Genomic DNA, 57,548 nt, shown 5'->3' on the forward strand with positions numbered 1-57,548 from the left:
TATTATACTAATACGCTTGATAGAAATACGATTAATGCTGTTAATACTACCGCTCCACTTGCTGATCCTACGAAATCACCTTTTGTTACTTGTAATACTTGCTCTTTCATACCTTTCATTCTCCCTTCCTTTTCTTTTGTTACAAAGCTTCTATTATACTAATACGCTTGATAGAAATACGATTAATGCTGTTAATACTACCGCTCCACTTGCTGATCCTACGAAATCACCTTTTGTTACTTGTAATACTTGCTCTTTCATATCATTTATCCTCCCTTTTTATAAGTTATCTATATGTAATTTCTAAGAAATGTTTATTTCATAGTTTTTATGTTAACGTTACATTAAATTTGATAACGTAACGTTTGTAACATTAATGTAACATAACTATTATTACGTTGCAATATAATTACGTAAAATTTATTACACTTTTTTTACGTTTTTTTATAATAACCCTCAAAAACCTTTATTTAATGCGTTTTTCACTTAGTTCACGTTTGTAACATTCGTGTAACATTACAGTCATAAAGTGAAATGTCGTCATATTCCTCTCTATTTTTGTTACAAATCGTTTATTTAGTGACACTAAACCTATCTAATCTTTACTTACTTTTAATATGAGATAAAATACCGTCTTTCCAAGATAAGTTTATATGTTTCCTCTATATAACTATGTATAATAAAAACAAAGAGGTGGTCATTTTGAAATTAATCGCATTAGATATGGATGGTACACTACTATCATCTAATCTTGAAATCTCCAAAGAAAACCTACAAGCAATCCAAACTGCACAAGAAGCTGGTCATATTGTAATGATCTGTTCTGGTCGTGCGAAAGAGGATGCTTTAAAGCTATTGGAAGAATATAAATTATCTCTTCCAGTCGGAGCAAGCAATGGGGCTATTGTTTATGTGGATGGAAAAGTAATTAACTCGCGTTGTATACAAAACGACAAAGTTTACAAACTTGCAAAATTACTAGAATCTGAAGGTTTCCCATATAAGCTATATACGAATAAAGGAGTTTATTCTCCATATACATGGCAAGATCAAGTGATGCAAGCATTCGAAGAAAATAAGCATGCGCTTGATGTTACATTAGAGGAACTTGAACGAATTACAGAAAAGCAAAAGAAATCGAACCTAATTACTGATTTCAAAAAAATAGAAGATGTTGTAAATAACCAAGAACTAGAAATATCTAAATTCTTCATTTTAACGTTTAATGCAGCGCATCGCGCACAACTATTAAGTATATTACAAGAAGATGCTGATATTATGGTTACAGCATCGGCTCCTACTAACTTAGAAATTATGGATAAGAATGGACATAAAGGAAACGGGATACAGCAGATGGCAGCTCATTTTAATATCCCTATTGAAGATACAGTTGCTATTGGTGATAATTTTAATGATGTACCGATGTTAGAAGTAGCAGGCTTATCTGTTGCAATGGGCAACGCTGAAGAAGATGTAAAAAAGCTATGTGATGTTGTAACACTAACAAACAATGAACATGGTGTTGCTCACGCAATCGAGCAATTTGTATTGAAACAAACTTCATCTATTAAATAAAAAAAGGACTCTTTCAATTTGAAAGAGTCCTTTTTTATACGTGATGACAAGCAACAAAATGCTCTGCACCAACATTACGGAATTCTGGTACTATTTTTTTACAAACATCCGTTGCAAATGGGCAACGTGTATGAAAACGACAGCCCGAAGGTGGATTTGCTGGACTTGGAATATCCCCTTCTAGTATAATTCGCTCTCGCTTCACTGTTGGATCTGGTATTGGAACAGCTGATAACAATGCTTTCGTATAAGGATGTAGCGGATTGGTAAATAACTCATCACGCGGTGCTGTCTCCACAATCGTACCTAAATACATAATTCCGATTTTCGTACATAAATGTTCTACTACACTTAAATCATGCGAAATGAATAAATAAGATAATCCCTTTTTCTCTTGTAACTCACTAAATAAATTAATAATTTGTGCTTGGATAGATACATCTAGTGCCGCCACAGGTTCATCAGCTACAATAAATTCCGGATTTAATACCATAGCTCTTGCGATTACGATACGCTGACGTTGTCCACCAGAAAACTCATGGGGATACCGGTCAATATGATAAGGAGCTAATCCACATAACTCCAATACTTCAATTACCTTTTCACGAACATTTTCTTTCGTCGCTAATCCGTGGGCCAACATTGGCTCTCCAAGCGCTTCTCCAATTCTCATTCTCGGATTTAATGAGCTAAATGGATCTTGGAAAACGAGCTGCATATTAGGGCGATGTTTTCTTAATTCATCCTTGGATAAAGAATGAACATCTTTCCCTTTAAACTTCACTTCTCCCTCCGTTTTTTGAACGAGGCGTAAAATTGTTTTTCCTATTGTTGTTTTTCCGCTCCCTGATTCGCCAACGAGACCAAACACTTCACCTTTATTAATAGTAAAACTTACTCCATCAACCGCTTTTACATGCCCAATTGTTCTACTAAATACGCCACCCTTAATTGGAAAATATGTCTTTAGATTTTTCACCTCTAATAATGGTTCACTCATTGTTCCGCACGCTCCTCATATAACCAGCAAGCTACTTTATGATTTTCATCATTTACATTTAGATTTGGGGCTTCTTTTTCACATATTTCCATACAATGCTCACAACGCCCACTAAAGTAGCAAAACTCACCTAAACCAACTAAATTCGGAACTTGCCCTGGAATAGAATATAGTTTATCTATTCGTTTTCCCATTACTGGTTTTGATTTCAATAATCCTTTCGTATAAGGATGTTTTGGATTTTGGAATATCTCTAGTACTGGGGCTTCTTCGATAACTTTCCCGCCATACATAACGACAACATAATCAGCCATTTCCGCTACGACACCTAAGTCATGTGTAATTAATAAAATCGACGTTTTAAATTCTTCTTTCACTTGTCTTAGTAGATCCAATATTTGAGCCTGAATGGTAACATCAAGAGCTGTTGTTGGTTCATCCGCAATTAATAACTTAGGATTACAACTAAGTGCAACAGCAATCATAATACGTTGTAACATCCCGCCGCTCAGTTCATGCGGATAAGAATGGACGATTTCATCAGCGCGGGCTATGCCAACTTTACGAATTAACTCAATTGCCTTCTTATATGCTTCATTTTTACTAAGTAATTCATGCTCCCTTAACGTTTCTACAATTTGCTCTCCTACAGTGAAGACGGGGTTTAGCGATGTCATCGGTTCTTGGAAAATCATCGCAATATCATTCCCTCGTAAACTACGAAGCTCTTTCTCTTTCATTCCTAAAAGACTTTTTCCTTCATATAAAATATCTCCACCTACTACACTGCCTGATTCAGCAATAAGTCCCATAATAGATAACGCCGTTACACTTTTTCCGCAACCAGATTCACCTACAACACAAACAGTTTCACCTTCTCGAACAGAAAAACTAACATGATTCACAGCTTTTACTGTCCCTTCTTCTGTCTGAAAGTGTGTTTGTAAATCTTTCAGCTCTACTACCGCTTTACTCATATCTCCTCACCTACCGTCTCATCTTTGGATCTAATGCATCACGAAGTGCATCACCAAGTAAATTAATTGATACAACTGTTATAAAGATTGCAAAACCAGGCGGAATCCATAACCATGGACGCTTTTGGAAATCGATTAATGAGTTAGCTGCGCTAATCATGTTCCCCCATGATGGTGTAGGTGGAACGACTCCAAGACCTAAGTAACTTAGTGCGGATTCTCCCAAAATAGAACCTGCAACACCTAATGTAGATACGACAATTAAAATAGGTAAAACATTAGGTATTAAGTGATATATAATTTTCCGGTAATCTTTTATTCCTAACACATCCGCAGCTTGCATAAATGCTTGCTCCCTAAGTGATAAAATTTGCCCTCTTACAAGGCGTGCAAGCCCTGGCCAACCTACTAAACTTAAAATAATCATAATGACATACAAACGATAATCAGACGGTACTTTCCACTCTGATAAAATCGCACCCATTATAATAAGTAACGGTAATCCTGGCATCGACATTAAAATATCTGCAAGTCGCATAATAATATTGTCCACAATACCACGATAAAAACCTGCAATCGCTCCTAATAAAGCTCCAAGTATAACCGATAAAACCATTGAAGCTAAACCAATGGTTAATGAAATACGTCCCGCTTGCATAAGCCTTGTTAAAATATCTCTTCCTAATTGATCTGTACCAAGCCAATGAGAAAAACTAGGTGGTTTGTTAATGAGCGCAACTTGTATTTTTCCTGATGCATATGGAGAAAAGAACGGACCGATAAAACAAAATAAAAACATAAAAATTAATGCATAAAACCCTACAAGTGCCATCTTATTTTTCTTTATCTTTTTAAAAGCTTGTCGCCATGGTGATGATTCATTTCTTCTCTTTTTTTCTTTTTTTTCTGTAATTACTGTAACAGTCTCCATTTCTTTCCCCCCTTACTTCAACCGAATTCTTGGATCAACAACTGCATATACGATATCTGCTAAAAAGTTTGAAACGATTGTTAAACAAGAAAGAAACATCGTAAATGCCATCAATACTGTATAGTCACGGAAATTTAATGCTTCTAATTGAATATTACCAATCCCTGGCCAGTTAAAAATTTGTTCAATAATAATTGCCCCAGAAAACAATCCAGGTAATTCAAATGCTAATAACGTAATTGCCGGTAAAATTGCATTTTTTAATGCATGCTTATAAATAACCGTCTTCTCCTTCAAACCTTTCGCTCTTGCTGTTCGTATGTAATCTTGTCTTACAACCTCTAACATACTTGTTCTAAAATAACGAGTTAGCGAGCCGACCCCAAGAAGTGTCAAAATAAATACTGGTAAAATCATATGTTTTGCAACTTCTATCACGTAAGCAAATCCTGTTGAATTACTGCCAACATCAATCATTCCACCTATCGGTAATAACTTAAAGTCAACCGCAAACACCTTAATTAAAAACAAACCGATAAAGAATGAAGGGAATGACATTGCTGCAAAAACACCGATTGTTACAAGTTTATCGAATAAAGAATGTTGCTTCGTCGCCGAGAATACACCGATAATAAGTGCAATTAGCCAAATAAAAAACAATGCAATAATTGCTACACTAAAGGAATTCCAAATAAATTTATTTAATAATGACGTTACAGGCTCTTGATATTGAAGTGAGAAGCCAAAGTCCCCTTGCAATGCATTACCTAACCAATGAAAATAACGCTCAACAATTGGTTTGTTCAACCCATATAACTCCCTCAGTTCAGCTGCTCTTTCCGGTGTAATTTTCGGGTTTGAATCAATATAATCCCCAGGAAGAAGTGCGAACAGGACGAAGATAATAATTGATGTACCAAGCAGTGTAGGAATCATTTGTAACAACCTACGAACAATATATGTTTTCACCCTTTTTCTCTCCAATCTTATGCTTAAAATAGAAGAACATTTTTTCAAAGCGGCACATTACTAACCGAATGAAAAAATGTCTTCTACTTATACATTCTTATCGTTATTTTTCAAATGATAATACTGGTAAGTTTGCACTAATACTGTTGTACTTTTCAGGATCAATTCCTTTTATATTCCCGTTATAACCAGTAATTGTTCTACGGTAGTTTAATAGAATTACTGGTGGATCATCACTTAATTCTTTATACAATTCTTTATAAATAGGTTTACGCTTTTCGATATCTACAGTTTCAATACCTTTTTGAATTAGCTCATCTACTTTTGCATTCTTATAACCAAGACTAGTTTCATTTGCAGTAGACAAATATTCACCAGCTGTTTCACTCGGATCACTTGTAATCGGTGTCGAAACAGAAGCTAAATCATAATCCCCTTTGTTTACCTTAGAAAGCATCGTATTAAAGTCCATAAATTCAGGATTAAACTCTACACCTATTTCTTTATAATTCTCTTTCGCAATCGGAATTAATAAATCACTATCTTTAGCCGAACTTGGACCGAAATAAGAAAGTTTTAATTTTTGACCATCTTTTTCACGAATTCCATCCGAACCAACTTTCCACCCTGCTTCATCTAATAATTTTTTCGCTTTTTCTTTATCGTATTCGTATTTATTAACTCCTTCTTCCGTATAAGCCCAAGAAGTTGGATGAATTGGTACATTGGCTACTGTACCGTATCCTTTTAACGCTGTATCAACATATTTTTTGCGGTCTAATCCGTAAATAAGTGCTTGGCGAACCTTTTTATCCTTTAAGTAAGGCTTATTATTATTCATATAAATATAACTAAATGACGGTGCTGTTTCGATTTGGATATTGGCGAATTCTAAAGCCTTAGCCTGTTCAAGAACCTCATCACCAGTACCTAAGCCAGTATGGTCAACTTCTCCTGTTTGGAATAACTGAAGCTTCGTATCACCAGAAGTAATTTTATAAATGAAGTTTTGAATTTTTGGTTTACCCGCATAATAATTTTCGTTTGCTACAAAACGAACTTCTTGACCTGGAATATACTTTTCAAATTTATATGGACCCGCAGCTAATGGCTTTCCATATAAATCTTTTAAGTAATCTAAGCTTGTATTTTGCTTATAATCTTTTCCATAATAAGCTTTTGATAGTACTGTACCTCCTAAAACAAATATAGCTTGTGAATTCACTTTTTCAGTTGTAATTTTAATTGTTTGTGGATCAACAACTTGAATACCTTCAATTGAAGTTGCTTTTCCTTCCTTATATTCTTTACCACCTTTAACCACATATTGAGAGATATCTACTTCACCTTCATATGCTTTATCATGTAAAAGCGTCAATGTGAAAGCTACATCATCCGCCGTTAATGGCGATCCATCACTAAATTTCAAATCTTTACGTAAATGGAATGTATATGTTAACTGATCAGAAGAAACGTCCCACTTCTCAGCTAATTCTGGAATTGGTTTCCCTTGTTTATCGGTTGATACGAGAGATGCAAAAATAACTGAAGTTACGTTTCCATCCCAACCATTTTGTTGGAAGTATGGCAAAAATACGCCGCCTGGCTTACTAATACCAACTACTAACGTATCTTTTCTATTCTTCGCTTTGTCTGGCACTTTCGTTTTATCTGTCGCAGCGATCTTTTCAATTTTCACATTTTTTAAATCCTGCTGTTTAACCGGCTCTGTAGAAGCCGTATCCTCCTGTCCCCCACAAGCAGATAACACAAGCGAACTACTAAGTAATACTGAAAATACACCAGCCCATTTTTTTGTCTTTTTCTTCATTGTCCCCACCCTAACTGTTTAATAGTTATACCCTTTGAACTTATTAGCTTATGTATGCCTCCCACAGCATATTTATAGCCAATCGGAAAAGTCGGTTTTAATCGTAAAAAAATAGATGTTTTTGAGGGGTAACAATCTTATTCCGACCTTTCCGGTAGACTTTATGGTTATTAGCTTATATCGTTCATTATGTTTTGTCAATTCTTTCTAAATAAATATTTTTAGAATTTTTCCAAAATTATCACTCTACATTTATACTTTAAGAAAACTCAGCTATAATTCGTATTAAAAAACTTAAAAATCTACTTCTATTCCTTCAACATGAAACATAGAATACTAATAACCAATTACCAAAAAGGGGGCGAAAATATGGACAACCTATTCCAATACGTCCTGCACTACGTATTATTAACAATTATGATAGTCGGAGCGCTATTACTATTCCCGTTCTTCCCAAAGTTCGTCCTCTTTTTAGCTTTTTTTATCATGCTCGGGATCGCTATTATAATTTCAACGAGAGAAGATGCCACGCAAAAAGAGAGCAGGGTTCAGCGCGTAAAGCTGTAACTTTGCTCTCTTTTCGTTTTCATTCACTAGTCTCTTTTATACATATTTATCCCGCTATTTGCCGGGCAGTAAGAACCCCACCTCAAAATTCAGCGAAAGCAAAAGAAGTTAGGTCGGAGTCGGGCTGCCCGTAAAAGCCCTCACTTTATCTCTCGGGAAATAATTAGCCTTTGTTTTTGTAATTACTCCTATCGAAAAGCCACTAATGACATTTCTTTTTCACCTTATCATTTTCATATGTTTCACAAACTATGCAAATTGAGGAACACGGATTTATCTAAGTTACTGTTTCACGTGAAACACATCTCTTCATTTAATCTTTAAAGCAAAATATCATTATGAAAAAGCCACTTCCTCCAACAAAACTGAAAGGAAGTGGCTTTCTACTCTTTACTCCACAATATTCTCTAACTCACTATATAACTTCGCTCGTAACAACTCTTTCTTCGTTTTTTCCTCATATAATTTTTCAAGTCTTTCAACATCAGCTACATGTTCCATTTCACATTCTATTGCATATATATCTTCTTCTACATGCATTAACTCATTTTCAATCTCTTCAAGATTCCTAGCTTCTTTCTCTTTTACAGGAACCGTTTCAACACTTTTTCTCCCTTGGCGTTTCTGCTTTATTACTTGCTTCTCAAGCTTTTCCTCCCACTTTTGACGAGCCCATGCATAGTTTCCTGCAAACTCAAATAATTTACATTCATCAATCCAGTACGTCTTTTCAAATAACTTATTTAAAAAATAACGATCATGTGAAACAGCTAGGATTGTTCCATTATATTGCTCAAGGGCTTCCTCTAAAACTTCCCTTGATTCAATATCAAGATGGTTTGTCGGCTCATCTAGAATTAGAAAATTGATGTCTTGATACATAAGTTGCGCAAGTCTTAACCTCATTTTTTCTCCACCGCTCAGTTGCGTTACTTTCTTAAATACTGCTGGACCATAAAATAAAAACTTAGCCAATATATGTCTTGCTTCTCCTTCTGTTACAGCTACATACTCTCTAAACGCTTCCAATACATTACTCTTCACATTTCCATACGTATGCTGTGATAAATAACCAATTTTGACACTACTACCAATTCGAATTTCACCAACGTCTGGATTTATTTCTTCTAATAGTAGTTTTAATAATGTAGTCTTTCCTGTACCATTACGACCAACGATAGCCGCACGCTCTTGAAAACGAACATGTAAATTCGCTTGTTCAAATAAAGGTCGTCCAGCAAAACCTTTACTCACTTCTTTCATTACAACAACATCTTTCCCGCTTCTCTCTTGCCCTTCAAACTGAAGACCCATCTGTTTTCGTTCTAAAATTGGCCTCTTTAATTTCTCTATACGTTCTAACGCACGTTCCATATTTCTCGCTCTTTTATGCAATCCTTCATTCGGAGGGTTCGCTTGATTTGCCCATTCACGTAGACGCTTAATTGCTTCTTTCATTTTCTTTATTTTCTTTTGCTGCTCCTGATAAGCTTGAAACTCTTGAAGTAATCTTTCTTCCTTCTCCTCAACGAACTGAGAATAATTCGTATGGTACACGTGAATCTCTCCATCTTCCAAATCAAAAATTTTCGTTACAACTTCATCAAGGAAATAGCGATCATGTGAAATAACTATAACTGTTCCAGTGTATTCTTTTAAAAATTGCTCTAACCATTCAACTGCAAATAAATCTAAATGATTTGTTGGTTCATCTAATAGAAGTAAATCTGGTTTCTGCAATAGCATATATGCAAGGCTTACTTTCGTCTGTTCTCCTCCACTTAATTCCGTAAATACTCTTGGAAATAAGTCTGTTACTTGTAAGCCATTTGCTACCTTCATTATATTTGCCTCTATTTCATAACCACCGAGAAATGCAAATTTTTCTTGAATGACTCCGTACCTCTCCATTAGCTTTTGCAATGAAGATTGTTCCTGCTCCTCCGCCATATTTTTTTCTAGAGCATGCATTTCTTTTTCTAATTCCTTTTCTACTTTAAAAGCGGAACTCAATACATCATATACATTCATGACCTCATCAAACTTCGGAATTTGTGCGACATGACCAATACGTGTACCTTTCTTCATATGGATAGCTCCTGCATCCAAACTCTCCTTTCCCGTTAGAAGTCCAAAGATTGTTGTCTTCCCACTACCGTTACGACCAACTAACCCAACACGTTCACCATTCTTTATTTCAAGCGATATATTTTCAAATATGATGTTTCCACCAAAAGATTTCATTACATTATTTACACTACAAATAGTCATTTTCCGTACTCCTTTCAATATAAAAAACCATAAGAAAGAAACATTCCCCATGGTTTTCGGCATAGAAAAAGGAAGCCAAATAGCTCCCTTTTCACACGTTTATTAAAAATGGGTGAAGAGATTTCTATCGTTCAATAGTCACTATGCAATTGTTAAAAAAGGGCATACGTATCCCGTTAACAACTACATCATGAAAAATCGCACGACAAAAATAAATAAAATCTAAAAATTTGGCACGCGCAGCTAAAGAACGTTTCATCTCATTCACCCCTTTCGTACGGAATTTAATACTTACTTCTTTATTATACTTTCCAATTTCATGTTTGAATAGTCATTTTTCTGAAAATAATGAAGATAGACTAAACATTTCAATAAGTGACATCAAATCTTACAAAACTGTTATGTTCACGTAATGGAAAGCGATAGTACGAAAAGATGCCTCCCTATACAATAAAGATGTAAACAAGCGAGACAAACAAAAGGAGGAAACAAACATGATGAAAGAAATCGTAAAAGCAATCTTTGAGGTATTAGTGAACGGACAAGCAGTTGTAAAAGAACTAAATGAACTATAAAAAGGAGTGAAGAAATATGATGAACATGGTGAAAATGATTTTACACGCTTTAGTCGATGCAAAAGCAGTTAGCCAAGAATTAAACCAACAATAAAAAGGGGTATATGAATATGAAGAAAGCCATTATTATAATTGCAAGCACAGCAATTACCTTATACACAATAAAAAAGAGAAAAAAGAAAAATAATGAAAATGTTCTATATTATCCATACACACTATTAGAGAAAAAATAAAAGACAAGGTACCCTATCGTAATGAGGATATCTTGTCTTTTATTTTTCCCCTATTCCTTTAGAGGATTTCCTTCTCCTTTTCCCGAATGTATTAAGCGGGATTTTTACACATATTTTAAAGGGGCATATATACAAATGGATACACAACAACTATATTTTTTAAACGATATCGGTAAACAAAAACCAGAAAGTATTCGGAATAGAAGCGCTGCATGTCCATTTTGCGATAAAGAACAATTAACGGATATTTTAGCAACTGATGGTTCTATTATTTGGTTAAAAAATAAATTTCCTACATTACAAGATACATTTCAAACAGTGTTAATCGAAACCGATAATTGCGAAGATCATATCGCAACATATACAGAAGAACATATGAGCAAATTAATGCAATTTTCTATTCAACATTGGTTACACTTACAGAAGAACAAGAAGTTCGCATCTGTGATTTTATATAAAAATCACGGTCCATTTTCAGGTGGAAGTTTGCATCATGCACACATGCAAATTATCGGAATGAAATATGTAGATTATCTTGAAAATATTGAAGAAGAAAATTTCCAAGGGTTAATTGTTCAAAAAAATGAATGCATTGAGCTTAATATTTCAGAGCGTCCCATTATTGGCTTCACTGAATTCAATATAATCATTGATAACATTTCATATATAGATGAAATGGCAAATTACATTCAGCAAACTGTACGTTACATACTGACAGATTTCCATAAAGGATGCAGTAGTTATAACTTATTCTTCTATTACTTAAATGGAAAAATCATTTGTAAAGTTGTACCTAGATTTGTCGTTTCACCATTGTATGTAGGATATAAAATACCGCAAGTTTCTACAAAACTAGAAGAGGTGAAAATACAACTCACGCAGTATTTCACGAAAGAAAAGGATGAAATTATTCATAAAAAAACAGAGTAGGTATAGAAAACCTACTCTTTAATTACACCTTTATTTCGATAGTACACATCTTCTAATCCGATGTTATACTTCATGTTATTATCCGTCCACTCTGGCCCTAAATTCCCTGGCCATCCAGATGTATTCGCTATATACTTCAGTAATGCAAAATCAGTCAAACCTTTTTGCACCCCACGCTTATATCCTTTCATTAAATGCGGCATTGCAATTTGCGCATTTGTACGTGGATCTTTCAGCTCATCATCAGTTAAATGCTCTGGTGCAAGCCCGCCGCCGCGGTGTAGTTGAAACAATCCGAATGAAGTTCCATTATCTCCAACACTTCTTGGATTTAATCGACTTTCATGCTCGGCAATTGCAAGAGGTATCCATTCTGGAAGATTTACTTTCTTCGCTTCCTCTATAATGATTTGTTTCATCTGTTTTGCTTCTTCTGAATCAACATAGCTTGTTCCATTCACTAGCTTATCCATTCCTTCAGACTTTCCTTGGAAATATAAATATACTCCAAGAACAACTAAAAATCCTACAAAGAATTTCTTCACTACCTCTACCTCTTTCTCCGCTGAAATTTGTCCCCTTTCAGCCTTCCCTTTACAATTACCTACATTCTATTACTCTTTTATCATAGCAAATAACTATACATATTATCATCATGCTTTAGACCGATTTTGTGAAAAAACAGCTGGTAAATACGTACAAAAATGTAACTTTCATAGACTATAACGCATTTATTGTATATAATTGTAAACTGAACTCTATATATAGAATAGGAGCATACAAAATGAAAAAATGCCTAACACTCTTGTTCAGCATTTTACTACTCATCCCTACCTACACCTCTGCACAAACATCATCAAAACCAAAAGTACTTGTTTTGTATAGTACACAAGACGATAAATTTTCAAATAATGTCCAAATCCTTAATACTCAATTAGGACATTTTACAAATGATATAACCGTAAAAAACTTAAAAGAAGCAACTTCAATTAATAACGTATCCTCCTATACACATATTGTTTATATCGGTGAAACAAAAGAAGCGTTTTCTGATGAAACGAAACAATTTCTAGAAAACTTCTCCGGCCCTGTATTAGTATTAGGACAAAATGTTGAACAATTATCTAAGCGTTTTTCTTTCATTACTTTGAATAGTGATGATATACGAGTTAATAAAATTGAATATCCAGACAAGAAGCTAAAAAATACCTTAGAGGAGGAACGATTAATTCAATCATTTGATACGAATGGAACTGTGCTTGCTAACGCCTTAAGCTCAAATAACACTAACCCACTAATCGTTCAGCATGAAACATCTTATTATGTTGCAACACCTAACCTCTTTGACTGGATGTCTCATTACGTCGGTGAAATGTTATTTTCTTATTTCAGCCAAAAACCAACGAAAAATAAAGTTGAAGCTTATTTACGCCTTGAGGATGTTCACCCCGCAGCAGATATAAATCAATTGAAAGAAATTGCTGAATTACTAAAAGAGAAAAAGATGCCTTACATGATTACTGTTATTCCGGTATATAAAGATCCAGATACAGGAAAGATAATACATTTAAAAGATAAACCAGAACTAGTTGATCTTTTACGCTCTATGCAAGATGATGGTGCAGCAATTATTATGCATGGTTATACTCACCAATTTTATGACAGTGAAACAGGTGAAGGCTTTGAATTTTGGGATGTAAAAACAGATCAACCAATTCGCCAACCGAAGCATGAAAAACCGAAGACAAAAGATGACTTTCCAAATATAGAGGCATATAACCAATATGTAAAAAAAGGGGAAGAATTCGAGGAAAAATATACGAAAGATCATATCGAAAAAGGAATTCAAGAACTTGTAGATGCTAAACTATATCCTGTTGCCTTTGAAGCACCTCATTACACGATGTCTCAAAAAGGATATGAAATATTATCAAGGTACTTTTCAACTTATGTAGGACAGCTACAGTTAAATGATACAACTTGGAAATCCATGCACTCACCATATTATACAAGTACTCCATCATTTTTACATGGAATGAAACTATTGCCTGAAACAGTCGGATTTATTGAAGAAGATACGCCACAAACTACTGCTAAAATGAAAGAGCGTGCTCTATCTGTTTCTAAATTATCTGATGGAGTTATTGGTGCATTCTATCATCCTTACTTAGGTGCGAAACCATTAAAAGAAGTGTTAAAGGATCTAGAAAGTATTCCAAATATAGAATGGATTGATTTACAAAAGGAAAAGAATGAAGTAAAAATGAAAGATATTCATATTACGACGAATAAAGACGGCATTCACGTTGAAAAACCAACCAGTGCGAATGACATAATTGATTATATAAAGCAATATGGCTTCTTCCTTATACTGGGGTTCGTTATCATTGTCTTTCTTTTATTATTAAAACGTGCGAAAAAATTAGAATCCTAATACAAAACCACCGAGCGGAACGCTTGGTGGTTTTTTGTCCTATATCAAACCGTGGCATTTTATTAAATAAATTCAACTTTTACTTTTTCCGTTACATGATTAAAACTATAATTCTCCTATCCTTTCAAATAAAATCGACTTGTATTTTCATATATTGTTTCTGCGACCTTATCAATGGATATGTTTTTTATAGAACTAATTTCCTTTAATACCTCTCGAATCATTCTTGGGTGCGTTATAACATCTTCTTGAAATTCCCACGGACCATCTGTTTCTACCATCATATATTCAAGCGGATAATACGAAACGATTTTTCTAATCTTCTCCTTATGTAAAACATCCGGTGTAATCGAAATATAATAACCATTTCTCATCATCCGTTTCATTGTTTCATCGCTTCCTTTAAACCAATGGAAATGTGCACGTGAAACTTTATATTTCTCTAGCAAATCACATACAATGTCAACATCTTCATAAACTGCGTGTAATACAATCGGCAAATTATACTTACTAGCTAGTTCTATAAATTTTTTCAATACAGCTATGTATGGATCTGCAGCAATTCTTTCATCTTCTTTTCTCAAATAATAGGGCAAACCTACTTCACCAATCGCAACAATTTCCTCTGCGTTCTGTTCAATAAGTTGATAAATCTGTTCACACTCTTCTTTATGAATCTGTTGCTCTGGATGAAACCCTATCGCTGGATATATAAAGGGATACTTCTGCGCTAAAGATAACGTTTCCTTACAAGATTGATAATTCATAGATACCGCAATAAGCCCCTTTATTTCCTTACTATTTTCCACCTCTTTTAGTAATCTGCTCTTCTCTTCATCCTTATATTGATCAACATGTATATGACTATCAATCCATTTCATCTTTATGCCCCCATAAAAAAAACAAGAAAGGACTTCCTTTCTTGTTTTAGCATCTATATTATTTAACAATTAAGTTTGTTATGATATCAAATAATCCAATACACACTACGGCAACAGTAAAGTAGCTACAGAAATCTTTAATTGGTAACTTCACTACTTCTTCTTTACGCATCCCATTTTTCTCCCTTCTTACTAGATCCCTAATTATTTTTCTATCTGTATCTATTATGCAAAAAATATGACAAATTTACTATCGAATTAACTTACGTAAACCTTACAATGTTGTAAGGTTTAAAAAAGGATCCCCATCTTTATTCAGATGAGGATTATTAAAAATTAGTTGGTTTTTCATTCTTCATTACAAACAGAAAGTAATACATTGAGACTTTCTAGTTACACTATATGAAAATTACTATCTTTTAACTATCGAATTACATTACAGAAGGCTTACATGTTTGTAAGTTATGTGTAATGTAATTCGATAGTTCCCCTTACTTATATTTCGTACAATAAAGTTAGAAAGTAAGCCAAATAAGAAGAACACTCACATAACCAAATTACATTGCTAGTAGCTACTCTTCTTATACCTTTCACCCATGCTACTACAATGTACCCCCTTCCCCTTTATATAATAAAAAAGCCTTAGTCTATATGGACTAAGGCTTTTTTGTTAATCTCAAAAATACCCTTACCCAGTATTTTTATTTTCGACAAAAAATAGCCGGGGGTATATTTCACTATCTCATCGTTAAAAGTTTGCTCTTCGCATTTATAGGAATATTTGCAACCTCAATCTCTTCAATCGATTCACCGTAACGTCCTTTTGCAAAAACCTTTAATGCTTCATCTCTCTTTAACATATGCTTAACCGTTTTCTTTATTTTCTGCTCTCTACCACGTTCATCGAATGCAATAAATTCATATTCATACCACTCATCACCAATATGCTGACCAATTGTATTCACAACCGTATAGTATTCTTTCGTCTTATAAAATGGATTATATTTATCGATAACTGGTCCAAGTTTCGTAGGCAGTAACATTACTACTATCACTATCATCGCTATTATAGTAGTGATCATTTTTTTCTTCATAATAAACATTCCTCCTCTGCAGGATATATATACATCCATTTTAAAAAGGGGGAATAAAATCTACTATTGAATCTCATTACATTACACTTACATTTTTGTAAGAATTAAAAAAGGTGAACGAATTTGCTCGTTCACCTTTTAGCTTGCTTTAAAGCCACCGCCAAGTACATCACGTACATCATGTATAACAACGAAAGCATCTTCATCTACCCGGCTAATAACTTGTTTTAACTTAACAAGCTCTTGTTTATTAATAACAACATATAAAACTTCTTTATTTTTACCAGTATATCCGCCGCGCCCTTCTAATACAGTAACACCGCGTGTCATATTTTTCGTAATAGCTTCACGAATTAAATCTGGTTGATTCGAAATAATCGTAACAGCCGTTTTTGTGTCCATTCCTTCTACAATGAAATCAATCACCTTCGCTCCAATGAACACAGCCACAAGTGTATACATCGCCTTTTCTTGCCCTATTATAAATACAGAACCAGCAATTACAACAATATCAATAATTAGTACGCCTTTACCTACACTCCAACCTAAATATTGATTTGCTAACTGAGCTAAGATTGCTGATCCTCCCGATGTACCTCCGGCTTTGAACATACAACCTAATCCAATTCCCACAAATAAACCAGCAAATAAAGCTGCTAATAATGTATCACTATTTACATGATACTCAATATGTTCTGTAACGTATAAAAACAAAGATGTTTCTACAATCCCTAAAATTGTATAAATCATTGTTTTCTTATCAAAAAATTTATAACCAACAGCTAGTAAAATTGCATTTATAGCAAAGTTCACAATTCCTGGTGACCAATCAAATAAGTAGTACGTAACAACCGTTAAACCAATAATTCCACCTTCCGATAAACGGTTTGGAATTGCAAAGTAATTAATACCAATTGCGAATAATAATGAACCAATTGTAATTAGTGTTATTTCCTTTATACGTTGATTAACCATAGTTCATACCCTCCCCCCCATTTGACATTGTATCACTATCTCCTAGAGGTTTAGAAGTGGTTTTTATTCCGCATTTTCCCTCTTAAAAATTGAAATATTATGTTTAAACAGAGGGTTGATTAATTATTCATATTTGCTCTAACTGCACGGACAAATCGCTCCACATTCCCTTTCTGAATATACTTAGCGCGAATGGTTTCATGACTACAAGTAAATTCAAAATACGGATGAAAATCTATGCTATCTATATACAAATATGAATACTCTTTAAATGTTGAAGAATAGTACGGAAATTTCCCGTAAAAAAGGAGACGTCTAGTAGTGGCAACAAAAACCCCATGTTGATACGATAATATAAAATTATCCTTCTCAAATATCCCTACCACAAAAGCCAGAATCTTTTCATCATCATCTACATACTTTTTCATACTCGATAAAAGTTCATTCATGCATATTCCTCCAAATTCTATTCACTGCATTAACACTTGAAAAGAATCCATGGATTATTACAGACCGGTTTAACTCCTTTATAAAGTATGAAACGCGTTTCCTGTCAAAGATATTTCAAAAAAATAATCCGTTATGCGATTATACACATAACGGATTACGATTAAACTGTAGAGCGTTCCACAAGTTCGTATGGAATTTCCAGCTTTTCTTGTTCAGAACTCTCGTCATTCACTTTTCTATGCAACATTTCAAAAGCAGTTTTCCCTATCTCCTTTAAATTTTGATCAATAGTTGTCAATTGTAACACTTGCGAGATAGGTTGATTATCAAAGCCAATAATCGCTAAATCCTCAGGAACTTGAATCCCTAATTTTTCAACCTCTGTCATAACCCCAATCGCAACTTCATCACCTGCTACTATTAATGCTTCAGGAAGATCCTGCATCTCTTTTAACTTATGAGCCACTTTTACACCATCTTCTAGTGTAAAACATTCTGTAAAAATCCATTCTTCATTAACCTCTTCGTCTATAGATTGCAATTGCTGTTTATAAACATCAAAACGCTTTTGACTACTCGGCCCTAATTTTCTTCCCGTACAATAACCAATTTTTTTATAACCTTTCTCAATCAAATAATCCATTCCTAATTGAAAGGCCGCTGAATGATTCGTATATACACTTGAGATGTTTGAAATATCATTGTCTTCACAAGCAATTATTGCGCCGTAAGAAGCATACGGTTCTATCGTTTCCCAATCATTTGCACGTGAACAAATAATAAGACCATCCAATTGTTTTGTTTTTAACATATGTAAACTTTTCATTTCTTCTTTTTTATTATAATTCGTTTGGCAAAGTAGCACCCTGTAATTATGCGCTAACGCAGTCTCCATCATTCCGCTCACCATCGCATCAAAACACGGATGATTAATATACGGTAAAATCACACCAACAATATTCGTTTTTCCTTTTGATAAATGAACAGCATTTGCGTTTTGCGAGTAATTCAATTTCTCAACTATCTCTATAACCGCTTTTCTTTTTTCTTCACTTACATATGGGTGATCATTCAACACTCTCGAAACAGTCGTAACTGAAACTCCCGCCATCTTTGCAATATCTTTAATATTAGCCATACACTCACCTCTACCTTTAACTTAATGAATCTCATGAACATATGTCAAATCTTCTTATCATTACACCTTCATTCGTTTCTCTTACAAAAGTGTAATTTTTCTGTAAGCTAATTCGATAGTGACTTTCCGCAACATTTCATACAATTAAGTCAGAAACAAGGTAACAACTATTCGAAAAGGAGCGGATTAATATGATGAACAAAATAAAAACGAACAATTTCTTACATACAATGGGCATGGTATTTTCCGCTCTTATCGACGCAAAAGCTGTTGCTTCTACATTAAACAAGTAAGGAGAATGTATTATGAATAACATCACTTTTAACAAATTAGATTTTTTAGGACTAGCTAGTGGCTCGATTCTTCTTACTACTTTTATTTACGCCGCTACGCTTGTATAACTTTGTGTCCCCTTTCCCCTTTATTATAAATAGTAATAGAAAAGACGACCGTCTATGCCCGGTCGTCTTTTCTTATTTTTGATTTGATTGCAAAGCTTCTTTTAACTCCTCAAACTTCTCATTTAATTGATCCGTCATCATTTTCATAGCGGTTTTTCGATCTATTTGTTCTCCAGCCTCAATTTGAATTGGATCTCCAAAAATCAATTGTGCCTTTTTCCCCTTTATTAATTCTTTTACACTTGATGGACCAACATAAGCTGCTGGTACTAACGGAACATTGGAACGCACCGCAATTGTCACAGCACCCGCTTTTAATGAAACATCTTCCGCTGATCTTGTTCCACTCGGAAAAATCCCTACTACCTTTCCTTCTTTTAATAAACGTGATGGAATTTTAAGTGTACTTGGTCCTGGATTCGCACGATCTACAGGGAATGCATTTACATTTTTAAAGAACCAATTTTTGAATTTCCCTTCAAATAATTCTTTTTTGGCCATGTAATGAATTTGAGTTGGATACATCCCTGTAGCTAACATTAATACATCCATAAAACTTGTATGTGTACATGCAACAACATAGGGTCCACCTTCTGGTAGCTTTTCTCTTCCTTGTACTTCTACTTTCCCAGCTGTTTTAAATATATATTTCAACAAAAATGTAATTGGTTTATACATTTATTTCGTTCCTTTCTAAACATCCGAAGTATAATCATATTCTTATAATAATTATAACACTAAGTTTTAGGAGTTGGTAATAAAATTAAGGATGAATTGTTAAATTTCAATTCTTACAAAAGTGTAATTTTCTTGTAAGCTAATTCGATAGTTACTTCTTACTATATTTCATACAATTAAGTCAGAAACAGGGCAACAATTATTCGAAAAGGAGTGGATCAATATGATGAACAAAATGAAAACGAACAATTTCTTAAATACAATGGGCATGGTATTATCGGCTCTTTTCGATGCAAAAGCTGTTGCTTCTGCATTAAACAAGTAAGGAGAATGTATTATGAATAACATTACTTTTAACAAATTAGATTTTTTAGGATTAGCTAGCGGCTCTCTTCTTCTTACTGCTTTCATTTACGCTGCTACGCTTGTATAACTTTGTGTCCCCTTTCCCCTTTATATAGAAAAAGACGACCGTCTATGCCCGGTCGTCTTTTTAATTTTTTCTTTCTTTCAATTCTTTTAAAAGCTGTATCAGCTCAGCTTGTTGTTTTATCTTTTTACGACCATTTCGATTAATTGCTGCAAGCTCACAGGCAACTCCGACGGCGAAGAAAAACAATAAACTTTCTAACATGTGAAATCCTCCATTTGCCTATTAAACAGCTTGACGTAATTGTTCTTCTTGTAAAACTCTCTTATTTATATTTTCTTCTTTTCTCTGGCAAACGTTATTGCGAATAAGCGCTGCAATAACAAGTACAGTCCCTATAATATCAAACATTGTGATTTGATACCCTTGCATCATCATAATAGCTAAAGTCGTAATTGGTACAAAATTAATAAATAAAATCCCATTAATGGATGATAAAATTTTCACACCATAGTTCCAAGCAAGTAGCGCTACAATACCTGGCAATGTCATCATGAATAACAAATCATATTTCACAATAGAAATCGTTCCCATACTCGGAACTGAAATATATCCAAGCGACGTAATAATTACCGTTATAATCGCTGTAACAGTCGTACCGAATACACACGTCAACGTAGAATAACGTAATGTTGACCAATCACTACAAGTTTGACCACCCATCGTATAAATAACCCACCCTACAACACCAATAAATATAAATGCTAATGGGAACATATTATCTTTCAATGTTACAAAGAAACTCATGTCACCTTTTGTAATAACAAACACAGCTCCTACAAAAGCAATAACCATACTCGTTATCATATACTTCTTCGGTTTTATATGCTTATATCCCCATAAAATACAAATAGAAATCATCGGCATAAGTGCTTCCATAATGGAAGCTACCATTACACCCGACTTACCCATTAACATTTGCCCTAAAAATATGAGGACATTATATACTGTAAATGCCATCGTTCCAAAAAAGACGAGTAACTTTCCTCTTCCCTCTAAACAAAATGCCTGTTTTCCTTCTTTCACTAACAACAATACAATCAGCATTATCGCCACTGCTCCATAGCGAATAAGCGAAAAATAAAATGGATCTATGTATTCTAGCGCATGATCAGCAACTGGAAACATCGCTCCCCATGACATACTCGCAATTAAACACGCCAAAGCCCCTATTATCATTTGACCTCTTCTCACCGCAATCCCCCGTTTCTTTCTATTTGCACAAAGAGAATTGTAAAAGAAAAAATATATCACGTAAAATGATTCAAAATGATGTTAACTATCATTTATAATGATAGTTAACATCAAGGGGGATTACAAAATGGAATTAAGAGACTTACAAATCTTTAAAAGCGTTGCCGATCAGGGTAGTGTAAGTAGCGCAGCAAAGGAATTAAATTATGTACAATCAAATGTAACTGCACGTATTAAACAACTAGAAAACGAATTAAAAACCCCACTCTTTTACCGCCATAAACGAGGAATGACTTTAACAGCTGAAGGAAGAAAAATGCTCGTTTATGTTAGTAAAATTTTGCAAGATGTCGACGAACTAAAACAAGTATTTTTAGATAGCGAAACACCTTCTGGTATATTAAAAATCGGTACAGTCGAAACAGTAAGTACACTGCCTACCATTTTATCTTCTTACTATAAAAGCTATCCGAATGTCGATTTATCATTACAAGCGGGTCTAACAGAAGAATTAATTAGAGAAGTACTTGATCATCAATTAGATGGCGCCTTTATATCAGGTCCTATTAAACATCCACTAATCGAACAATACGATGTTAGTACAGAGAAATTAATGCTTATAACACAAAATAAAGCCTTTCATATAGAAGAATTTACAACAACGCCTCTACTCGTTTTTAACCAAGGATGTGGATACCGCTCCAAACTAGAACGTTGGCTTAAAGACGAAGGTTTGCTACCAAAAAGAATTATGGAATTCAATATATTAGAGACAATATTAAACAGTGTTGCACTCGGTCTCGGAATTACACTCGTACCACAGTCTGCTGTCCATCATCTTTCTAAAGCAGGTAAGGTACATTGTCATGCAATCCCTGAAAAATACGGCAGTATTTCAACGGTTTTCATACGCCGTAAAGATAGCTATATGACGAATTCAATGCGTAGTTTTTTAAAAACAATTGAAGACCATCATCATATCAATATGCTGTGAAAGACATTCTTACATGAATGTCTTTTTTTCTTACAAAAGTGTAAGTCTTTCGTAAGCTAATTCGATAGTTGGAAGTATCCATATTCCCTATAATTAAGACATAAGCAGGGCAACAACTATTCGAAAAGGAGCGGATACGCATGATGAACAATATGAAATCAAATAAATTTTTAAATACAATGGGCATGGTGCTATCCGCACTTGTCGATGCAAAAGCTGTTGCAACTACATTAAACAAATAAGGAGAGATTATAATGAACAACATTACTTTCAACAAATCAGACTTTATCGGACTTGCAAGTGGAGCTACTCTTCTTACGGCTTTCATTTATACACTTGCTCAAGGTCTTATTTAACACTTTGTTTCCCCAAACCCCTTTATATATAGAAAAAGCTGCTCGTCTTATAGACAAGCAGCTTTTTAGTTTGTCCCGCTTTAATGGGCAGCCCGATTGGTTCAACTAATAATCAGTGGGGGATGAAGAACCCCCACACTGATTAAAGTTTCACTTTATTTCATATACAATTTGACCTGTTTTCGTAATATCATATCCGCCAATCGCATTTAATTCATTATGAAATTCTTCCGATTGCAGAATGTCTTTCACAACTTCAATCAGCTCTTCATTTTCTTTATTCTTCAAAATTACTAAATCATACTGTTCTTTCATGATTGGAATAAAGTCCACATTTACAATTTGCGAAAACTTTTCTGAACCTACTCCTACATCAGCTTTTCCATTTGCAACTTGCGTGGCAACACCAAGATGATTCGATTCTTCCCATTCATATCCACTAATATCAGCTTTATTTAATTTTCGGATTCGTAATTGTTCATCCACTAACACTCTAATACCAGAACCCTTTTCTCGATTCACAAACTTTATAGTGGACCCGGATATGTCAGCCCATGTCTTTATTTTCTTCGGATTTCCTTTTTGAACATAAAACCCTACATTTCTGGACAATAAATTAATCATAAGACATGGCTGTCCTACTAAAATACGTTTTACGTAAGGAATATTATATGTACCCGTTTCACCATCAAACAAATGCAAACTAACGATACTTCCTTCTCCTTGATACATTTTCACTAAACTCGTTAAGCTACCTTGATACGCTCTTAAAACATTAGAACTTGGCAAACGATTTTCTATACGTTTAGCTAACATATCTAACGTTAGTTCTTGACCACTAATAATACACGTGTTCAAGATACTACTACCATCGTTTTTCACAGGATTAACTTGTACTTTCCCTGTTTTCATTTGCTTTATATATTGATCTAAATCTGCTGCATCAATGCGCATCTGTCTACCAACTCTATAAGAAGGAAGTTCTCCTTTTTTAATTAAGTCGTATACAGTTAATTTTGATACTTTTAATCGCTTTGCTACTTCTTCCGTTGTGTAGGAATGATGATCCATAGACGATTCCTCACTTTCTCCTTTCATTGTAACAAAGAAAAGAATATTTCTCCTATTTTTTAAAAATAGACTTATGTTCAAATTATATTCAATTATAACTAGTTATATTTAGTTATATTTAGTTATAATTAGATGTGTCAAAATGAAAGGGGATTTTTTTATGAATAAATTTATATTACGTTCCATCGGGGCACTTATACTTTCTTTCCTTCTTATATTTAGCGCTGCTTGTACAAGTGGGGAAAAGCATACAAAGTCAGCTGCTAAAGAGAATAAAACAGTTGAACTGACTATCTCAGCTGCTGCAAGCTTACAAGATGCATTAAAAGAAATCGAAAAACAATATAAAGAAAAAGAGCCAAATATCAAACTTTCTTTTAACTTCGGTGCTTCTGGAGCACTTCAACAACAAATTGAACAAGGTGCACCTGCTGATTTATTCTTCTCAGCAGCAGAAGATAAATTCCAAACCCTTGTAAAAAAAGGATTCATTAATGAAAAAGAGGGGAAAAATCTCCTTGGAAACGAACTCGTTCTAGTCGTCCCAAAAGATAGTTCTCTTACAAAAATTCAAGATTTAAAAGATGAAAAAATAAAAAAAATTGCACTTGGTACACCTGAATCTGTACCTGCTGGCAAATATGCAAAGGCTTCTCTAACACACGAAAACCTTTGGAATGATGTTCAAAATAAAGTCGTATTTACAAAAGATGTTCGCCAAGTGTTAACATATGTAGAAACAGGGAATGTCGATGCTGGTATTGTATACAAAACAGATGCTCTCATTTCGGATAAAGTAAAGATTGGTGAGACAGCAGCAGCTACTTCTCATGAGCCAATCCACTATCCTTTAGGTGTTATAAAGGAATCTAAACATAAGAAAGAGGCGACTTCATTTTATGAGTATTTGCAGTCAAAAGATGCACAATCTATCTTTAAGAAATATGGATTTACAGTCCTGTCGTAATTACTATGAGCATTGATGCTATTTTATCACCTGTCTTTCTATCTTTAAGAGTAGCTGCATGCGCCACTATTCTCGTTACAATTTTAGGGACAATTGTCGGGCGAGCACTAGCTCGCTCCTCATGGCGATATAAAGTACTATTAGAAACCATATTTTTATTACCAATGGTACTTCCACCAACTGTTATCGGCTTCTTTCTCATTATCATCTTTGGAAACAACAGCCCGATCGGAAAGTGGGTTGAATCATTATTTCAGCAGTCTATTATGTTCACATCTACTGCTGCGATCATTGCTTCTACAGTTGTTGCATTTCCGCTTATGTACCAATCAGCGAAAACGGGATTTTCTATCGCAAATGTACAAATTGAAGAAAGTGCTCGTGACCTTGGCGCAAGTGAATATCAAGTTTTTCTGCACGTTACACTTCCGCTCGCATTTCCTGCCTTACTAAGCGGGATGATTTTGAGCTTTGTCCGCGCGCTCGGTGAGTTTGGTGCTACACTTATGTTTGCCGGGAACATTCCTGGTAAAACACAGACAATCCCAACTGCAATTTACATGGCTATTGATGCAAGTAATATGCAACTCGCATGGACACTTGTAGTTATTACTATCGGTATGTCACTCGTATTTCTACTATGTATTCAACTTATTAATAAAAGAATTACTAACTCTTAAAGCAGCTTTTTTCGAAGCTGCTTCTTTATTTCTTAGGAAATAAAATATACCACCGGGAAATAACTGAATTTTACCTCTTATTAAAATATACATTTTATTTGAATTCACTTTCTAAAATAGGCAATTTCCTGTTATTATATGGAGGTGTTTCAAAAAATGAAGAAATGAAAACGCATTTATATCGTGAATTCTTCATCCTGTTTTAGCGATCGGTAATCTTCTACTCTATTAGTGGGGCATTACCGATCGTTAGAACGATATGTAACTATATTGGTATAGCAAACCGAAGGGAGTCTTGTAATGGACATTTTATTAGCGCTTCTTCCTGCAATTGCATGGGGAAACATCTTATTAGTAAGCGTAAAAATGGGCGGTGGTGCATATAGCCAAACGGTAGGTATGACAATCGGTGCTCTATTCTTCGCAACAATTATGTATGTATTTACTCAACCAGCTTTAACAATGACAATCTTAATTGTTGGTTTTATTTCAGGTTTATTCTGGGCTTTAGGACAAGTAAACCAATTAAAAACAGTTGAAAAACTAGGTGTTTCAACTACTGTAACGATTTCTACTGGTATGCAACTTGTTGCAACTTCTATCTTTGGGGTTATCGCTTTCCGTGAGTGGACTACTACTACAACGATCATTCTGGGAACGATTGCAATCCTATTAATCGTAGTTGGTGTTGTATTCACATCATTAGATGATAAAGAAAATGCTCAGCCACCTGGACAATTGAAAAAAGGACTTCTTACTTTAATTGTTTCTACTTTCGGCTATCTTGTATATGTAATTATTATTCGTTGGTATAATATCGATGGTTGGTCTGCTATTTTACCACAAGCAGTTGGTATGTTTGTTGGTGCGGTTGTACTGACGTCTAAACATAAACCATTTAACAAATATGCAATCCGTAATGCTTTGTCTGGTTTACTATGGGGAACTGGAAACTTATTCTTACTTCTTTCATTACCACGTGTTGGAGTAGCAACAAGCTTCCCATTATCTCAAACTGGAATCGTTATCTCAACATTCGGTGCGATTGTATTCTTAGGTGAAAAGAAAACAAAACGTCAATTGATCTTTATTGCACTAGGTAGTGTTTTAATTATCGGCGGCGCTGTATTACTTGGTATGACAAAAGCATAATCTTATATTCTATTAGTAAACCCCTGAAGCATATGTACTTCAGGGGTTTTTTAATTCTAATTATTTTCTAGATATAATTATTTGTATGTTCTTGCCCCTTATAATTGCTCTTCCACTCTAGCAAACCAGCTACACATATAAAGAGATTAATAATAGCTAATATTAGCATGAATTTCCTCCTTCTCATTATCCATTCCATCTACGGTAAGTCTTTTCTTTTTACAAAATTCTCTTAAAGATGATATCGTTTTTATAACATATCTCTACTAGAAAGGAATAAAGGATATGCTAACTAAACATCGAATTTTATTTATTGGTGCCGGTCGTATGGCAGAAGCTATATTTTCCGGATTACTTAAAACAAGCAAAGAGTACATCGAAGAAATTATCGTCTCTAACCGAAGCAACATAGAAAAGCTAAAACAGTTACAACATCGATATAATGTGTCTACTACAACAGATTGGAAACAGCATGTTACATCTGTTGATACGGTTGTTTTAGCAATGCCACCTTCGGCTCATGAAGAGTTATTAGCTGAGCTATCTCCGTTAATATCAAATCAACTAGTCGTAACAGTAGCAGCTGGCATTGGACCATCTTATTTAGAAGCTAGACTCCCAAAAGGCACGCCTGTTGCTTGGATTATGCCTAATACAGCTGCTGAAATTGGAAAGTCTATCTCCTTATATACAATGGGACAATCAGTAAACGAGATACATCAAGAAACCCTGCAACTACTTTTAAAAGGTATTGGTACTTCGCAACTTTGTACTGAGGAAGAAGTTCATCAGCTTACTGCAGTTACTGGAAGTGCACCAGCCTTCCTTTATTACTTTGCTGAAAGCTTAATTGAAGCAACAAAAAGTTATGGAGTTGATGAAGAAACCGCAAAACATCTTGTCATTCAAATGATTTCTGGCTCTGCTTCTATGCTTGAACAAACGCAAAATCCAGCTAACCTTCGCGAACAAGTAACAACGCCAGGTGGTTCCACAGCTGAGGGTCTCAAAACTTTATACGAATATAATTTTTCAGAGGCAATTCAAAAAGCAGTAGAAGCAACAAACAAAAAAGCTAGGGGGAAATAATATGATTTTAACAAGTTTAAAAGACTATACAACATTACATAACGGTGTAAAAATGCCTTGGTTTGGTTTAGGTGTTTTTAAAGTAGAAGATGGTTCAGAAGTAATTGATTCTGTAAAAGCAGCAATTAAAAATGGCTACCGCAGCATCGATACTGCAGCAATCTATCAAAATGAAGAAGGCGTTGGGCAAGCGATTCGTGAATCCGGTGTTTCACGTGAAGAATTATTTATTACCTCAAAAGTATGGAATAGCGATCAAGGATATGAAACAACGCTTCAAGCATTTGAAACTACATTAGAGAAATTAGGTCTAGAATATTTAGATTTATATTTAGTACATTGGCCTGTAAAAGGGAAATATACTGAATCATGGAAAGCATTAGAAACACTTTATAAAGATGGCCGTGTTCGCGCTATCGGTGTGAGTAATTTCCACATTCACCACTTACAAGACGTATTTGAAATTGCTGAAATTAAGCCAATGGTCAACCAAGTGGAATACCACCCACGTTTAGCACAAGAAGAGTTACATGCATTCTGTAAAGAACATAATATCCAGCTTGAAGCTTGGTCACCATTAATGCAAGGACAACTACTAGATAATCCAACGTTACAAGAAATTGCGACAAAATATAATAAATCAACTGCGCAAATTATTTTACGTTGGGATTTACAAAACGAAGTTGTAACAATTCCCAAATCAATTAAAGAACATCGCATTATTGAAAATGCAAACATCTTCGACTTTGAATTAAGTGCTGATGATATGAAAGCAATTCAAGCTTTAAATGAAGATCGTCGCGTTGGTCCAGATCCAGATAACTTTAACTTCTAGTAGAAAAACCACTGCCATATGCAGTGGTTTTTTCATTTAAGAAAACTGAAAATTTAAACTATATTTCATTTAGTTGACACTTCATTATTCAAGGTGTAAGATTTTGAATTATCAAAGAAACACAAAAATTAATAAAATTTATTCGTTTACTCATTGTATCAAGAGAGGTGGAGGGACTGGCCCTTTGAAACCTCGGCAACAGGTTCATTTTGAATACTGTGCCACTTCCTGCAAGCTTTATGCTTGAAAGATAGAATGAGGGACTTCGTTTATATACGGGTGCATAACTTGTACGTAAAAATCCCTCTTTCTCAATATGAAAAGAGGGATTTTTTATTTTTCATTTCCCTCATCATCATCCAAACTTAATTATTTAGGAGGAAAATCAAATGAAAAAGAAGTTTGTACCCGGTATTGCATCAGTTGTAGGAGTAAGTATTTTATTAACTGGTTGCGGTAGTTATAAAAACGAAGCAAGCGGAGCAAATGCAAAAGACGAGGTACCTAGTAAACAGGTTTTAAACTTATCTTCACCTACTGAAATACGAACAATGGATACGGCTCGTGCTACAGATACTGATTCTGGTCAAGTAATGAGAAACGTATTTGAAGGTTTGTATAATCTTGGTGAAGGTAACAAACCTGTTCCTGGTGTTGCAAAATCTCATGAAGTAAGTGGCGATAAAACGAAATACACATTCCATTTGCGAGATTCAAAATGGTCAAACGGCACTCCTGTTACAGCTAAAGATTTTGTGTTCGCTTGGCAACGTGCCGTAGATCCAGCAACAGCCTCTGAATATGCATTTTTATTCTTTGATATTAAAAACGCAACAAAAATTAACAACAAAGAACTTCCAGCCGACCAACTTGGTGTAAAAGCAGTTGATGACCATACGTTTGAGGTAGAATTAGAGCGTCCTGTTCCTTATTTTATTAGCTTAACAGCGTTCCCAACATTTCTACCAATTAATGAGGAATTCTTTAAAGTACAAGGTGATAAGTACGCTTTAGAAGATAATACAATCTTGTACAATGGAGCTTTTACACTAAGCGATTGGAAGCACGAACAAAGCTTTAAATTTAAGAAGAACCCTACCTATTGGGATAAAGATACTGTCAAACTAGAAGAAATCAATTTTAATGTCGTAAAAGAAAAATCAACAGAAGTAAATTTATTCGAGTCAAAACAATTAGATCGTATAAAACTAACATCTGACTTCGTCGATAAATATAAAAAGGATGCTAACTTTAAAGAACGTCCAAACGTAGGCGTACAATTTTTACGTATGAATCAACAAAACAAAGTACTTCAAAACGTTTCTGCACGCCAAGCAATTGATCAAACAATTGATAGAAAATCCTTTGTAAATACGTTATTAAATGATGGCTCTACACCAACATTTGGTCTCGTTCCAAAAAACTTTGCAAAAGGACCTGAAGGAAAAGACTTCCGTACTGCAAACGGCGATTTAACAAAAGTTGATACAAAATCTGCACAAGAGTTATGGAAAAAAGCTAAACAAGAGCTTGGTTCTGAAAAGATAACATTAGAATTATTAACGAGTGATGCTGACCTTGATAAGAAAACTGGTGAATTCTTAAAAGGACAACTAGAAAAGAATCTAGATGGATTAACAGTAAATATAAAACCTCAGCCGCGTAAGCAACAAGTTTCGCTTTTATTAAAAGGTGACTACGAAATCGGAATTGATGGCTGGAGCCCTGACTTTGCGGATCCAATTACATTCCTTGAGCTATTTACAACGAATAACCCTTATAACTTAGATCATTACTCTAATAAGGAATTCGATGAAACAATAGCAAAAGTGAAAACAACTTTAGCTGGTGATGAAAAAGCTCGCTGGGAAGCATTACTAGCATCCGAGAAAATATTATTTAAAGACTCTGTTATCGCTCCTCTTTACCAAAAAGGCGAATCTTATTTAGAACGTTCTTATGTGAAAGGAATTGTGCAAGTAGACTTTGCAGGTCAATTAAACTTCAAGTGGGCAAAGATTGAAAAATAAAGTGAAACTTTAATAAGTGGGGGTTTCTTCATCCCCACTTATTATTAGCCCACACCAATTGTTTTTTTAGCAAAATATATTAAAAATAGGTTCTCTCACACATGAGAATCTGCTTTTTTAATATATTATTCTGAGAAATTAACAATCTATTTTTATTATTGACATATAGTTCTTTTCAGTGTTAATATTCTAAATAATCAAAGAAACAAAATATTTCACCATCAAAATATAATGTCTACTACGTTGAAACATATAACGATAGATTATAGTTCAACATGTATATACATATAGAACACCTGATTACCTATAAACAAATATTTATAATAGGTTTTATCTCCTTCTATAGCTACTTCAAGACACGGACATTATGACGTTACGAACAACACATTTAGGGAGGAACGAACAATGAAGAAAAAAGTTGTACCTGTTGTTGCATCTGTTTTAGGGGCAAGTCTATTACTAACTGCTTGCGGGGGAAATAAAGATAATGCAAGCGGAGCGAAAGCAAACGATAAAGCACCTGATAAACAGGCAATTAACTTATCATTCGCTTCAGAAATTCCAACAATGGATGTTGCAAAAGCAACGGATGGGGAATCCATGAACGTAATGCGTAATGTTTTTGAAGGGTTATATGCAATGGGAGAAGATAATAAGCCGGTTCCTGGTGTCGCTGAGTCGGTTGACATTAGTCCCGATAAAACAAAATATACATTCCATCTCCGTGATTCAAAATGGTCAAACGGTACTCCCGTTACAGCAAAGGACTTTGCCTTCGCTTGGCAACGTGCCGTAAATCCTGATACAGCAGCTGAATACGCATTCTTATTCTTCGATATAAAGAATGCGAAACAAATAAACCAAAAACAATTGCCGATTGATCAACTAGGGGTCAAAGCTGTTGATGATAAAACGTTAGAAGTACAACTAGACCGTCCTGTTCCCTACTTCTTAAGCTTAACTACATTCTCAACATTCTTACCAATTAATGAAGAGTACTTAAAGTCTCAAGGCGATAAATATGGTTTAGAAACAAATCATTTAATTTATAACGGTGCTTTCACATTAGATAACTGGAAACATGAACAAAGCTTCCAATTGAAGAAAAATCCTAACTATTGGGATGCTAAAACTGTAAAATTAGAAGAAATCAACTTCAATGTCGTTAAAGATAAGTCTACAGAAGTGAACTTATATGATTCAGGACAAATTGATCGTGTTGCTTTAACTGCAGAGTTTGTTGATAAATATAAGAGCGATCCAAACTTCAAAGAACGCGCTGAAGTCGGCATTCAATTTTTACGACTCAATCAAAAAAATGAAACATTAAAAAATCAACATGCACGCCTTGCTATTAACGGCGCAATGAATAAAAAAGCTTACGTAGAAACAATCTTAAATAACGGCGCTGTTCCAGCTGAAGGAATGGTTCCTGCGAAATTTGCAAAGAGCCCAGAAGGCAATGACTTCCGTAAAGAAAATGGAAATCTAGTCAAGGATGATGTGAAAACAGCGAAAGAAAACTGGAAAAAAGCAAAACAAGAACTTGGTACTGACAAAGTAACAATCGAACTATTAACAAGTGACAATGCTTTAGCTAAAAAGACTGGTGAATATTTAAAAGGTGAATTAGAAAAGAACCTAGATGGATTAACAGTGAATTTAAAACCACAACCACGTAAACAACAGCTAAAACTACTATTAAGTGGTGACTATGAAATTGGTATTGACGGCTGGGGCCCTGACTTCGCTGATCCAATTACATTCTTAGATTTATTTACAACAGATAGTGCTTATAACTTCGATAAATACTCTAACAAAGAGTACGATGAGCTAATTCATAAAGTGAAAACAGATTTAGCTGGCGATGAAAAAGCACGCTTTGAAGCAATGAAGCAAGCTGAAAAAATTTTATTACAAGACGGCGCTGTCGCTCCTTTATACCAACAAGGCCGTTCTTACTTACAACGCTCTTTCATTAAAGGACTTGTAACAACTGACTTCGGTGGTGAGTTTAACTACAAGTGGACAGAAGTTACAAAATAATAAGTGCTAATAAAAAGGTATCCCACCGAGGATACCTTTTTATTTTATACTTCTTTAACTACAGAGCTTCTTCTTCCCTTTACCATTCCTTTTATAGCTAAAGTCATCACTGCTACTGATTGTGTAACCAATACAATAACTAATAATGAAATAATATTTCTCTCTAAACTAACTCCTCCAAATATTATTGTATAATAGCCATTCGCTGCATATGTTGCAGGAAATAATTCACTGATTGTTTGATATGTTTTAGAAAGCATTTCATGTGGCACAGTTACAACCATTTGTGTTAATGAAAGAAAGGCGAAAAAGACTATTGTCAATAATCCTCTTTTCCTTCTTTTTGCATTGAACCAAAACTCATCATAAATATAAACACAAACATCAAATATGTTCTCCACGTCAAAGAAGGTATATGCCCTGACCAAAGATAGCTAACTAAATAATTAATTCCCATAATACAAGACGATATTACTAAACTAATACTTATTAGTTTTACATATTTGAGCATATCTTTTCTCCTTGTTTTTATTTTTCTACTTCTTCAAACTGTAGATTCACCGGATCTTCTAAAAGTGTTTCATAAAAGTTCTCTGCCAAATCTGTTGAAGGGATTTTTTCATCTACTTCATCAAATCGAATACTATCTAGCCACACACAACCTTCTCCTGATAATAAAACACCAAATGCAATACCAAGTGCTTCTTCTTTTATATCTAATACAACCGAGTACGATTGCCAGTTATTCGTATTTTTAATGGGGCGATTTTGCATATTATCCATAGCGAGCGGTTCTGTATCTTTTCCATCTACTCGCATCCACAATCCTGCCCAATCTCTTACATTTTCACTCTTAATAAATGCTGTAAAACGTAATCTCTTCCCTACATATTTATCCGCTCGGAACATTTGCATTAATGTTGAAAATCCTCCATGCGTAACATTCTCTTTTGCTTTTATGTATGCAGATACTTTTCCTTGATGGACAACTTCATAATCTAAACCCATCTCATATTCAGCAGGATGACTTCCACTTAAGATCCATCCTTTCGGTATACCTTTTTGCATTGAAACACCCTCTCTTTCTATATAAAATGACTGAAAGTACTTTCGATATTTCTTTGGTGGCAATTGAAACATTCTTTTAAAAGCTCTCGTAAATGCCTCTTGTGAGGAAAAACCGTATTGCACTGCAATATCAATAACAGCTCTCTCCGTTGACACTAAAACTTGCGCAGCATGAGTTAACCTTCTCTTTCGAATATAATCTGTTACACTCATCCCAACATATCTTTGAAAGATGCGATGAAAATGGTACATCGATACTGCACTGTGGGATGCCACTCTTTCTGTTGTAAGCTCCTCATGTAAGTGATTCTCTATATATTCAATTGATTTTTTTATTATCTCTTTATATTCTTCATGCATTTTAGCCCCTCCCTCACAACTTCAATTTACCATATACATACAAATCGTTTTTGATTTAAATTGCGGATTAGTCCTTGTGACTGCAGGATAATAATTTATTTTCAACACATACATAATTACATGTTTTTGGGAAAAACTTGTATAGAACGAATTTACATAAGGAGGAATTTATAATGAGAATTCTACTATCAGTTTTATTAGCTCTTATGCTAGTACCTGCATTAACAGGATGTAAAGCTCCTGCCAAAGAAGACACAACTTCTAATAAAAAGACGACTGAAGAAGCAAAAAATGAGGCCCCTGCAGATTTAAAACTTAATTTTAATGAATTTAGTTTAGATACAGACTATCAGGATACAAAGAAAGACTACGAAGCAGATTATAAAAATGTAGCGGCTGATAAGAAAATGGAAGCAAAAATTGAAGATCATAAAGCAGATGTAAATTTAACAGGAGACGAAGCTATCACAAAATTAAGCCCACTTCTACAAGAATTAAAATTTGATAAAGATACTCCTGACCAAGAAGTAATCGATCAAGTAGTGAACGTGTTCAAACTTGATAAAGACTATCAAAAATTCGATTTAGAAGTTGTCTTCTCTGATGGAACGAAAAAAGAATATAAAAGAGAAATAAAATAAAGAAGTAGGCGGTTGCCTACTTCTTTATTTTTTAATTTTTGCGTATCTTAATTCTGGACTAGAACCAATAATGAATTGGACACCGGATACTGATGATTTTTGTAAATAGGAAGCACTTGGGAAAATAATTGGGATTAATGGTGAATCTGTAAACATAATATCTTCCGCTTTATGCAATAATTCAAAACGCTTATCCTCGTTTTGTTCAACTTTTGCTTCTTTTATTAAAGCGTCAAATTCTTTATTATGCCATTTTGCATAGTTATTTGGACCATCACCTGCATATAAATCTAGTTTAGTAATTGGATCTAATAAAGAGCCGCCCCATCCCATATAAGCTAATTGGAAATCACTTTGCTTGTATGTGTCGATGTAACTCTTCCACTCTTTATTTTCTAATTTAATATCTACGCCAAGATTTTTCTTAAACATTTCTTGCATTGCTTCTGCTACTTTTTTATGTTGTGTATCTGTAGTGAATTTTAATGTTACTTCAGGTAATGTAGACCAGCCTTGTTCTTTCATACCTTCTTCTAATAATTTTTTCGCTTCTGCTGGATCAAATTTAACGTAACCACCTTTTTCTTTACGGAAATCACGCCCACTTTGTGTTTTTGCTCCTTCTGGAACGAATGCATTTGCTTCTTGTGCATTGTTTTTATACAGTTTTTCAACAATAAACTTACGATCAACTGCTAATGAGAATGCTTTACGTACTTTCGCATTTGTGAACGGCTCCTTTTCTACGTTAAACGAATAAATATAAGATGAAAATCCTGCAACACGTTTATATTCTTTATTTCCTTTTTCTTTCTCAATCATTTCTTGCGGTAAACTACTTAGTAAATCTAATTCTTTTGATTTGTATAATTGGTACGCTGTTTTAGAATCTGGAATAATACGAAACTCAATTTCTTTTAATGTTACCTTTTTATCATAGTATTCTTTATTTTTTTGTACCGTAATAGCCTGATTATGCTTCCATTCTTTTAATGTGAATGGTCCGTTCGTAATTAACTCTTTTGGATCTGTTTTTAATTTATTATTATCATCAATTGATTTTTTTGATAATGGAATGAATAATGAGCTTGCTAATTTTTGTTTAATGGAAGACACTGGGTGCTCAAGTGTTACCTTTAATGTTTGAGGATCAACAACTTGAATACCAACTTGTCCTTCTTCACCTTTTCCAGTATTATACGCCTCTGCCCCTTTAATAAAATACATTTCTGTCGCATTCATAGAACCCGTTTTCGGATTTAATAATCGCTTCCATGCAAATTCAAAATCATTTGCTGTAATAGGAGAACCATCTGACCATTTAATATCTTTCTTCAAATGGATTGTATATTCAGTTCCATCAACATTTACTTCTTCTTTCTCTGCTAATTCATTTTGATATTTTCCATCACTATCTTGCGTATATAAGCTTGAGAATAAATGTCCAATTACATAACCTGAAGTACTATCTGTCGCAATAGCGGAATCAAGTGTATATGGATCGCTACCAATATTCGTTACTAATCGATCTCCTTCTCCCTTACCAGCACTCGCCTTTTGCGTCTCTTTCTTACCGCAAGCGACAGAAGTAATTGCTAAAACAGTCATAATGACAAACAGTAAAAACTTCTTCATCCTACATTCTCCTTTAACCTGAAATTTTTGGTGTTGATGCCAATAGTGTTTTTGTATAAGAATGTTGTGGATTACGGAATACTTCGTCCGTATTTCCAAATTCAACAAGTTCTCCTTTGTATAAGACAGCTACTTTTTCACATAAATAGTGCACCATCGGTAAATCGTGCGCGATAAATAAATATGTATAACCTTGTTCCTTTTGAATTTTTTGCAGCAAGTGCACAATTTGGATTTGAAGCGAAACATCTAATGCCGAAATTGGTTCATCAAGAATTAATACTTCCGGCTCACACAATAACGCTCTTGCAATAGCAATTCGTTGACGTTGTCCTCCGCTAAATTCGTGCGGATAGCGATCAATATATCGTCTATCTAACCCAACACGCTCTAGCGCATCACCTGCTACTTTATCTTTCAATCCTTTATCACCTAAACCAAATGAAATATAGCCTTCCGTTACGCTATCGCGTACTTTCCAGCGCGGATTTAATGCTGCTGTGGAATCTTGAAAAATAAACTGTACTTTCTGTAAGAAATCACGTTTATGAGTTGCCTTCAACTTGTGAACGACTTGACCGTTATAATCAATTTCACCAGACGTTGGGCTCTCAATCCCAGCTATGAGCTTACCAAGTGTTGTTTTTCCTGAACCACTTTCTCCAATAATGCCAAGTGTTGTTCCTTTCGGGATAGAAAGTGATATGTCTTTTAACGCTGCGATTTCTTTATTTTTACTTCCATATGTTTTTGTTACTTGCTTTACAGTAATTAAATCTGTCGTCATGAGGCATTCACCTTCTCTTTTGATTTCGCTTTATTATGCTCCAGAACATGTTGCCAGCAATGTGAACTATGCTCCTTGGAATATGTTGTTCTCTCTGGGAAACGATGAATACATTCTTTTATCGCTACTGGACAACGATTTACAAAAGGACAACCAAAGCTATTTAACGTCTCAATGGAAGGTGTCGTCCCTTCTATTGCACGTAATACTTTTTCAGAATTATCCATATTCGGAATTGCTTGTAATAAGCTTTTTGTGTATGGATGTTTAGGGGAACCTATCACTTCCTCTATCGTTCCTTTTTCAACAACACGTCCTCCATACATCACAACTACTCGATCCGCTACTTCACGTACAAGTGCTAAATCATGTGTAATTAATAAAATACTCGTATTTTGTTTTTCTTTTCTTTCTTTTAATAGCCCCATAATTTGTTTCTGAATCGTTACATCTAACGCTGTTGTCGGCTCGTCTGCAATTACAAGCTTTGGATGACAAGCAAACGCAATTGCTAAACAAATACGCTGCCTCATCCCCCCGCTTAATTGATGTGGGTACTGTTCAAAGCGTTTCTCTGCTTCATGTATCCCTAAATCTGTTAACAAGTTAATCGCAATTCCCTTTGCTTCTCTTTTCGATTTGTTCCCATGTTGCAAAATTACTTCTGTAATTTGTTTGCCTACCTTCATCGTTGGGTTTAAAGATGAAAGCGGATCTTGAAATATAAAGGAAATATCTTTTCCGCGAATTTGATTCCATTCTGACTCTTGTAAATTCGTTAATTCCTTTGCTTGGAAAGATATATTTCCATCATCGATATGAATGGATTCTTGATTCAAGCCGATAATGGATTGTGCTGTGACACTTTTTCCTGAACCACTTTCTCCTACAAGTGCAACTATTTCACCTTCGTTAATAGAAAAGGAAACATGTTTCACAATCGCTTGCTTACTATTCTCTTTTTCAACGGCTAACGTTACGTTTTCTAAAGATAAGATTTGTCCCATGTTTTTTCTCCTTTCGATTCCGTTTGACGATTTTTGGATCAATTGCATCTTGCAAACCATCACCAATTGCATTAAATGCGAACATAATGAGTGCAATCATGATTGCTGGGAAAAATAGTTGCCACCATTCTCCGCTCAATAATGTCCCGAGTGCGTCATTCGTCATCGTCCCCCAACTTGCCGCTGGTGATTGTACCCCAAGTCCTATAAAGCTTAAAAATGATTCTGAAAAAATAGCTGCCGGAATTGTAAATGATAAATTGACGATAATAATGCCTGTTAAATTCGGAATTAAATGCCCATATATAATTTTCATATGTGATGTACCTAATCGCTCTGCTGCAATAACAAACTCTCGTTGTTTTAAAGACAATACTTGTGCTCGAATGAGACGAGCCATTCCAATCCATCCCGTTAATGCAAGGGCGATAATAATGGTGAAAAGACCTGGTTTCATAACAATTAATAGTAAAATAACAATTAATAAATATGGGATGCCGTATAATACTTCAATTCCTCTTATAATCCACTCATCAATTAACGTTCCAAGGCGATTACGCCCTCTCACGTATCCACTAAATCCACCAATCAGTACACCAAGCCCTATATCGAGGGCAGCTGCTACTAATCCCACTGTTAGTGAAATCTTCCCACCAGCCCAAGTACGTGCCCAAATATCTCTCCCTAAATCATCTGTTCCAAACCAATGTTCACTACTCGGCGGTAAATTTGTTGCCTCTTTTACTTGTTCACTCGCAGTAAATGAAGTTAAACTTTCGCCAATAAGTGAGAAAACAATAATTAGCAATAACGTCACTGTTCCTAAAACTGCGATTGGATTCGATATAAACTTACGAAACACTTCTTTCTTTCTGCTAATCGTTTGCTGATTTTTATTTATCGTTAATTCTTTTTTCTCTTCTTTCGTTAATAACTGTTCATTAATTTCATAAGCTCCCATTTTAATATCCCCCCTCCTTATGTAATAGAACGAATACGCGGATCAACAATGCGGTGAATAATATCTGTAATGAAAATACAAGCAATTAATAATGCACTATAGAAAATCGTTGTTCCCATAATCACCGGATAGTCTCGGTTAAAAATACTATCTACAAAATATTTTCCTAGGCCAGGAATTGAAAAGATTTTTTCAATAACGAAAGTCCCTGTTAGAAGTCCAGCCATTAACGGTCCCACAAATGTAAGTACTGGAACAATCGCATTTCGAAGAGCATGTCTTATAATAATCTTCTTAATTGGTATGCCTTTTGCTCTTGCTAGCTTAATATAATCACTCTGCAGTACTTCGATCATATTAGAACGAACAAACCTTGTAATAACTGCGATTGGCCCTAACGCTAATGCAAAGGATGGCAATACTGTATGTTCGAATGTTCCCCAAGAGGCTACTGGTAAAAGCTCAAATTGGATAGCGAATACTTGTATAAATAGTGGTGCTAAAATAAAACTTGGAATAGAAATACCTAGAATTGCGAGCAAACTCACACTATAGTCAATTAATCTCCCATGATATAGAGCAGCAAATGTCCCTGCCGCAATTCCTACCAACAATGAAATAACAAGTGCTTGTAGACCAATAATTGCTGATGGACCAAAGCCAGTTGTTATAATTTCTGATACACCTTGCCCAGTTGATTGAACAGATTCGCCAAAATCAAAATGAACTACACCGTCTAAATAAGCAACATATTGATTCCATAACGGTTCATCAAGGTGATACTTCGCTCTCATGTTTTGGATCACTTCTTCAGGAAAGATTTTTGCATCTGATGAAAATGGATCCCCCGGAATAATATGCATAATTAGAAATGTCACCGTCGTAATAACCCATAGCGTGAACACCATAACTGATAATTTTTTAATTACATACACTTCAATAACCCCCTAAACACATATATTTACTTAGTTTTATTAACGTACTTTTTCCATTACTCCCTTTTCTCTTTTTAGAATACAAAAAGCCTTGATCTTAAAAAATAAGATCAAGGCTTAATAAACAAAGGCCCATCACTTATCTTTCAAGACTTGCTTGCTGGAATTAGCACGGTGTTCCTACTACAGAACCCGCTGCTGAGGTGTCATAGGGCCAGTCCCTCTACCTCTCTGGATAAGTAAATTGCTATATTATTATTTGGTTCAAATTGTATATTTCGAATTATAATTCTGAAAAAATGAAAAGTCAATCAAATTGGATATATTTAGAAAAATCAGTTTTTAATAAGAGGTTTATCTAAATCGCGTTTTTTTCACTTATACTTAACAGAAGTAGTACCAGCAAAACGCATAAAATATATATTAAGGAAAATATTCACAAATACCCTTAGCGTATGTTTTCCACGAAATGTTGGCGGGACCCCTTTTAAAAAAGTAAAGAGGATCTAAAAATAACAATAAACAATTTACAACTCTTGAAAAGTGAATCAGAGTTATTACTTAATAGATTTCAATAGTATGATAGAGTGATTAAGATTTTCTATTAGAACATGTAGGGATGTATCAACGAATTGAACGCGGTGAAAATGTAATAGATTTTTTAATAAAAGGTTTGGATTCTTTGTTTCAAAAGCAACTTAAGGATTCTGACATAATTACATACAATGGGTTGCAGGTTGTTCATGTGATTCATCGTATCGATGAGGTTATAAATAAACGAAAAAGGAATCACGGCAGTATACTATGGGACTTTGAAACGGAGGAAATGAGAGCAAGTGAGAAGGAGATTTTCGTTCCATTTTCACCCGATTATAAAGAAGGTGGTTCAATTAGTTAGTGGAAATATTAAAAAAAGATTAAACAAACAAATGAAGAATTGATAAAGATTGAACATGCTGCGAAACAACGTGATCAGATTATATTTTCTGCCTCTCGAGCTATATTAAAGAAAACAATATATGGGTATTGAAGGTGCAACGTACACTTTCGATACCTTTTCAGTTAGTAATAAAGAAAAGACACCCTAAGGTGCCTTTCTCCGACTTGAACTACAATTTTACATTCCAATAAAAGGATAAAAATCTGATAATTCCTAATGGTACACTTCATGAAGTTTACATTTCTTTACAGGTTAATTATACCAAAAAATGTATAGACAACCAGACTTGTATTAAAATCCCATACATTTTAATATTTTGTTGTAGGGTAAAAAACATTAAAAAAGGTGGTTGCTACATGAAAACATTACACACATTCAAATGGACTAAAGTGCTAGTAATGGCATTAGTAGCGGTATTGTGTTTTACAGTTCCGTTACAAGAAAAAACAAAGGCTGCAGTTATTGATGAGGTTACAAAAGATGTTATTGAAAATGTTAGCGAGGAACAATTCAATAATGGATTTAATGCCGTTAAAGCAGGTCTTTCATTAAAAAATGGAATTTACAAGTTTAATAAAGAAAATCTAAATAATTCTAATCTTACACAAGAACAAGTAAAAGAATTAGAAATCTTTTTCACAACTCAATCACAAGAAGTGATGAAAGATATTTTTGAAGGTGTAAATAGTGAAGATGCTAAGGTAAATAAAAATGCTCTTTATATGTCAGCTACGCCAGAAGTACAACAAGCGGTAATTCCAGTATTAGTTGCTGCAGCTGCGGCTGTTGCTGCATTCTTGGGCGCAGCAATTGCTGCACAAATTATAGCAGATGTATATAAGTTAGCTGCTATTTCTTTTTGTCGTAAATGGCAAAAGTACAGCAAAGTTAAAACAGCTTGTAAAGATTTAGGATACTTAAAATAATGATGGATAAACCAACTTTAATCGTTATAGGAGTCCTTGTAGGCAGTTTAATATTGCTTGGTGCAGGTTGTGCCGTACTATTTAAATACTTTAGACAATAAAAAAATAACCTTGCACAGGCAAGGTTATTTTTTCGTTTCTGCTTGAAAACGTTTATAGTATGTCGATGCTGTTGCAAAATTAATTTCTATATCACGAATCAACGATGAATCTTCTTCTTTAGCTAACTTCTGTAATTTTTTCATTGCTTGTTCCGATTCATTCAAGAAACCGACATATACCTCATGTTCTTGCTCTTTCGACTTCGGAACACGAATTTCTTTTCGTATATGATCAATATCTTCTAACATGCTCGTTGTTACCTTTTGCACATCTTCTTTATATGTAGCAGTCGTTATTTCCTTACCGCCCTTTTCTTTTGCCACTTCAAATAACTGCAGTGCGTTATTAATTTCTTTATTCATTTTCAAATCGTATTTTTCATGTACTGCACGGTATTCTTTCATTTCTTCTGTTTGTTCTGTAGATTGCTCTACCTTTTCTTTCGGTTCTTTCGTATCCTTATTTCCATTACATCCTGCTAGAAGGATCATACTTCCCATTACAGCAATACCCAAAACCTTCTTCATCTCTTCTTCTCCTTTTATCTACAGCTACTACTCATTATAGTTTCTTTTATCTCCACTTGTTATTATACCGAGAACATCCTACTTTTTACACTTAAGACGACATCGTAATATATATACCAACATGTTTGTCACAGTATCGTCACTTTATACAAATAACTTTTGCAATGCTTTACTACATCACCTTAAAAAACTGTATGAGGTATTTCAAAGAAATGAAAAAAGAACTGATTCAAACATTCCCTTTGAATCAGTTCTTTTTTGTTAAGCCTCTAAATTTTGTTTTTGCTGCAGTTCAAACTGCTTCTCACTTCTTCTGGCCATAAATAGATAACATAACACTGCTCCTACTTCACAAAGCGCAATAACAACACCCATCGGTAATGCTGTATTACTTCCACCAATACCTACTAGCGGAGCGACAAGCGCTCCTGAAATGAACTGTAATAAGCCTAATAAAGCTGACGCTGTTCCTGCAGCTTGCTTCTGATTTCTCATCGCTAATGAGAACCCAGTTGTTGATACAACCCCGACACTTGATACAACAAGGAATAACGAACATAAAACACCGATTAAACCTATTCCTAGTACGATTGTCAGTAGTAAAGATAGGCCACCAACAGCTGCGATAATAATACCAGCAACAAATAATGTCTTCTCATTCACTTTCCCCGCTAAACGACCCGTTACCTGACTAGCAATAATAATACCGATACCGTTAATCGCAAAGAATAAACTAAATTGCTGTGGTGATGCTCCGTATATGTTCTGCAACACAAATGGTGAGCCCGAAATGTATGCAAACATTGCCGCTGTTACTAATCCTTGTGACAATGCATATCCCATAAACAGACGGTCCTTTAACAATTTTCCGTACGTCGCCAAAGTCCCTGACAAACCACCCGTTTCTCTTTCTTCAGGAGGTAATGTTTCACGCAATACAAAAGTAGCTGAGATTAACATGAATACGCTAATTGCTCCAAGAACGATGAAAACACCGCGCCACGTTGTAAACTGTAATAATTGCCCCCCAATAATCGGTGCCAAAATAGGCGCTGCTCCGTTTACTAACATAAGCAGTGAGAAAAACTTCGTCATTTCAGAACCTGAATACATATCACGTACCATCGCACGTGATATAACAATCCCGGCTGATCCTGAAGCTCCTTGTAGGAAGCGCAATAACACTAATGTCCAAATAGATGGCGCAACAGCACAAAGTAAAGAAGAAGCAACATAAATAATAAGAGCAATAATAAGAGGTTTGCGTCTTCCGTAAATATCACTAATTGAGCCAACAAATAATTGTCCTACTGACAGCCCAAGCAAACAAGCTGTTAATGTAAGCTGCGCGAGGGATGCACCTGTTTGCAAATCATCCGTTAACTTCGGTAATGAAGGCAAATACATATCAATAGATAATGGTCCAATCGCCGTAAGTGTTCCTAATACAAGAATCATCCATAACCTGTTTGCCTTTACAGGTTTATATATTTCGTGATTAACTTCATTCACTTTTTCAATTCACCCTTTCCTATACAAACTGAATCGTAACAATTATAGTTACATCATAAACATACGTCAAGTACAGCGCATTTTCCTCTTTCATAATGTAAAAAAAGCGATAGAAATTCTATCGCTTTACTTTTTCACATTGCTATTCGTAAATTTAGATACTGAGGACATCATCTCTCCCGTATCTAAATATGTAATTTGAATTGGGTCTCCTACTTCTGTAAACATAGCATATGGGAATTTCTTCACCGGTATCATAAATACCTTTTGTTCATTCTCTAAAAGTACGTACACGATTGTATTTTCACCTGATTTTTCTTTATATACACGTTGTACAATACCTTCTTTTTGCGCTTCTTTTCCTGTTGAGGTCGGTCTAAATGTATCACCATTACCGCTCATTACGTTTTTATAATTCTCAAGCGCTTCTTTCTGCGAAGAACCTGTCGCAAATATTTTTGCATTAGCAGCATATACAACTGTATGTGCACGTACTAGGCCTCCGTCATCAACAACCGGAATAATCCAAGCTGGTTTACCGTATACGTTATAAATGACAGGCATTGTCCCATGCCATTTCTCTCTCTTAAAGGAATTATCTACTACTTCTGTAGCTGCTGAACCATCCATAATCCCCTTTACTTCTTTTCCATTATAGTAATATAGCTTGCCTGTGCGTGCATCTACTAATGAATAGCCTAGGGCTGAATCTACTCCTTCTTTTGGAGAAGTAAAGTCTGTAAAATAATACAGTGTTCCATCTTTACCAAAGATCGGGGTCACGCCTTCTTTCGTTCCCCACTCAGTCGGAATTTTCATATCTGTTTGTGAGAATTTCGTATTCCAAAATCCGTGAATATATTTACCAAAGTACGTATTTAACGTAGATGCAGTCTCATGATTTAATACACCATCAACAAATTTAGGTGCCTTTCCTTTATCATATCTTTTCACTTCACCTGTTTGTGCATCTACTACGACAACACCTTCTACCTCAAATCCAGATCTTCCTGAAATAAATTCACCATACGTCATTGTATAATATGGTTTTCCTTTATCATCAACCTCAAATTTAGGTTTTCCTTTAAAGATTAAATTTGGTTCTGCTTGCCTTACCACACGCTCTAAATTATTACCAAAAAACATGCTTGGCACATATTTCATTTTATAACCGAGGTGCAGTTTCGCTTCCGCATCAGGATTCGTACCTGACATCGTTACGTACCCTGGAATTGTCTCAGCTTTACGCGCTTTAAAAAATCCTGAAACTTCAATCGGCGCTACATATAAAGCCTCGCCGTTTACCATTTGTGGCGTTAATTCTCCTAGCTCAAAATAAGCTACTTTTGGAATATCACCAAATACTTTTTTCATCTTATTCTCCGCTGTCTTTGGCGGCACTGTAAACGGCTGGTCATTTTCAGTAAATGGCTCTGAAATATCTTTCTCTACCTTAACAACAGAATCATATTTCTTTTGCGAGATTACTATATCATGCAAATAACCAAAGTAGCCGTAACTTGCGAGTAAAATAAACATTAGAAGTCCTTTTAATGTGCCTTCTAATTTCCCTATTTGATCTTGTGAAAATAAAACAAGCCCAATTAAAATTGCTACTGCAACAGAATAATGAGTAAGAATCGAGTCTACCCGATCATCAATTAGCCAAAAGTATTCATAGATTGCAATACCTATCCAAAATAAAACAGGAATAACTAAAATAGATGATTTCTTACCCTTTACAACCTTCTTATCTCCCTTCTTATCCACTGCTCGAAGCTTACTACTACTTCTTGTCCATGGAATCAAAAACAAAGTAAGAATAGCTAAAACTACAAATTTCATCAAAGGCACTGTCCCCTTTTCTTTTGTATTCCCTTTTAGTATAACAAATAAAGGGTATTAAGGTGAAAATAGGAATAGTTATATTTTTTTACTACTTAATACAATCCCGCTCACTACATATAGAATAGATGCAATATAAAAAATTGTACCAATCGTAAAGAAATCTACTAAATATCCCGTGGCAATAACCGCTACTGCTCCGCCAATGGATGTCCACACATGGTATTTTCCAATCTCATAACCAGCCTTTTCCTGCGCAACCTTTCGTGCTAATGAAGTCTTCTCAGTATTACGCTGCACAGCACCTAAAATGCCCATTACAATTTGAAGAATATACACATGCCATACTTCCGTGGCAATCGGAAAGCAAAGCATTAAGATTGCCATGGACCAAGCGTATATGATTAATAATTTTTTATCACCTACTTGATCAGATACCTTTCCCACTAGTGGATATACAAGTGCTGATGTTAAAGCAAATAAGCCATACGCCCAGCCAAATTGCGAGAAGCTATTTCCAATGTTTCGAAGTAATAATATATAAAAAGGAAATACCATACTTCCTGCCATCATGATGATACTTTGCGAAGCCACAAATCTTCTATATGTCATTTCGTATACTCCCTATAAAATAAATTCACAAATCTCTCTTCTGAATCTACTTCCTTCTTTTTCTTGAGAAATTCTTCAATACGAGGATATGCCCTCTTTAACTGCTCTTTCGTTGGATAAGAATAGTACGGCAAATAGTAACTACCGTTATGCTTTAAAGTAACATCAATCATCTTCCGAATGACATCCTCTGTTTTCTTTATCTCACTCTCTGAGCGTCCCTGGTTAATCAAAAGAACCAGCGCAAACATATCATCTTTCGCATAGGACAAAACTGCATTTTCATTCTTTTCCACGTAACGAATCGTAATGTTGAGTAAATTAAACTCTTCTTCATTTAATACGTTACGTAAATCATCTATATACTCCGTGAAAGCATCTATAGGCACAAAGTATTCTTGTAACACTTCGGTCCTATTTGGATTTTCATATTCCATAAAAGCACTATCTGATCTCATAACATTATTACGCGTCTCATACTTTCCATCTGTACGTTCAAAATAACCTCTTTGTATATCCCAAAACGTATTCTTTCCCCAATCACTATAACGTGATAACCCAAGTAAAAATTTCGGTACCGCTATAATATTTTCTTCCTTTAATTCACTGTACTCTTCTCTCATATTTTGATTTTGTGCCAAAGTATAATCTGTCACATACATCTCTTTTAAAAATGAATTTGGAGCAACAGAAATACGCGCTAAGTGCATACGAACATTCTCATCTCTTTTCACTTTCTCTTTGAAATAAGATGCGTATTCTTTATAATCTATCATTCTCGTGTGCATTTCATATAATTCATCATCTGTTAACTTCAGCGTCACATCTAAAATAACTCCAAATAAACCGTAACCCCCAATGACATATGAAAATAACTCTGCATTTTCTTCTCTACTTACATTACGTACCGTGCCATCTGCCATTAACAATCTAAATGAATCTACTGTATCAATTAGTGCCTCATGACGAATATCACGCCCGTGTACATTTACACTTAATGAACCACCAACAGTAAAAATATTTTGAGACTGCATGACCTGTACCGCAAGGCCATATGGATTTATTTTCTTCTGAATATCATTCCACGTGACACCACTTTGAACTGTAATCCACTTCTTCTCTGGATCAAATTCTAATATTTTATTATATCCTTTCATATCGAGCATCGTGCCATTTGGATAATATGTCTGTCCTCCTTGGCTATGTTGCATGCCTGCAATGGAAATTTTCTCTCCTGAAACTTTTGCATCTCGCACTAATTTTATTAACGAGTGCTCTTCCGTAGCACTTTCAACACGTTTTATTTTTGTCGGAAGCAATTTACCTACATCACTCATAATAGGATGATCAATTTGTTTTTTATACGTATGTACAGACGTTGCAAGCAACACTGTATATGCTACAATGACCGCCGCTATCTTTCCTTTTTTCAAATGACACTCTCCTCTTCTACATCTTTTCCTCTTTATATTGTACCTATTTTCCTATGAAGAAAGAATACAAAAAAGAGGGACCTTATTTTAGGTCCCTCCTTATCAAAACTGTTACTTTGCTGCTGGCAATTGTATTGGGTCAAACTTTTCATACGACGTATATTTTGCGTTCGTAATAATGTGTGCTTTATCCTTGCCATTGCTACTCATAATCATGTCTATCTTTGCTGATTCATATTTAAAATCTTTTGTAATGATATATTCTGCATCCACTTCTTCTATCTTCGCATTTTGTGCTTGTAACATTTTCTTCTGCGTTTCATCCATGCTAGTTAACATACTTTCTGTTTCTTGCCCTTTTAATGTAAATTTCAGTTTATATTTATCTCCGCTTTTCTCCAGCTTCATTTTATCTAAAACTACTTCCGGTACTTCTAATTTATCTATAATATCTTGAGTCGCTTTCATTCCACCAGCGTTTAATTGCTCCTCTGGTACGGTTACAACTTCTCCTGTATTAGGGTTTTTTACCTCACCAGCAACTTTACCATCCACAGTATACACTACAACATCTGTACCGGAAATATTCATTTCAGAACGAGAATTCTTTGTCTTTGGCTCTAATTGCATCTTAGCCTTTAATATATCCATCTCTGTTCCCTCAGCTTTTACCCCTACACCATATGTCATCGTTACATGTTCTTCATTTTTAAAAGCTTCATTCGTTTTCTTGAAAACATCTTTCGCCGTTAATTCCTTTTCTTTTTGAACGGATTCTTTTTTCGGCTCATCCGTCTTTGCTGTTTTCTCATTACTACACCCTACCCCTAGACTGATTGCAAGTACTAAACTTGAAACAAAAATAATTTTTTTCATACTGTTGCCCCCTTTCCCAAAATAATATCACCTCTTTTCCTATGAAATCTATATAATTCGTAATATTCTTCTTTAAATTTATTTCCTATATAGCAACATGTTTGAGAAAAAGTTTAAATATGATGTAAATAATAACAACTCATTTCAGGAGGTCATTATGAAAGCTATTATTTGCACAAAGTATGGACCACCTAATGTTCTCCAACTTCAAAATATAGAAAAGCCTAAACCTAAAAAAAATGAAGTATTAGTTAAAATTCACGCAACAAGTGTATCGACTGGAGATTGTAGAATACGTGGCTTTAATAGCCCCCTCTTATTTTGGATTCCTATGCGGATCATATTAGGTTTCAGAAAACCGAGAAAACCTATACTTGGCGTAGAGTTATCCGGTGAAATCGAAGACATTGGAACAGATGTAACACAATTTAAAAAAGGAGATCAAGTTTTTGCATTAACAGAACTAAACCTTGGTGGTTATGCCGAATACACATGCGTGCATGAAAGTGGATTAATAGCATTAAAACCTACCAATGTGACATATGAAGAAGCTGCCGTTATTCCTTTTGGCGGAACTTCAGCATTGCACTTCCTTAGAAAAGGACAGATAAAAAAAGGGCAACGAGTACTTATATACGGCGCCTCTGGGTCAGTAGGGACAGCTGCCGTACAACTTGCGAAATACTTCGGGGCGACTGTCACAGCCATTTGTAGTAGTTCGAATTTCGATTTAGTAACAGCTTTAGGGGCAGACAACGTAATTGATTATATGAAAGAAGATTTTACTAAGCGGGGCGAGCACTATGACATTATATTTGATGCAGTTGGAAAATATAATAAGTCTCTTTGTACAGATGCATTAATGCCTAATGGAAAATATGTATCTGTGAACGGAATGATGGCAAAAGTCAGTAAAGAAGATATGAACCTACTAAAACAACTAGCTGAAACAGAAAAGCTAAAACCTGTTATTGATAGAACTTACCGATTAGAAGAAATTGCTGAAGCTCATATATATGTAGAAAAAGGACATAAAAAGGGGAACGTTTCGATTACCTTAAAATAAAATATATTCTGAAAATATAATTGACAATTCTTTTCGTACGATTTACTATTAGTACCATATTCAAAACTACATACACATACTCTTATCAAGAGTGGCGGAGGGACTGGCCCGATGATGCCCGGCAACCGAGCTTATGACGTATAAGCTAAGGTGCTAATTCCTGCAAAACGAGTTTTCGTTTTGGAAGATAAGAGAGGAATCTATTTCGTCTATTCGGCACCTCTCTTATTTTTTGGGAGGTGCTTTTTATTTTGGAACGTATATGAAGGGGGATTTATAGATGAAAAAGGTATTATTAAGCATTGTAAGCGGAGCAGTATTATTATTAGGCGCATGTAGTGTGAGTTCAAATAAAGAGGTAAAAGAATTAGACGAGAAAAAGATTACTGTCGGTGTAACAGGTGGACCACATGAACAAATTTTTGAAAAGGTAAAAGAAGTTGCAGCAAAAGATGGCCTCGAAATTGATATAAAAGTATTTAATGATTATGTAGCGCCAAACGTATCATTAGATGAAAAAAGCCTTGATGTAAATAGCTACCAAACGAAATCGTATTTAGATGTATTTAAAGCTGAACGCAATATGAAATTAGCTGAAGTATTTTCAACAGTAACATTCCCTATGGGTGTATATTCTAAAGATATAAAAGATGTAAAAGACTTAAAAGAGGGCGATGCAATTGCTGTACCAAATGACCCAACGAATGAACTTCGAGCTTTAAAATTATTTGAAAAAGCAGGGGTTTTAAAAGTTGATCCAAAGGCTACAGAAAAAGCGACTGCAAAAGATGTAATTGAAAATCCAAAAAAATTAAAGATTGTCGAATTAGAGGCATCTCAATTACCAACGCAACTAAGTGAAGTGAAAGCAGCTGCAATTAACACAAACTTTGCATTAGGTGCAAAATTAAGTCCAGCGAAAGATTCTATTTTCCGCGAAGGAAAAGATTCACCCTATGTGAACTGGGTTGTTGTTCGTACTGAAAATAAAGATGATGCCGTTGTAAATAAATTAAAGAAAGCTTATCAATCTAAAGAAGTAAAAGAGTTTATCGAGAAAAAATTTGATGGTTCAGTTTTACCATCTTGGTAGGAGCTGACGATAATGATTGAATTAAAAAACATATCCAAAGTATTTACAACAAAAAAAGGGAATGTTGAGGCTCTTAAGTCTACTTCCCTTAAAGTAGAAAAAGGCGAGGTATTTGGAATCATTGGGTATAGTGGCGCTGGTAAAAGTACATTGATTCGATGTGTAAATTTATTAGAAAAACCAACGACAGGAAATATCATTGTAAACGAACAAGACTTAACAACGTTATCGACAAAAGAACTAGCAAAAGCGAGACAAAAAATCGGAATGATCTTTCAAGGATTCAATTTACTTAAAACTGTTACCGTTTATGAAAATATCGCATTACCGTTACGGCTTGCTGGCATTCCAAAAGCAGAAATTGAAAAAAGAGTAGAAAAGTATTTACGCATTGTCGATCTTTTTAATAGAAAAGATGCGTATCCAAGCGAACTTTCTGGTGGTCAAAAACAGCGTGTCGCAATTGCTCGTGCGCTATCACATGAACCTGAAGTGTTATTAAGTGATGAAGCAACGAGCGCATTAGATCCAGAAACAACCGATTCTATCCTTGATTTGCTATTAAAGATTAACGAAGAAATCGGAATTACGATTTTACTCATTACACATGAAATGAATGTCATCCAGCGTATATGTGACCGCGTTGCTGTTATGGAACATGGATCTGTAGTCGAAAGTGGGACTGTAAAAGATATTTTCACAAACCCACAACATGTAACCACGAAAAAATTTGTAAATAGTGCATTTGCAGCGAAAATTCCAGAAGAGGTACAGAAAGAACTACAACGTACTGGAGAAATTGTAACACTTTCATTTATTGGCACTACTTCAGGGGAACCTGCCTTAGCCGTTGCCACAAAACGTTTCCAAGTGTATCCGAATATTTTATCCGGTAATATTACGCAGTTAAAACATGAAGCATATGGGAAACTAGTCGTTCATATGCAAGGGGAACAAAATGAAATCCACCGTGCTTTATCATTTTTACAAGAGCAAGGAATCATCGTAGAAGGAGGTAGAACAGATTATGGGAAACAAGTCCTTTTTGGATGAATGGGGTAAAGTCATATGGGAAGCCACAATCCAAACCTTTCAAATGACATCTATTTCATTACTCATCTCTATCCTTATTGCACTGCCACTTGGCGTCACACTTGTTTTAACGAGACCTGGTGGACAGCATGAAAATAAAATCATCTATCCTATTCTTAATACGGTTATTAATGTTATTCGCTCTCTTCCATTTATCATTCTATTATTCTTTATCTTGCCTTTTACAAAGTTTCTAATGGGAACATCCATTGGCGTGCAAGGTGTTATCGTACCGCTTGTCGTCTTCACAGCCCCTTATATCGCACGTTTAATGGAGACAGCTTTACTAGAAGTCGATCGCGGTGTCATTGAAGCCTACCAAGCGATGGGAGTCTCTACTATAAAAATCATTTGGCACGTCATGGTTAAAGAAGCTCGTCCCTCCCTTGTACTTGGATTAACAATCGCAACAATTGGCTTAATTGGCGCAACAGCAATGGCTGGCCTTGTGGGTGCTGGCGGGCTAGGGGATTTAGCATACCGCTTCGGACATTTACGCTACGAGCCTGAAGTAATGTATGCAACTGTCTTTATTTTAATTATCCTCGTTCAAGGATTACAGTCTTTAGGAAATGGTGTTGCACGAAGACTGAAGAAAGATTAAAAAAGAAGGTATCTCACTAAGGTGAGATACCTTCTTTTTTATCTTTTAAATCCACCTTCTGAATGAATAACTTGCCCAGTAATCCACTCAGCTTCTTCACTTACTAAAAATTTAATGAGTCTAGCTGCATCCTTTGGCTCACCAATTCTGCCAAAAGGAAACATCGGCTTTAACCCTTGTTTTATCTCTTCAGTCATCCATCCTGTATCAGTTGGTCCTGGATTAATTGCATTCACTGTTATTCCTAAATGAGCTACCTCTGCTGACAACGTACTAGTAAGAGCATCAATAGCTCCCTTCGTTGTTGCATACGCTAGTTCTCCTACCATAGGACCTTGAAATTGCCCCGAAGTCATATTCACAATTCTACCACCAGATTTTTTATCAAATCCTCGGGCAAATTGACTACTGAGCAATGTAGTCGCACGAATATTCACCATATAATGCTTATCTAATTCTTCAGCAGTCAACATAGAGAAATCATTATTCGTAGAATATGCTGCATTATTAATTAATATATGAGGGTACCCTAATTGTTCAGTAACTTTATTTATAAGCTCTTTCGGTGCATCATTCCGAGTTAAATCTAACTCCATGCTTGATACTCTAACACCGTTTTGTAATAGCTCTTCTTCTAATTGTATTTGTTCATTTTTCTCAACGCCCCATGGCATCTCTTTATCATAATCCGTCCAATACGTAAAAAATATATCGTATCCTGATTCAGCCAATTCTTTGCAAATTGCTGCGCCTATACCGTCTAGACGACTTACCCCTGTAATAACTGCTACTTTATTTTTTAATTGGTTCATCATATACTCCTCCAAGTTTAAAGGACGCATATTTTATATAAGAGATATAAACTTTCCCACAAAAAAGACAGATACATAAAATAGGCACCTATCCTTATAAAAGGGATGTACAAGCCAAATATGCATTCCTTGAATGATTTACAGATGACTAAATAAACCCTCGCTTATGAGAGCAAAATTCATCTATCTAGTTTCTAATCATTACAAGTTCATCCACATATTGAGTCTTTGTCTCCTTTACATATATCTCCAAATTTTATTTTAGCACTAAAGATTTAATATTTCAAAAAATAAAAGAACCACTCCTATTTATAAAGTATCGTGTACTATAAATCATAGTGAATAACTAATTTAAATTTAAGTGTATACATTTATCATTACCTATTCGTTGTATAAGTGTAGGGAGGAAAAGTGATGGGAAAAGAAAATATATTTACCTCCTATCTTATCAATCTAGGGGAGGAAGTGTTCAAACTACTACTAGCGAAAGGGGCTATAAAAGAAGATGCAGAAGACATCATCCAAAATACCTTCTATAAAGTATACACATTGCTAGATAATCTAACCGAGAGTAACATACGTCCATGGTTTTTCAGAGTCGCATTAAATGAATACATTGATTTAAAACGCAAAAAAGAACAGCAAAACATCTGCTTAACTGAAGAAATCTATTCAAAACTTCAATATACAGACCGAGAATTGGATACAGTTTTAAATAAATATGAGATTTTCTATTTATTAAAAGATATAAAATTAGAATATAAAGAAGCCTTCTTTTTAAAATATTATTACAATTTTACATACGAAGAAATCGCTCTAATACTAGATATTCAAGTAAACAGCGTCAAACAAAATTACATCGTGCACGTAAGACAATTCATTCTAAAGTAGGAGGAAAAAATTAATGGATACTTCTTTAAAAGATGCTTTAAAAAAGGCTAAAAGGAAACAGTTGCTTAAAATCATCATTACCTCTATTATCGTTGTCATGATGCTTATCCCTATCATTTATAAAGTTGGCAATTACTTCGCAGCGAAAAGCTCTACGAAACTTCACGAACATCTCTTTTTACATAACGCAATTGCAGAACCGAATGTACAAATTGATTCTCAAGTAACAAGTAATTCATCTATGTTTGGCGGCAATATTATATCAAACCGTTCCAAAAACATTAACGGTTATGTAGTCCCATGGAACACATTAACAAGTTCTTATGGTTGGTTCCTGACTCATATTGACTTCAATGAGTTAACACCTGGCTTTTATTGGTCAGATACAAATCTCTATGAGTATGATAAACAAACAAAGAATAAATTTGCGACATTTTATAATCCGGCTATTAAAGATTATCACGATGGTGTGCAAAATGAATTAGGTGAAGTTTCACAAATGAACAACTATGTTGCCGAAGTTGCCATCTCTTTCAATCAACCCTATACATTAAAAGAGGTTCAAACAAAAATACCAGATAACTTAAATATCGTATGGCTATATATGACCTCACCAATCAGAGATGAAAGTAAAGGACCTGCTGGTATGCCTGTTTACGGATTCAATCCAGACAAGTCTCCTAAAGAAGCGTACAAAGAGTTCATTGATTCACTTAATCAATACGATGACGATGGACATGACGAAGATATACAGAAGTTTTTAAAAGCAAACAAAAACAAACCATTTGATCAAGTGAAAATTTTAGGTGTTATGCTAACAGGAAAAACGGAAAACTTTAAAGCATTAGAAAACCAAGATTTTATTCGCGGTGCTTCTGTAGGGGTGACTGCGCAAGTTGTTCCTTATATAAAGCCAGAGAAATAATACGTAATGCCCAGATACACTAAAAAAACTACATGAATCTGTTTACTATGGGAGCTCTCTACTAAAATAGATAGCTCCCATACCACATTTATTCTTCACCTTCCAAAAATAAATTTCAAAATGCTTTATGTACAATTTTACAAATAAAAAATCATAAACTTGTTCACATTATATCCATTGTGAATTTATTCACAATGGATATATAATAAACTTGTAAATACAATATTGGAGGGATTTCAATGGTTATCAATTTTTTAAGAACTGATAAACGTGCTACTTTCATATTATTACTTTTACGGCTTTACATAGGGTATACATGGCTCGCTGCTGGGATAGGCAAAGTCTTCGGACAATCTTTTGACGCAAGTGGCTTTCTAAAGGGTGCTATTGCTCAAGCATCAGGTGACCACCCTGCAGTACAAAGTTGGTGGGCAGATTTTCTTCAACATTTTGTCCTTCCAAACGCAGACCTATTTAGCTTTTTAGTTCAATGGGGAGAAATTTTAGTAGGTCTAGGTTTAATTTTAGGCGGATTAACAAAAACAGCTGCATTTTTCGGAATCATAATGAATCTTTCATTTTTATTAAGTGGAACCGTTAGTGTAAACCCAAACCTGCTTATTTTGACTATGTTCATTTTAGTTGCAGGGCAGAACGCTGGACGTATTGGATTAGATGGCTATGTTTTCCCTAAACTTTTCCGTAAAAACAACCACGGAACATATAAATTAAGTAAAACTGCATAGTAACAGTTTACTTTTAAAATATAAATAAGAAAAAGAGCCTGAATATAGGCTCTTTTTCTTATTTCTCCTAATTTAAACTTTTAACGAGCCACGAAAACCTCTGGCAGCATAGTAAGAGTCTGCTCCATTATGGTACACGAAAACATGTCCAAAGCGATAATCGCAAAATAAAGCACCACCGAGTTCTCGAATATCTGAAGGTGTTTGTACCCAACTTGATGATTTCATGTCAAAATCGCCAAGTTGTTGCAATTCCCGATACTGTTCTTCCGTTAATAATTCAATGCCCATAGCATTGGCAACATCAATAACGTTATTTTCTGGTTTATGTTTTTTTCTTGATTCTAACGCTTCAAGATCATAACAAAGACTTCTGCGGCCTTTAGGACTCTCCTTTGAACAATCATAGAAAGTATATTCGTCCTTTTCTTCATCATAACCAACAACATCCGGTTCACCACCAGTTACTTCCATTTCGTTAAGTGACCACATTTTTTCATTATTAGTAGTCAGCTTCGCTTCAACTTTAGCCCATTCAAGACCTTCATGGCGGTTCATGTTTTTCTCAAAACGAGCTTGCAATACTTTCAATAACTCTTCACGTTTTTCTACTAGTAAGTCATTTTTATTTCCTGTCATATTAGTCCTCCCTGATTTATGTACTGATAGTAGTTTAAGTATATATTTTATAATAAATCATCTCAATATGAAGACCGTTTCAACCTTATGTCTTGTACAAACATCCCTTACAAAGTCCTAAAACCCTCCATACTCTCTCCAAGAATATAGTGTGAAAACCACATCAAGTTCTGCTTCATAATAGCCACATGAACTCCTGGTTGGTCAGAACTATATGCCATTCCTTTAAATATAATTAATTCTGTATCAACTTCCATATCCATTAATCCTTGATATAGATCATATGCATTTGTAATTGGAATTCTTGCATCCTTTTCCCCATGTTGAATTAAGGTAGGCGTACAAGCTGATTTAATATACGTCATAGGTGATGTCTTCGTATATATCTCTGGATCATTCCATGGAGTATTTCCTAAATACATTCTAATAAAGTAAGGTATATCTGTATTTACATAATGGGTACTCCAGTTAGTTATTCCACCCCCAACTGAAATAGCTTTAAACCGACTACTAAACGTAGAACAGAAAGCTGATACATATCCACCGTTGCTCCATCCCATAACTCCTACTCTATCCTTGTCTACCATCCCTTTTTCTACTAGTTCATCCACTCCAGATATAACATCATCGTAGTCAGCAATCCCCTGTTTTCTATAGTTAGCTTTTAAAAATTCATTACCATAACCTGAACTTCCTCTGTAATTTGGTTCTAAAACGATAAAGCCTTTTTCAACAAACTGTTCAATCGGATATTTCTCA

At 34.8% G+C, this 57,548-nt stretch carries 61 protein-coding genes, 1 pseudogene and 3 riboswitches (1 of these 65 running past the window's edge); of the genes and pseudogenes, 26 read left to right on the forward strand and 36 right to left on the reverse strand.

Annotation, left to right across the window (positions count from 1 at the left end; all coding sequences use genetic code 11):
• Positions 1–2: 2 nt before the first annotated feature.
• Together ACTFSL_RS25730 and ACTFSL_RS25735 are read right to left on the reverse strand one after the other, a co-directional pair.
• On the reverse strand, positions 3–110 hold the full coding sequence (locus ACTFSL_RS25730; RefSeq protein WP_000664237.1) for a DUF3948 family protein: 108 nt from the start codon (positions 108–110) through the stop codon (positions 3–5).
• 43 nt (positions 111–153) lie between these two features.
• Positions 154–261, reverse strand: coding sequence for a DUF3948 family protein (locus ACTFSL_RS25735; RefSeq protein WP_000664237.1), 108 nt, complete (start codon positions 259–261; stop codon positions 154–156).
• Between the two features lie 441 nt (positions 262–702).
• Here ACTFSL_RS25735 and ACTFSL_RS25740 point away from each other — a divergent pair, with 441 nt between their 5' ends.
• On the forward strand, positions 703–1,575 hold the full coding sequence (locus ACTFSL_RS25740; RefSeq protein WP_000766420.1) for a Cof-type HAD-IIB family hydrolase: 873 nt from the start codon (positions 703–705) through the stop codon (positions 1,573–1,575).
• A 34-nt stretch (positions 1,576–1,609) separates the two neighbouring features.
• Here ACTFSL_RS25740 and ACTFSL_RS25745 read toward each other — a convergent pair whose 3' ends face one another.
• The 5 genes from ACTFSL_RS25745 to ACTFSL_RS25765 all read right to left on the reverse strand — a co-directional run bounded on the left by ACTFSL_RS25745 (position 1,610) and on the right by ACTFSL_RS25765 (position 7,283).
• On the reverse strand, positions 1,610–2,575 hold the full coding sequence (locus ACTFSL_RS25745; RefSeq protein ID WP_001294518.1) for an ABC transporter ATP-binding protein: 966 nt from the start codon (positions 2,573–2,575) through the stop codon (positions 1,610–1,612).
• On the reverse strand, positions 2,572–3,552 hold the full coding sequence (locus ACTFSL_RS25750) for an ABC transporter ATP-binding protein (protein WP_000030789.1): 981 nt from the start codon (positions 3,550–3,552) through the stop codon (positions 2,572–2,574). Before ACTFSL_RS25750 ends, ACTFSL_RS25745 begins: the two co-directional genes overlap by 4 nt.
• 10 nt (positions 3,553–3,562) lie before the next feature.
• Positions 3,563–4,483, reverse strand: coding sequence for an oligopeptide ABC transporter permease (gene opp4C / locus ACTFSL_RS25755; protein ID WP_000451077.1), 921 nt, complete (start codon positions 4,481–4,483; stop codon positions 3,563–3,565).
• 12 nt (positions 4,484–4,495) lie between these two features.
• The gene (locus tag ACTFSL_RS25760) at positions 4,496–5,452 is read right to left on the reverse strand and encodes an ABC transporter permease (RefSeq protein ID WP_000860748.1); all 957 of its coding nucleotides are present in this window, start codon (positions 5,450–5,452) and stop codon (positions 4,496–4,498) included.
• Positions 5,453–5,555: 103 nt separating this feature from the next.
• Entirely contained in the window at positions 5,556–7,283 is a 1,728-nt protein-coding gene (locus ACTFSL_RS25765; RefSeq protein WP_440042625.1) for an ABC transporter substrate-binding protein, read from the reverse strand.
• Between the two features lie 369 nt (positions 7,284–7,652).
• On the opposite strand from ACTFSL_RS25765, the gene ACTFSL_RS25770 reads away from it, so the two are divergent.
• Entirely contained in the window at positions 7,653–7,850 is a 198-nt protein-coding gene (locus ACTFSL_RS25770) for a hypothetical protein (RefSeq protein WP_000369254.1), read from the forward strand.
• 390 nt (positions 7,851–8,240) lie between these two features.
• Here ACTFSL_RS25770 and abc-f read toward each other — a convergent pair whose 3' ends face one another.
• Entirely contained in the window at positions 8,241–10,121 is a 1,881-nt protein-coding gene (abc-f, locus tag ACTFSL_RS25775) for a ribosomal protection-like ABC-F family protein (RefSeq protein WP_063245319.1), read from the reverse strand.
• Between the two features lie 124 nt (positions 10,122–10,245).
• Positions 10,246–10,380, reverse strand: coding sequence for an RAxF-45 family protein (locus ACTFSL_RS25780; RefSeq protein WP_000830643.1), 135 nt, complete (start codon positions 10,378–10,380; stop codon positions 10,246–10,248).
• A gap of 420 nt (positions 10,381–10,800) precedes the next feature.
• Between ACTFSL_RS25780 and ACTFSL_RS25785 the strand changes: the two genes are divergently transcribed.
• Positions 10,801–10,929 (forward strand): hypothetical protein, encoded by a 129-nt coding sequence (locus ACTFSL_RS25785; RefSeq protein ID WP_002023099.1) that lies wholly within the window; start codon positions 10,801–10,803, stop codon positions 10,927–10,929.
• A gap of 135 nt (positions 10,930–11,064) precedes the next feature.
• A complete protein-coding gene (locus tag ACTFSL_RS25790) occupies positions 11,065–11,859 on the forward strand; it encodes a DUF4931 domain-containing protein (protein ID WP_440042626.1) in 795 nt (264 codons plus the stop codon).
• A gap of 11 nt (positions 11,860–11,870) precedes the next feature.
• On the opposite strand, the gene ACTFSL_RS25795 is transcribed toward ACTFSL_RS25790, so the two are convergent.
• Complete coding sequence (locus ACTFSL_RS25795; protein ID WP_000713249.1) at positions 11,871–12,404, reverse strand: transglycosylase SLT domain-containing protein; 534 nt, start codon at positions 12,402–12,404, stop codon at positions 11,871–11,873.
• Positions 12,405–12,643: 239 nt separating this feature from the next.
• Between ACTFSL_RS25795 and ACTFSL_RS25800 the strand changes: the two genes are divergently transcribed.
• Entirely contained in the window at positions 12,644–14,293 is a 1,650-nt protein-coding gene (locus ACTFSL_RS25800; protein ID WP_059303368.1) for a DUF2334 domain-containing protein, read from the forward strand.
• 116 nt (positions 14,294–14,409) lie between these two features.
• On the opposite strand, the gene ACTFSL_RS25805 is transcribed toward ACTFSL_RS25800, so the two are convergent.
• The 5 genes from ACTFSL_RS25805 to ACTFSL_RS25825 form a co-directional block, all read right to left on the reverse strand.
• Positions 14,410–15,174 (reverse strand): TatD family hydrolase, encoded by a 765-nt coding sequence (locus ACTFSL_RS25805; protein WP_440042627.1) that lies wholly within the window; start codon positions 15,172–15,174, stop codon positions 14,410–14,412.
• 737 nt (positions 15,175–15,911) lie between these two features.
• Positions 15,912–16,268 (reverse strand): YxeA family protein, encoded by a 357-nt coding sequence (locus ACTFSL_RS25810; RefSeq protein ID WP_000728422.1) that lies wholly within the window; start codon positions 16,266–16,268, stop codon positions 15,912–15,914.
• 138 nt (positions 16,269–16,406) lie between these two features.
• The gene (locus ACTFSL_RS25815) at positions 16,407–17,243 is read right to left on the reverse strand and encodes a YitT family protein (protein ID WP_000248045.1); all 837 of its coding nucleotides are present in this window, start codon (positions 17,241–17,243) and stop codon (positions 16,407–16,409) included.
• Between the two features lie 119 nt (positions 17,244–17,362).
• The gene (locus tag ACTFSL_RS25820; protein WP_001004246.1) at positions 17,363–17,692 is read right to left on the reverse strand and encodes a PH domain-containing protein; all 330 of its coding nucleotides are present in this window, start codon (positions 17,690–17,692) and stop codon (positions 17,363–17,365) included.
• Positions 17,693–17,853: 161 nt separating this feature from the next.
• The gene (locus ACTFSL_RS25825; protein WP_001273903.1) at positions 17,854–18,831 is read right to left on the reverse strand and encodes a LacI family DNA-binding transcriptional regulator; all 978 of its coding nucleotides are present in this window, start codon (positions 18,829–18,831) and stop codon (positions 17,854–17,856) included.
• Between the two features lie 305 nt (positions 18,832–19,136).
• On the opposite strand from ACTFSL_RS25825, the gene ACTFSL_RS25830 reads away from it, so the two are divergent.
• Positions 19,137–19,232, forward strand: coding sequence for a DUF3948 family protein (locus ACTFSL_RS25830; RefSeq protein WP_073530339.1), 96 nt, complete (start codon positions 19,137–19,139; stop codon positions 19,230–19,232).
• A 72-nt stretch (positions 19,233–19,304) separates the two neighbouring features.
• On the opposite strand, the gene ACTFSL_RS25835 is transcribed toward ACTFSL_RS25830, so the two are convergent.
• A complete protein-coding gene (locus tag ACTFSL_RS25835) occupies positions 19,305–19,910 on the reverse strand; it encodes a lysophospholipid acyltransferase family protein (RefSeq protein ID WP_440042628.1) in 606 nt (201 codons plus the stop codon).
• Between the two features lie 337 nt (positions 19,911–20,247).
• On the opposite strand from ACTFSL_RS25835, the gene ACTFSL_RS25840 reads away from it, so the two are divergent.
• Positions 20,248–20,343 carry a DUF3948 family protein gene (locus ACTFSL_RS25840; RefSeq protein WP_001060007.1) on the forward strand — a complete coding sequence of 32 codons (96 nt, stop codon included), beginning with the start codon at positions 20,248–20,250 and terminating at the stop codon, positions 20,341–20,343.
• A 60-nt stretch (positions 20,344–20,403) separates the two neighbouring features.
• On the opposite strand, the gene ACTFSL_RS25845 is transcribed toward ACTFSL_RS25840, so the two are convergent.
• Positions 20,404–20,544, reverse strand: a complete 141-nt coding sequence (locus ACTFSL_RS25845) for a YrzO family protein (protein ID WP_000894065.1) — start codon at positions 20,542–20,544, stop codon at positions 20,404–20,406.
• A gap of 21 nt (positions 20,545–20,565) precedes the next feature.
• A complete protein-coding gene (locus tag ACTFSL_RS25850) occupies positions 20,566–21,534 on the reverse strand; it encodes a DMT family transporter (RefSeq protein ID WP_002180311.1) in 969 nt (322 codons plus the stop codon).
• A 127-nt stretch (positions 21,535–21,661) separates the two neighbouring features.
• Between ACTFSL_RS25850 and ACTFSL_RS25855 the strand changes: the two genes are divergently transcribed.
• Positions 21,662–22,528 carry a LysR family transcriptional regulator gene (locus ACTFSL_RS25855; protein ID WP_000423031.1) on the forward strand — a complete coding sequence of 289 codons (867 nt, stop codon included), beginning with the start codon at positions 21,662–21,664 and terminating at the stop codon, positions 22,526–22,528.
• Between the two features lie 254 nt (positions 22,529–22,782).
• Positions 22,783–22,884, forward strand: coding sequence for a DUF3948 family protein (locus ACTFSL_RS25860; RefSeq protein ID WP_001060017.1), 102 nt, complete (start codon positions 22,783–22,785; stop codon positions 22,882–22,884).
• A gap of 150 nt (positions 22,885–23,034) precedes the next feature.
• Here ACTFSL_RS25860 and ACTFSL_RS25865 read toward each other — a convergent pair whose 3' ends face one another.
• On the reverse strand, positions 23,035–23,955 hold the full coding sequence (locus ACTFSL_RS25865; protein WP_002180310.1) for a substrate-binding domain-containing protein: 921 nt from the start codon (positions 23,953–23,955) through the stop codon (positions 23,035–23,037).
• Between the two features lie 160 nt (positions 23,956–24,115).
• Here ACTFSL_RS25865 and modA point away from each other — a divergent pair, with 160 nt between their 5' ends.
• The 7 genes from modA (at position 24,116) to ACTFSL_RS25900 (ending at position 32,754) form a co-directional block, all read left to right on the forward strand.
• A complete protein-coding gene (gene modA, locus ACTFSL_RS25870; RefSeq protein ID WP_440042629.1) occupies positions 24,116–24,922 on the forward strand; it encodes a molybdate ABC transporter substrate-binding protein in 807 nt (268 codons plus the stop codon).
• 5 nt (positions 24,923–24,927) lie between these two features.
• On the forward strand, positions 24,928–25,602 hold the full coding sequence (gene modB / locus ACTFSL_RS25875) for a molybdate ABC transporter permease subunit (protein WP_000020526.1): 675 nt from the start codon (positions 24,928–24,930) through the stop codon (positions 25,600–25,602).
• 300 nt (positions 25,603–25,902) lie between these two features.
• The gene (locus ACTFSL_RS25880) at positions 25,903–26,754 is read left to right on the forward strand and encodes a GRP family sugar transporter (protein WP_000353544.1); all 852 of its coding nucleotides are present in this window, start codon (positions 25,903–25,905) and stop codon (positions 26,752–26,754) included.
• A gap of 285 nt (positions 26,755–27,039) precedes the next feature.
• A complete protein-coding gene (gene proC / locus ACTFSL_RS25885; protein WP_000956253.1) occupies positions 27,040–27,843 on the forward strand; it encodes a pyrroline-5-carboxylate reductase in 804 nt (267 codons plus the stop codon).
• Position 27,844: 1 nt separating this feature from the next.
• Positions 27,845–28,678, forward strand: coding sequence for an aldo/keto reductase (locus tag ACTFSL_RS25890; RefSeq protein ID WP_000604203.1), 834 nt, complete (start codon positions 27,845–27,847; stop codon positions 28,676–28,678).
• Between the two features lie 152 nt (positions 28,679–28,830).
• A riboswitch (SAM riboswitch) is annotated at positions 28,831–28,935 on the forward strand.
• 132 nt (positions 28,936–29,067) lie between these two features.
• Positions 29,068–30,708, forward strand: coding sequence for a peptide ABC transporter substrate-binding protein (locus tag ACTFSL_RS25895; RefSeq protein WP_440042632.1), 1,641 nt, complete (start codon positions 29,068–29,070; stop codon positions 30,706–30,708).
• A gap of 405 nt (positions 30,709–31,113) precedes the next feature.
• Positions 31,114–32,754: a peptide ABC transporter substrate-binding protein gene (locus ACTFSL_RS25900; RefSeq protein WP_000731086.1), complete on the forward strand. Its 1,641-nt coding sequence runs from the start codon at positions 31,114–31,116 to the stop codon at positions 32,752–32,754.
• Between the two features lie 44 nt (positions 32,755–32,798).
• Here the strand turns inward: ACTFSL_RS25900 and ACTFSL_RS25905 are convergent, their stop codons facing one another.
• The 3 genes from ACTFSL_RS25905 to ACTFSL_RS25915 are packed head-to-tail and all read right to left on the reverse strand — an operon-like array spanning position 32,799 to position 34,182.
• Positions 32,799–33,077, reverse strand: coding sequence for a hypothetical protein (locus tag ACTFSL_RS25905; RefSeq protein WP_000156944.1), 279 nt, complete (start codon positions 33,075–33,077; stop codon positions 32,799–32,801).
• The gene (locus tag ACTFSL_RS25910; RefSeq protein ID WP_000922547.1) at positions 33,074–33,265 is read right to left on the reverse strand and encodes a hypothetical protein; all 192 of its coding nucleotides are present in this window, start codon (positions 33,263–33,265) and stop codon (positions 33,074–33,076) included. Before ACTFSL_RS25910 ends, ACTFSL_RS25905 begins: the two co-directional genes overlap by 4 nt.
• 17 nt (positions 33,266–33,282) lie before the next feature.
• Positions 33,283–34,182: a helix-turn-helix transcriptional regulator gene (locus ACTFSL_RS25915; RefSeq protein ID WP_000544202.1), complete on the reverse strand. Its 900-nt coding sequence runs from the start codon at positions 34,180–34,182 to the stop codon at positions 33,283–33,285.
• A gap of 173 nt (positions 34,183–34,355) precedes the next feature.
• Here ACTFSL_RS25915 and ACTFSL_RS25920 point away from each other — a divergent pair, with 173 nt between their 5' ends.
• Positions 34,356–34,823, forward strand: a complete 468-nt coding sequence (locus ACTFSL_RS25920; RefSeq protein WP_061456698.1) for a YusW family protein — start codon at positions 34,356–34,358, stop codon at positions 34,821–34,823.
• Positions 34,824–34,847: 24 nt separating this feature from the next.
• On the opposite strand, the gene ACTFSL_RS25925 is transcribed toward ACTFSL_RS25920, so the two are convergent.
• Genes ACTFSL_RS25925 through ACTFSL_RS25945 form a run of 5 tightly spaced genes read right to left on the reverse strand, consistent with a single transcriptional unit; the run spans position 34,848 to position 40,148 of the window.
• Positions 34,848–36,458: a peptide ABC transporter substrate-binding protein gene (locus ACTFSL_RS25925; RefSeq protein ID WP_440042633.1), complete on the reverse strand. Its 1,611-nt coding sequence runs from the start codon at positions 36,456–36,458 to the stop codon at positions 34,848–34,850.
• Positions 36,459–36,471: 13 nt separating this feature from the next.
• Positions 36,472–37,245, reverse strand: a complete 774-nt coding sequence (locus tag ACTFSL_RS25930; protein WP_000205673.1) for an ABC transporter ATP-binding protein — start codon at positions 37,243–37,245, stop codon at positions 36,472–36,474.
• The gene (locus ACTFSL_RS25935) at positions 37,242–38,252 is read right to left on the reverse strand and encodes an ABC transporter ATP-binding protein (protein ID WP_440042634.1); all 1,011 of its coding nucleotides are present in this window, start codon (positions 38,250–38,252) and stop codon (positions 37,242–37,244) included. Before ACTFSL_RS25935 ends, ACTFSL_RS25930 begins: the two co-directional genes overlap by 4 nt.
• Complete coding sequence (locus tag ACTFSL_RS25940) at positions 38,209–39,213, reverse strand: ABC transporter permease (RefSeq protein ID WP_016083992.1); 1,005 nt, start codon at positions 39,211–39,213, stop codon at positions 38,209–38,211. Before ACTFSL_RS25940 ends, ACTFSL_RS25935 begins: the two co-directional genes overlap by 44 nt.
• A 17-nt stretch (positions 39,214–39,230) precedes the next feature.
• Positions 39,231–40,148, reverse strand: coding sequence for an ABC transporter permease (locus ACTFSL_RS25945; protein WP_078386433.1), 918 nt, complete (start codon positions 40,146–40,148; stop codon positions 39,231–39,233).
• Between the two features lie 136 nt (positions 40,149–40,284).
• Positions 40,285–40,390: riboswitch (SAM riboswitch) on the reverse strand.
• A 377-nt stretch (positions 40,391–40,767) separates the two neighbouring features.
• Between ACTFSL_RS25945 and ACTFSL_RS25950 the strand changes: the two genes are divergently transcribed.
• Both ACTFSL_RS25950 and ACTFSL_RS25955 read left to right on the forward strand, forming a co-directional pair.
• The gene (locus ACTFSL_RS25950; RefSeq protein WP_440042635.1) at positions 40,768–41,046 is read left to right on the forward strand and encodes a hypothetical protein; all 279 of its coding nucleotides are present in this window, start codon (positions 40,768–40,770) and stop codon (positions 41,044–41,046) included.
• Positions 41,047–41,444: 398 nt separating this feature from the next.
• Positions 41,445–42,014 carry a hypothetical protein gene (locus tag ACTFSL_RS25955; protein WP_440042637.1) on the forward strand — a complete coding sequence of 190 codons (570 nt, stop codon included), beginning with the start codon at positions 41,445–41,447 and terminating at the stop codon, positions 42,012–42,014.
• Positions 42,015–42,139: 125 nt separating this feature from the next.
• Here the strand turns inward: ACTFSL_RS25955 and ACTFSL_RS25960 are convergent, their stop codons facing one another.
• The 6 genes from ACTFSL_RS25960 to ACTFSL_RS25985 form a co-directional block, all read right to left on the reverse strand.
• Positions 42,140–42,643 carry a hypothetical protein gene (locus tag ACTFSL_RS25960; RefSeq protein ID WP_000756528.1) on the reverse strand — a complete coding sequence of 168 codons (504 nt, stop codon included), beginning with the start codon at positions 42,641–42,643 and terminating at the stop codon, positions 42,140–42,142.
• A 261-nt stretch (positions 42,644–42,904) separates the two neighbouring features.
• Complete coding sequence (locus ACTFSL_RS25965; RefSeq protein WP_224200803.1) at positions 42,905–44,164, reverse strand: multidrug effflux MFS transporter; 1,260 nt, start codon at positions 44,162–44,164, stop codon at positions 42,905–42,907.
• A 117-nt stretch (positions 44,165–44,281) separates the two neighbouring features.
• Complete coding sequence (locus tag ACTFSL_RS25970) at positions 44,282–46,000, reverse strand: DUF3981 domain-containing protein (protein WP_000674047.1); 1,719 nt, start codon at positions 45,998–46,000, stop codon at positions 44,282–44,284.
• Positions 46,001–46,078: 78 nt separating this feature from the next.
• Positions 46,079–46,612 (reverse strand): MFS transporter, encoded by a 534-nt coding sequence (locus tag ACTFSL_RS25975; protein WP_440042638.1) that lies wholly within the window; start codon positions 46,610–46,612, stop codon positions 46,079–46,081.
• Entirely contained in the window at positions 46,609–48,045 is a 1,437-nt protein-coding gene (locus tag ACTFSL_RS25980; protein WP_440042639.1) for an FAD-binding oxidoreductase, read from the reverse strand. Before ACTFSL_RS25980 ends, ACTFSL_RS25975 begins: the two co-directional genes overlap by 4 nt.
• Positions 48,046–48,156: 111 nt before the next feature.
• The gene (locus ACTFSL_RS25985; protein ID WP_000720094.1) at positions 48,157–48,921 is read right to left on the reverse strand and encodes a DUF6612 family protein; all 765 of its coding nucleotides are present in this window, start codon (positions 48,919–48,921) and stop codon (positions 48,157–48,159) included.
• A gap of 157 nt (positions 48,922–49,078) precedes the next feature.
• Here ACTFSL_RS25985 and ACTFSL_RS25990 point away from each other — a divergent pair, with 157 nt between their 5' ends.
• The 4 genes from ACTFSL_RS25990 to ACTFSL_RS26005 all read left to right on the forward strand — a co-directional run bounded on the left by ACTFSL_RS25990 (position 49,079) and on the right by ACTFSL_RS26005 (position 52,776).
• On the forward strand, positions 49,079–49,987 hold the full coding sequence (locus ACTFSL_RS25990) for an NAD(P)-dependent alcohol dehydrogenase (protein WP_000643856.1): 909 nt from the start codon (positions 49,079–49,081) through the stop codon (positions 49,985–49,987).
• Between the two features lie 79 nt (positions 49,988–50,066).
• Positions 50,067–50,181: riboswitch (SAM riboswitch) on the forward strand.
• Between the two features lie 86 nt (positions 50,182–50,267).
• Entirely contained in the window at positions 50,268–51,080 is an 813-nt protein-coding gene (locus ACTFSL_RS25995; protein WP_000756999.1) for a MetQ/NlpA family ABC transporter substrate-binding protein, read from the forward strand.
• Positions 51,081–51,092: 12 nt separating this feature from the next.
• Positions 51,093–52,133: a methionine ABC transporter ATP-binding protein gene (locus ACTFSL_RS26000; protein ID WP_000571312.1), complete on the forward strand. Its 1,041-nt coding sequence runs from the start codon at positions 51,093–51,095 to the stop codon at positions 52,131–52,133.
• Positions 52,108–52,776 carry a methionine ABC transporter permease gene (locus ACTFSL_RS26005; RefSeq protein ID WP_048534860.1) on the forward strand — a complete coding sequence of 223 codons (669 nt, stop codon included), beginning with the start codon at positions 52,108–52,110 and terminating at the stop codon, positions 52,774–52,776. The genes ACTFSL_RS26000 and ACTFSL_RS26005 overlap by 26 nt, the downstream gene beginning before the upstream one ends.
• A 38-nt stretch (positions 52,777–52,814) precedes the next feature.
• Here the strand turns inward: ACTFSL_RS26005 and ACTFSL_RS26010 are convergent, their stop codons facing one another.
• On the reverse strand, positions 52,815–53,591 hold the full coding sequence (locus ACTFSL_RS26010; protein ID WP_002180301.1) for an SDR family oxidoreductase: 777 nt from the start codon (positions 53,589–53,591) through the stop codon (positions 52,815–52,817).
• A 411-nt stretch (positions 53,592–54,002) separates the two neighbouring features.
• Here ACTFSL_RS26010 and ACTFSL_RS26015 point away from each other — a divergent pair.
• The 3 genes and pseudogenes from ACTFSL_RS26015 to ACTFSL_RS26025 all read left to right on the forward strand — a co-directional run bounded on the left by ACTFSL_RS26015 (position 54,003) and on the right by ACTFSL_RS26025 (position 56,150).
• Positions 54,003–54,493: pseudogene (locus tag ACTFSL_RS26015) on the forward strand (RNA polymerase sigma factor).
• Positions 54,493–55,404: a sigma factor regulator N-terminal domain-containing protein gene (locus ACTFSL_RS26020; protein WP_440042640.1), complete on the forward strand. Its 912-nt coding sequence runs from the start codon at positions 54,493–54,495 to the stop codon at positions 55,402–55,404. Before ACTFSL_RS26015 ends, ACTFSL_RS26020 begins: the two are co-directional and overlap by 1 nt.
• A gap of 239 nt (positions 55,405–55,643) precedes the next feature.
• A complete protein-coding gene (locus ACTFSL_RS26025) occupies positions 55,644–56,150 on the forward strand; it encodes a DoxX family membrane protein (protein ID WP_000236367.1) in 507 nt (168 codons plus the stop codon).
• A 72-nt stretch (positions 56,151–56,222) separates the two neighbouring features.
• On the opposite strand, the gene ACTFSL_RS26030 is transcribed toward ACTFSL_RS26025, so the two are convergent.
• Both ACTFSL_RS26030 and ACTFSL_RS26035 read right to left on the reverse strand, forming a co-directional pair.
• Positions 56,223–56,789 (reverse strand): DUF4256 domain-containing protein, encoded by a 567-nt coding sequence (locus ACTFSL_RS26030; RefSeq protein ID WP_000147394.1) that lies wholly within the window; start codon positions 56,787–56,789, stop codon positions 56,223–56,225.
• A gap of 107 nt (positions 56,790–56,896) precedes the next feature.
• A protein-coding gene (locus tag ACTFSL_RS26035; RefSeq protein ID WP_440042641.1) for a prolyl oligopeptidase family serine peptidase crosses the window boundary here: on the reverse strand, positions 56,897–57,548 show its 3' end. Its footprint extends 1,313 nt past the window's final position; the window shows 652 of its 1,965 coding nt (coding positions 1,314–1,965); the start codon falls outside the window, past its right edge — the gene reads right to left on this strand; the stop codon is at positions 56,897–56,899.

This window comes from Bacillus cereus group sp. MYBK108-1, from assembly GCF_051917185.1.
GTDB lineage: Bacteria > Bacillota > Bacilli > Bacillales > Bacillaceae_G > Bacillus_A > Bacillus_A cereus.

Bases quoted from the DNA above. Each gene is read 5' to 3' on its own strand.
- ACTFSL_RS25730 (WP_000664237.1), bottom strand. From the start codon at position 110: ATGAAAGAGCAAGTATTACAAGTAACAAAAGGTGATTTCGTAGGATCA.
- ACTFSL_RS25735 (WP_000664237.1), bottom strand. From the start codon at position 261: ATGAAAGAGCAAGTATTACAAGTAACAAAAGGTGATTTCGTAGGATCA.
- ACTFSL_RS25745 (WP_001294518.1), bottom strand. From the start codon at position 2,575: ATGAGTGAACCATTATTAGAGGTGAAAAATCTAAAGACATATTTTCCA.
- ACTFSL_RS25750 (WP_000030789.1), bottom strand. From the start codon at position 3,552: ATGAGTAAAGCGGTAGTAGAGCTGAAAGATTTACAAACACACTTTCAG.
- opp4C (WP_000451077.1), bottom strand. From the start codon at position 4,483: ATGGAGACTGTTACAGTAATTACAGAAAAAAAAGAAAAAAAGAGAAGA.
- ACTFSL_RS25765 (WP_440042625.1), bottom strand. From the start codon at position 7,283: ATGAAGAAAAAGACAAAAAAATGGGCTGGTGTATTTTCAGTATTACTT.
- ACTFSL_RS25770 (WP_000369254.1), top strand. From the start codon at position 7,653: ATGGACAACCTATTCCAATACGTCCTGCACTACGTATTATTAACAATT.
- abc-f (WP_063245319.1), bottom strand. From the start codon at position 10,121: ATGACTATTTGTAGTGTAAATAATGTAATGAAATCTTTTGGTGGAAAC.
- ACTFSL_RS25780 (WP_000830643.1), bottom strand. From the start codon at position 10,380: ATGAAACGTTCTTTAGCTGCGCGTGCCAAATTTTTAGATTTTATTTAT.
- ACTFSL_RS25785 (WP_002023099.1), top strand. From the start codon at position 10,801: ATGAATATGAAGAAAGCCATTATTATAATTGCAAGCACAGCAATTACC.
- ACTFSL_RS25790 (WP_440042626.1), top strand. From the start codon at position 11,065: ATGGATACACAACAACTATATTTTTTAAACGATATCGGTAAACAAAAA.
- ACTFSL_RS25800 (WP_059303368.1), top strand. From the start codon at position 12,644: ATGAAAAAATGCCTAACACTCTTGTTCAGCATTTTACTACTCATCCCT.
- ACTFSL_RS25805 (WP_440042627.1), bottom strand. From the start codon at position 15,174: ATGAAATGGATTGATAGTCATATACATGTTGATCAATATAAGGATGAA.
- ACTFSL_RS25810 (WP_000728422.1), bottom strand. From the start codon at position 16,268: ATGAAGAAAAAAATGATCACTACTATAATAGCGATGATAGTGATAGTA.
- ACTFSL_RS25815 (WP_000248045.1), bottom strand. From the start codon at position 17,243: ATGGTTAATCAACGTATAAAGGAAATAACACTAATTACAATTGGTTCA.
- ACTFSL_RS25820 (WP_001004246.1), bottom strand. From the start codon at position 17,692: ATGAATGAACTTTTATCGAGTATGAAAAAGTATGTAGATGATGATGAA.
- ACTFSL_RS25825 (WP_001273903.1), bottom strand. From the start codon at position 18,831: ATGGCTAATATTAAAGATATTGCAAAGATGGCGGGAGTTTCAGTTACG.
- ACTFSL_RS25830 (WP_073530339.1), top strand. From the start codon at position 19,137: ATGAATAACATCACTTTTAACAAATTAGATTTTTTAGGACTAGCTAGT.
- ACTFSL_RS25835 (WP_440042628.1), bottom strand. From the start codon at position 19,910: ATGTATAAACCAATTACATTTTTGTTGAAATATATATTTAAAACAGCT.
- ACTFSL_RS25840 (WP_001060007.1), top strand. From the start codon at position 20,248: ATGAATAACATTACTTTTAACAAATTAGATTTTTTAGGATTAGCTAGC.
- ACTFSL_RS25845 (WP_000894065.1), bottom strand. From the start codon at position 20,544: ATGTTAGAAAGTTTATTGTTTTTCTTCGCCGTCGGAGTTGCCTGTGAG.
- ACTFSL_RS25855 (WP_000423031.1), top strand. From the start codon at position 21,662: ATGGAATTAAGAGACTTACAAATCTTTAAAAGCGTTGCCGATCAGGGT.
- ACTFSL_RS25860 (WP_001060017.1), top strand. From the start codon at position 22,783: ATGAACAACATTACTTTCAACAAATCAGACTTTATCGGACTTGCAAGT.
- ACTFSL_RS25865 (WP_002180310.1), bottom strand. From the start codon at position 23,955: ATGGATCATCATTCCTACACAACGGAAGAAGTAGCAAAGCGATTAAAA.
- modA (WP_440042629.1), top strand. From the start codon at position 24,116: ATGAATAAATTTATATTACGTTCCATCGGGGCACTTATACTTTCTTTC.
- modB (WP_000020526.1), top strand. From the start codon at position 24,928: ATGAGCATTGATGCTATTTTATCACCTGTCTTTCTATCTTTAAGAGTA.
- ACTFSL_RS25880 (WP_000353544.1), top strand. From the start codon at position 25,903: ATGGACATTTTATTAGCGCTTCTTCCTGCAATTGCATGGGGAAACATC.
- proC (WP_000956253.1), top strand. From the start codon at position 27,040: ATGCTAACTAAACATCGAATTTTATTTATTGGTGCCGGTCGTATGGCA.
- ACTFSL_RS25890 (WP_000604203.1), top strand. From the start codon at position 27,845: ATGATTTTAACAAGTTTAAAAGACTATACAACATTACATAACGGTGTA.
- ACTFSL_RS25895 (WP_440042632.1), top strand. From the start codon at position 29,068: ATGAAAAAGAAGTTTGTACCCGGTATTGCATCAGTTGTAGGAGTAAGT.
- ACTFSL_RS25900 (WP_000731086.1), top strand. From the start codon at position 31,114: ATGAAGAAAAAAGTTGTACCTGTTGTTGCATCTGTTTTAGGGGCAAGT.
- ACTFSL_RS25910 (WP_000922547.1), bottom strand. From the start codon at position 33,265: ATGCTCAAATATGTAAAACTAATAAGTATTAGTTTAGTAATATCGTCT.
- ACTFSL_RS25915 (WP_000544202.1), bottom strand. From the start codon at position 34,182: ATGCATGAAGAATATAAAGAGATAATAAAAAAATCAATTGAATATATA.
- ACTFSL_RS25920 (WP_061456698.1), top strand. From the start codon at position 34,356: ATGAGAATTCTACTATCAGTTTTATTAGCTCTTATGCTAGTACCTGCA.
- ACTFSL_RS25925 (WP_440042633.1), bottom strand. From the start codon at position 36,458: ATGAAGAAGTTTTTACTGTTTGTCATTATGACTGTTTTAGCAATTACT.
- ACTFSL_RS25930 (WP_000205673.1), bottom strand. From the start codon at position 37,245: ATGACGACAGATTTAATTACTGTAAAGCAAGTAACAAAAACATATGGA.
- ACTFSL_RS25935 (WP_440042634.1), bottom strand. From the start codon at position 38,252: ATGGGACAAATCTTATCTTTAGAAAACGTAACGTTAGCCGTTGAAAAA.
- ACTFSL_RS25940 (WP_016083992.1), bottom strand. From the start codon at position 39,213: ATGGGAGCTTATGAAATTAATGAACAGTTATTAACGAAAGAAGAGAAA.
- ACTFSL_RS25950 (WP_440042635.1), top strand. From the start codon at position 40,768: ATGTATCAACGAATTGAACGCGGTGAAAATGTAATAGATTTTTTAATA.
- ACTFSL_RS25955 (WP_440042637.1), top strand. From the start codon at position 41,445: ATGAAAACATTACACACATTCAAATGGACTAAAGTGCTAGTAATGGCA.
- ACTFSL_RS25960 (WP_000756528.1), bottom strand. From the start codon at position 42,643: ATGAAGAAGGTTTTGGGTATTGCTGTAATGGGAAGTATGATCCTTCTA.
- ACTFSL_RS25970 (WP_000674047.1), bottom strand. From the start codon at position 46,000: ATGAAATTTGTAGTTTTAGCTATTCTTACTTTGTTTTTGATTCCATGG.
- ACTFSL_RS25975 (WP_440042638.1), bottom strand. From the start codon at position 46,612: ATGACATATAGAAGATTTGTGGCTTCGCAAAGTATCATCATGATGGCA.
- ACTFSL_RS25985 (WP_000720094.1), bottom strand. From the start codon at position 48,921: ATGAAAAAAATTATTTTTGTTTCAAGTTTAGTACTTGCAATCAGTCTA.
- ACTFSL_RS25990 (WP_000643856.1), top strand. From the start codon at position 49,079: ATGAAAGCTATTATTTGCACAAAGTATGGACCACCTAATGTTCTCCAA.
- ACTFSL_RS25995 (WP_000756999.1), top strand. From the start codon at position 50,268: ATGAAAAAGGTATTATTAAGCATTGTAAGCGGAGCAGTATTATTATTA.
- ACTFSL_RS26000 (WP_000571312.1), top strand. From the start codon at position 51,093: ATGATTGAATTAAAAAACATATCCAAAGTATTTACAACAAAAAAAGGG.
- ACTFSL_RS26005 (WP_048534860.1), top strand. From the start codon at position 52,108: ATGGGAAACAAGTCCTTTTTGGATGAATGGGGTAAAGTCATATGGGAA.
- ACTFSL_RS26010 (WP_002180301.1), bottom strand. From the start codon at position 53,591: ATGATGAACCAATTAAAAAATAAAGTAGCAGTTATTACAGGGGTAAGT.
- ACTFSL_RS26020 (WP_440042640.1), top strand. From the start codon at position 54,493: ATGGATACTTCTTTAAAAGATGCTTTAAAAAAGGCTAAAAGGAAACAG.
- ACTFSL_RS26025 (WP_000236367.1), top strand. From the start codon at position 55,644: ATGGTTATCAATTTTTTAAGAACTGATAAACGTGCTACTTTCATATTA.
- ACTFSL_RS26030 (WP_000147394.1), bottom strand. From the start codon at position 56,789: ATGACAGGAAATAAAAATGACTTACTAGTAGAAAAACGTGAAGAGTTA.